Source organism: Sphingopyxis sp., from assembly GCF_035250425.1.
Lineage (GTDB): Bacteria > Pseudomonadota > Alphaproteobacteria > Sphingomonadales > Sphingomonadaceae > Sphingopyxis.
The window spans coordinates 1-46,568 of record NZ_DATFFD010000127.1; the positions used below are offsets into that span (position 1 = coordinate 1).

41 protein-coding genes are annotated in these 46,568 nt (G+C 62.2%); 34 read left to right on the forward strand and 7 right to left on the reverse strand.

What is annotated here, in order from left to right; all coding sequences use genetic code 11:
- From VJ811_RS07250 to VJ811_RS07260, 3 genes are all read right to left on the reverse strand, one after another.
- A partial coding sequence (locus VJ811_RS07250) for an autotransporter assembly complex protein TamA (protein ID WP_324071584.1) occupies positions 1–2,075 on the reverse strand: 2,075 nt, incomplete at its 3' end.
- 184 nt (positions 2,076–2,259) lie between these two features.
- Entirely contained in the window at positions 2,260–3,447 is a 1,188-nt protein-coding gene (locus VJ811_RS07255) for a nucleotide sugar dehydrogenase (RefSeq protein ID WP_324071585.1), read from the reverse strand.
- Between the two features lie 85 nt (positions 3,448–3,532).
- Positions 3,533–4,996, reverse strand: coding sequence for a protein adenylyltransferase SelO (locus VJ811_RS07260; RefSeq protein WP_324071586.1), 1,464 nt, complete (start codon positions 4,994–4,996; stop codon positions 3,533–3,535).
- Between the two features lie 177 nt (positions 4,997–5,173).
- Here VJ811_RS07260 and VJ811_RS07265 point away from each other — a divergent pair, with 177 nt between their 5' ends.
- Positions 5,174–6,178 (forward strand): NAD-dependent epimerase/dehydratase family protein, encoded by a 1,005-nt coding sequence (locus VJ811_RS07265; RefSeq protein WP_324071587.1) that lies wholly within the window; start codon positions 5,174–5,176, stop codon positions 6,176–6,178.
- Between the two features lie 15 nt (positions 6,179–6,193).
- Here VJ811_RS07265 and fcl read toward each other — a convergent pair whose 3' ends face one another.
- Both fcl and gmd read right to left on the reverse strand, forming a co-directional pair.
- Entirely contained in the window at positions 6,194–7,132 is a 939-nt protein-coding gene (fcl, locus tag VJ811_RS07270; protein WP_324071588.1) for a GDP-L-fucose synthase, read from the reverse strand.
- Between the two features lie 4 nt (positions 7,133–7,136).
- Entirely contained in the window at positions 7,137–8,234 is a 1,098-nt protein-coding gene (gmd, locus tag VJ811_RS07275; protein ID WP_324071589.1) for a GDP-mannose 4,6-dehydratase, read from the reverse strand.
- Between the two features lie 406 nt (positions 8,235–8,640).
- Between gmd and VJ811_RS07280 the strand changes: the two genes are divergently transcribed.
- On the forward strand, positions 8,641–9,504 hold the full coding sequence (locus VJ811_RS07280; RefSeq protein ID WP_324071590.1) for an MraY family glycosyltransferase: 864 nt from the start codon (positions 8,641–8,643) through the stop codon (positions 9,502–9,504).
- 12 nt (positions 9,505–9,516) lie between these two features.
- On the opposite strand, the gene VJ811_RS07285 is transcribed toward VJ811_RS07280, so the two are convergent.
- Complete coding sequence (locus VJ811_RS07285; protein ID WP_324071591.1) at positions 9,517–10,269, reverse strand: glycosyltransferase family 2 protein; 753 nt, start codon at positions 10,267–10,269, stop codon at positions 9,517–9,519.
- A 279-nt stretch (positions 10,270–10,548) separates the two neighbouring features.
- Between VJ811_RS07285 and VJ811_RS07290 the strand changes: the two genes are divergently transcribed.
- The 22 genes from VJ811_RS07290 to VJ811_RS07395 all read left to right on the forward strand — a co-directional run bounded on the left by VJ811_RS07290 (position 10,549) and on the right by VJ811_RS07395 (position 34,997).
- Complete coding sequence (locus VJ811_RS07290) at positions 10,549–11,244, forward strand: class I SAM-dependent methyltransferase (RefSeq protein ID WP_324071592.1); 696 nt, start codon at positions 10,549–10,551, stop codon at positions 11,242–11,244.
- 109 nt (positions 11,245–11,353) lie between these two features.
- Positions 11,354–12,802: an O-antigen ligase family protein gene (locus VJ811_RS07295; protein ID WP_324071593.1), complete on the forward strand. Its 1,449-nt coding sequence runs from the start codon at positions 11,354–11,356 to the stop codon at positions 12,800–12,802.
- A 104-nt stretch (positions 12,803–12,906) separates the two neighbouring features.
- The gene (locus tag VJ811_RS07300) at positions 12,907–13,611 is read left to right on the forward strand and encodes a polysaccharide biosynthesis/export family protein (RefSeq protein WP_324071594.1); all 705 of its coding nucleotides are present in this window, start codon (positions 12,907–12,909) and stop codon (positions 13,609–13,611) included.
- Positions 13,612–13,714: 103 nt separating this feature from the next.
- Positions 13,715–15,835 (forward strand): GumC family protein, encoded by a 2,121-nt coding sequence (locus tag VJ811_RS07305; protein ID WP_324071595.1) that lies wholly within the window; start codon positions 13,715–13,717, stop codon positions 15,833–15,835.
- A 131-nt stretch (positions 15,836–15,966) separates the two neighbouring features.
- On the forward strand, positions 15,967–17,058 hold the full coding sequence (locus VJ811_RS07310; RefSeq protein ID WP_324071596.1) for a hypothetical protein: 1,092 nt from the start codon (positions 15,967–15,969) through the stop codon (positions 17,056–17,058).
- 67 nt (positions 17,059–17,125) lie between these two features.
- Positions 17,126–18,157: a UDP-N-acetylglucosamine 4,6-dehydratase (inverting) gene (gene pseB / locus VJ811_RS07315; RefSeq protein ID WP_324071597.1), complete on the forward strand. Its 1,032-nt coding sequence runs from the start codon at positions 17,126–17,128 to the stop codon at positions 18,155–18,157.
- Entirely contained in the window at positions 18,158–19,471 is a 1,314-nt protein-coding gene (locus VJ811_RS07320; RefSeq protein WP_324071598.1) for a hypothetical protein, read from the forward strand.
- Between the two features lie 15 nt (positions 19,472–19,486).
- On the forward strand, positions 19,487–20,644 hold the full coding sequence (pseC, locus tag VJ811_RS07325; RefSeq protein ID WP_324071599.1) for a UDP-4-amino-4,6-dideoxy-N-acetyl-beta-L-altrosamine transaminase: 1,158 nt from the start codon (positions 19,487–19,489) through the stop codon (positions 20,642–20,644).
- The gene (locus VJ811_RS07330) at positions 20,641–21,516 is read left to right on the forward strand and encodes an aldo/keto reductase (RefSeq protein ID WP_324071600.1); all 876 of its coding nucleotides are present in this window, start codon (positions 20,641–20,643) and stop codon (positions 21,514–21,516) included. Before pseC ends, VJ811_RS07330 begins: the two co-directional genes overlap by 4 nt.
- The gene (locus tag VJ811_RS07335) at positions 21,498–22,277 is read left to right on the forward strand and encodes a glycosyltransferase family protein (RefSeq protein WP_324071601.1); all 780 of its coding nucleotides are present in this window, start codon (positions 21,498–21,500) and stop codon (positions 22,275–22,277) included. Before VJ811_RS07330 ends, VJ811_RS07335 begins: the two co-directional genes overlap by 19 nt.
- 71 nt (positions 22,278–22,348) lie before the next feature.
- Positions 22,349–23,635 carry an aminotransferase class III-fold pyridoxal phosphate-dependent enzyme gene (locus tag VJ811_RS07340; RefSeq protein ID WP_324071602.1) on the forward strand — a complete coding sequence of 429 codons (1,287 nt, stop codon included), beginning with the start codon at positions 22,349–22,351 and terminating at the stop codon, positions 23,633–23,635.
- 5 nt (positions 23,636–23,640) lie between these two features.
- Positions 23,641–25,164 (forward strand): UDP-2,4-diacetamido-2,4,6-trideoxy-beta-L-altropyranose hydrolase, encoded by a 1,524-nt coding sequence (pseG, locus tag VJ811_RS07345; protein WP_324071603.1) that lies wholly within the window; start codon positions 23,641–23,643, stop codon positions 25,162–25,164.
- Between the two features lie 49 nt (positions 25,165–25,213).
- A complete protein-coding gene (gene pseI / locus VJ811_RS07350; protein WP_324071604.1) occupies positions 25,214–26,266 on the forward strand; it encodes a pseudaminic acid synthase in 1,053 nt (350 codons plus the stop codon).
- A 29-nt stretch (positions 26,267–26,295) separates the two neighbouring features.
- Positions 26,296–27,603: a DegT/DnrJ/EryC1/StrS family aminotransferase gene (locus tag VJ811_RS07355; RefSeq protein WP_324071605.1), complete on the forward strand. Its 1,308-nt coding sequence runs from the start codon at positions 26,296–26,298 to the stop codon at positions 27,601–27,603.
- A complete protein-coding gene (locus VJ811_RS07360) occupies positions 27,600–28,337 on the forward strand; it encodes a glycosyltransferase family protein (RefSeq protein ID WP_324071606.1) in 738 nt (245 codons plus the stop codon). Before VJ811_RS07355 ends, VJ811_RS07360 begins: the two co-directional genes overlap by 4 nt.
- Positions 28,334–29,359, forward strand: coding sequence for a Gfo/Idh/MocA family protein (locus VJ811_RS07365; protein ID WP_324071607.1), 1,026 nt, complete (start codon positions 28,334–28,336; stop codon positions 29,357–29,359). Before VJ811_RS07360 ends, VJ811_RS07365 begins: the two co-directional genes overlap by 4 nt.
- Complete coding sequence (locus VJ811_RS07370) at positions 29,356–30,462, forward strand: hypothetical protein (RefSeq protein WP_324071608.1); 1,107 nt, start codon at positions 29,356–29,358, stop codon at positions 30,460–30,462. The genes VJ811_RS07365 and VJ811_RS07370 overlap by 4 nt, the downstream gene beginning before the upstream one ends.
- A 4-nt stretch (positions 30,463–30,466) precedes the next feature.
- Complete coding sequence (locus VJ811_RS07375) at positions 30,467–31,015, forward strand: GNAT family N-acetyltransferase (RefSeq protein ID WP_324071609.1); 549 nt, start codon at positions 30,467–30,469, stop codon at positions 31,013–31,015.
- A 36-nt stretch (positions 31,016–31,051) separates the two neighbouring features.
- Positions 31,052–31,891 carry a hypothetical protein gene (locus tag VJ811_RS07380; RefSeq protein WP_324071610.1) on the forward strand — a complete coding sequence of 280 codons (840 nt, stop codon included), beginning with the start codon at positions 31,052–31,054 and terminating at the stop codon, positions 31,889–31,891.
- A gap of 4 nt (positions 31,892–31,895) precedes the next feature.
- Positions 31,896–32,384: a hypothetical protein gene (locus tag VJ811_RS07385; protein WP_324071611.1), complete on the forward strand. Its 489-nt coding sequence runs from the start codon at positions 31,896–31,898 to the stop codon at positions 32,382–32,384.
- Positions 32,385–32,426: 42 nt separating this feature from the next.
- On the forward strand, positions 32,427–33,680 hold the full coding sequence (locus VJ811_RS07390) for a hypothetical protein (protein WP_324071612.1): 1,254 nt from the start codon (positions 32,427–32,429) through the stop codon (positions 33,678–33,680).
- A gap of 69 nt (positions 33,681–33,749) precedes the next feature.
- Positions 33,750–34,997 carry a hypothetical protein gene (locus VJ811_RS07395; protein ID WP_324071613.1) on the forward strand — a complete coding sequence of 416 codons (1,248 nt, stop codon included), beginning with the start codon at positions 33,750–33,752 and terminating at the stop codon, positions 34,995–34,997.
- A gap of 42 nt (positions 34,998–35,039) precedes the next feature.
- On the opposite strand, the gene VJ811_RS07400 is transcribed toward VJ811_RS07395, so the two are convergent.
- Positions 35,040–35,810: a metallophosphoesterase gene (locus VJ811_RS07400; RefSeq protein ID WP_324071614.1), complete on the reverse strand. Its 771-nt coding sequence runs from the start codon at positions 35,808–35,810 to the stop codon at positions 35,040–35,042.
- 195 nt (positions 35,811–36,005) lie between these two features.
- Here VJ811_RS07400 and wecB point away from each other — a divergent pair, with 195 nt between their 5' ends.
- The 10 genes from wecB to tilS form a co-directional block, all read left to right on the forward strand.
- Positions 36,006–37,127: a non-hydrolyzing UDP-N-acetylglucosamine 2-epimerase gene (gene wecB / locus VJ811_RS07405; RefSeq protein ID WP_324071615.1), complete on the forward strand. Its 1,122-nt coding sequence runs from the start codon at positions 36,006–36,008 to the stop codon at positions 37,125–37,127.
- Positions 37,117–38,412, forward strand: coding sequence for a UDP-N-acetyl-D-mannosamine dehydrogenase (gene wecC, locus VJ811_RS07410; RefSeq protein ID WP_324071616.1), 1,296 nt, complete (start codon positions 37,117–37,119; stop codon positions 38,410–38,412). The genes wecB and wecC overlap by 11 nt, the downstream gene beginning before the upstream one ends.
- A gap of 98 nt (positions 38,413–38,510) precedes the next feature.
- Entirely contained in the window at positions 38,511–39,323 is an 813-nt protein-coding gene (locus VJ811_RS07415) for a class I mannose-6-phosphate isomerase (protein WP_324071617.1), read from the forward strand.
- 22 nt (positions 39,324–39,345) lie between these two features.
- Positions 39,346–40,419 (forward strand): mannose-1-phosphate guanylyltransferase/mannose-6-phosphate isomerase, encoded by a 1,074-nt coding sequence (locus VJ811_RS07420; RefSeq protein ID WP_324071618.1) that lies wholly within the window; start codon positions 39,346–39,348, stop codon positions 40,417–40,419.
- A 51-nt stretch (positions 40,420–40,470) separates the two neighbouring features.
- Positions 40,471–41,037, forward strand: a complete 567-nt coding sequence (gene hslV / locus VJ811_RS07425; protein WP_324071619.1) for an ATP-dependent protease subunit HslV — start codon at positions 40,471–40,473, stop codon at positions 41,035–41,037.
- Between the two features lie 4 nt (positions 41,038–41,041).
- Entirely contained in the window at positions 41,042–42,343 is a 1,302-nt protein-coding gene (gene hslU, locus VJ811_RS07430; protein ID WP_324071620.1) for an ATP-dependent protease ATPase subunit HslU, read from the forward strand.
- Between the two features lie 125 nt (positions 42,344–42,468).
- Positions 42,469–43,494 (forward strand): sterol desaturase family protein, encoded by a 1,026-nt coding sequence (locus tag VJ811_RS07435; RefSeq protein WP_324071621.1) that lies wholly within the window; start codon positions 42,469–42,471, stop codon positions 43,492–43,494.
- 202 nt (positions 43,495–43,696) lie between these two features.
- Complete coding sequence (locus VJ811_RS07440) at positions 43,697–44,557, forward strand: helix-turn-helix domain-containing protein (RefSeq protein ID WP_324071622.1); 861 nt, start codon at positions 43,697–43,699, stop codon at positions 44,555–44,557.
- 114 nt (positions 44,558–44,671) lie between these two features.
- Entirely contained in the window at positions 44,672–45,616 is a 945-nt protein-coding gene (locus VJ811_RS07445) for a tetratricopeptide repeat protein (protein ID WP_324071623.1), read from the forward strand.
- Positions 45,570–46,568, forward strand: a 999-nt coding sequence (gene tilS / locus VJ811_RS07450; protein WP_324071624.1) for a tRNA lysidine(34) synthetase TilS, incomplete at its 3' end; no start/stop codon positions are given. The genes VJ811_RS07445 and tilS, both read left to right, overlap by 47 nt.

Sequence of the window (46,568 nt, forward strand, 5' to 3'; positions counted from 1 at the left end):
TAGCGCGCCTCGAACGCCGCCTCGGCGACGCTGCGGCCGCCGATCGGGTCGTTGTTCGGATCCTTTGGCCCCAATTCCTGATAGCCGAAGCCGCGTACCGAGCCGCCACCGCCTGCGTAAAAGCGCCGCGACGGCGCCAGCCGCTCGCGCGCCGCACCAAGGATCGACCCGACGCGCACGCGGCCCGCGACGACGATGCTGTCGGTCACCGGATAATAGCCGCTGACGTCGGTCCTGAGGCGCGCATAGGGCGAGAAACGCCCGGCGAGCGAACCTTCGGGCTGAATCAGGCTTGTGATGCGGAAGCCCTTCGTCGGGTCGAGCAGGCTGTCGGTGCGATCCATCCCGACCTGCCCCGTCAGCCCGAGAATGGTATAGAAATCGTAGGACCGCGTACCCGTCGTGAAATCATAATCATCCTCGCGCGTCGCGATCAGTTCGGCGCCATAGGCATAGGTGAATTTCTTCTGCCAGATCGGGGTCGAGTCATAGCTGACGCGCACGCCTACACGGCCGGTGATCGCATTGAACGCATCATAAGTGCTGCGTGTGACCTCGGTGACGAGCTCCATGGTGCGGTCGCGGCGGCCGGCGTTCGAGCGGCGCAGCGTCGCCCCGATCCCCTGCTCCTGCGTGCCCAATACGCCGCGGAAGGTCAGCGCGCCTTCGGGCGGGAACAGGTTGCGATGCGTCCAGCTGCCTTCGAGCCTTATGCCTTCGCCCGTCCCATAACCCGCGCTGGCGGCCAGCGTGCGCGGCGGGCCGGCCTGTTGGGTCACCAGCATCGTCACATATTCGGTATCATCGCCCGCGCTTTCGCCCGTCGGCTGCGGCTCGGCGGCGACCGTCGAAAACAGCCCGGTTGCGACCAGCGCCTGCCGAAGGTCGTCGACCATACGGCTGTCGTAAAGGTCTCCGCGCTTGAAGCGCGCCAGCACCCCGACATGCTCGGCGTCGAACGCAAGGTCGCCCGTCGTCTCGATCCCGCCGAAGCGCGACCGTTTCCCGATATCGACCGGCAAGGTGTAGACGCCGTCGCCCGTCGCACCGTCGAGCAATATGTCGCGCTGCCCGACCTTGGCAAAGGGATAGCCTTCCTGCGGCAGCTTGAGCGCGATCGCCGCCTCGGCGCCCTGGATCCGCTGGGCCACGATCGGCTCGCCCACGGCGAGCGGGAAATTGTCGGCGATCAGGTTCGGCGGAACCGTCGGCGCGGCGTTGATGACGATATCGGCGAGCGTGTAGCGCTTGCCCGGCTTCACATCGATGACGGCGGTGATCGACCGACGCTGACCTTGCTGACCTTCCTGGCGCTCGCCGCGGTCGATACGTGTATCGACGACCGCATCATAATAACCCTCGGACGCGAGGATACGGTGCATCAGCTCGCCGTCGGCGGAGAGGCGCGCACGGATCATCGCTGTATTGTCGGCCTTGCCGTCGCCGTCGTACAGCGCCGACAAGTCGCCGAACAGATCGGCGAGGTCGACATCGGTGCTATCGTCGGGAGCGCTCAGCCCGTTGACCTGCACCGTATAGGCGACGCTGACATTGTCCTTGTCATCCTCGGCCTCGACGAACTGGACGGGTTCGACGTCGAAATTTTCGAGTGGCGGCAACGGGGCCGCAAGCTCGCTATCGCTTATGGGAGCGTCGCCGATCACCTCGACGACATCGCCGTCGGCCAGCGCCGGCACGGGAACGCCGTCGACCTGTGGCGGCGGGGCTTCCACAGTCGCTTCTGCTGTGCCCTCGGCGGCCGGTTTTGCGTCTTTCGCAGCCTCGGCCGCCTGGCGTTTTTCGAAATCGGCGATCGATTCCAGCGGGCGGTCGAGTTCGGCGTCGTCCTCGGCGCTGATCGGCGGGATCGCCTTCTCAAACTCCTCATCCTCGATGATCGGCGCCACGTCGGGCAACACGGCATCGGCCGGCGGCGGCGATGGCACCGCAATCGGGTCAGGCTTGGTGGTTTCGACGGTCGGGACGACCGGCGGCGGTTCGACTTGCTGCGCCTTTGCAGCGCCGGCCCATGCAAGGCAAAGAAGGGACGATGCGGCGATCAATAGCGGCCGCATCCGCGACGATGGGCGGCCTGACGATACACAGGAATTTTCAGATTTTTTCATCTGCTGGCCACCGATACGCACTTGTGGCTTGCGAGATTTGGCTGTGCAACCCGTTTCTCCCCATTTGACAAGCTAACTCTCCGACAATGGGACGGTTCCCGGCGATGCGGCGAGTTGCGGCGATGGAGAAAGCTCAGGAATCGGCGCCGAACAGATCGCGGCTGTACACCTTGTCCGCGACATCGGCGAGGTCCTCGGTCACGCGGTTCGCGATAATGACGTCGGCTTCGGCCTTGAATTCATCAAGATCGCGAATGACGCGCGAGTTGAACAGGCGGTCCTCCTCGACCAGAGGTTCATAGACGATCACCTCGATGCCCTTGGCCTTCACCCGCTTCATCACGCCCAATATGCTGCTGGCGCGGAAATTGTCCGATCCCGCCTTCATCGCGAGCCGGTGGATGCCAACGACGCGCGGCGCCCGCTTGATGACTTCGGACGCGATGAAATCCTTGCGCGTTGTGTTCGACGACACGATCGCCTGGATCAGATTCTGCGGCACTTCCTGATAGTTGGCAAGCATCTGCTTGGTGTCCTTGGGCAGGCAATAGCCGCCATAGCCAAAGGACGGATTGTTGTAGAATTGCCCGATACGCGGATCAAGGCACACCCCCTCGATCACCTGGCGCGAATCCACGCCGTGCGACGCGGCATAGGTATCGAGCTCGTTGAAGAAGGCGACGCGCATCGCGAGATAGGTGTTGGCGAAAAGCTTGATCGCCTCGGCCTCGGTATTACCCGTTTGCAATATCGCCGCGTCGGGCTTGAGTGACCCTTCGAGCAACAGGCGCGCGAATTCCGCCGCGCGCGGGTGCGTATTGCCGACGATGATGCGCGAGGGGTGGAGATTGTCGTAGAGCGCGCGTCCCTCGCGCAGGAATTCGGGCGAAAAGACGATGGCATCGGTGCCAAGCTCGGCCCGCATCCGTTCGGTAAAACCCACCGGCACGGTCGATTTGACGATGATCAGCGCGCCCGGTGCCTGCACCAGCGCGTCGGCGATCACGCTCTCGACCGTCTGCGTATTGAAATAATTGGTGTCGGGATCATAGTCAGTCGGCGTGGCGACGATGACGAAGTCGGCGCCCGAATACGCCGCATCGCGATCGGTCGTAGCGATCAGGTTCAGCGGCTTGTTCGCGAGATAATCCTCGATCTCGGGATCGGCGATCGGCGATTGCTTCGCATTAATCTGCTCGACCTTGCGCGCATCGATGTCGAGCGCGATCACTTCATTGCGCTGCGCCAGCAAAATGGCGTTGGAAATACCGACATAGCCCGTGCCGACGACTGTGATTTTGACGGACGGCGCGTGCGGCACATTTGCTGGGGGCAATGACTTATCCTCTGATCGATGTGGCGCCGTCCCTAGCAATTGCGGCGCAGCGGCTCAACCGTGGCCGGCGTCAGGTGCCGCAGAAGGTCTTGTAAGGACCGGCGTCGGCCGGGGCCGGCGCGGCGAACCGCTCATGCCCCGGCCGCAGCGCATAGGGATCACGCACAACGTCGAGCAATTCGAGCCACGGCGCAAGGTCGCCCGCCTCCGCGGCGTCGAGTGCGGCTTCGACCAGATGATTGCGCGGGATGTAGAGCGGGTTCACCGCGTCCATCGCGGCGGCATGGTCCAGCGGCCCCGTCGCCGCGTGCGCGATCCGCTCCCACCACAGCGCGATCCACGGCGCCATCGCGTCGGGGGCGGGAAGCAGGCTTTCGAGCATCGCGCCGTCGCCGCGCAGCAACATGGCGAGCGCACGAAAGAAGGATGTGAAATCTACCTCATATTCTTCGAGTTCGTCGAAGAGCGTATCGATCAACTCGCCGTCGTCGACGCCCTCGCCGCCCAGCCCCAGTTTCTCTCGGACCCGCGCGTGCCAGATCGCGCGGAAACGGACCGGAATCGCATCGACCAACGCCTTCGCCGCATCGACATCGGCGGGCGACACCCGGTGGATCGCGGGAAGCAACGCCTCTGCAAAGCGCGCCATGTTCCAGTGCAATATCTGCGGCTGGCGGCCATAAGCATAGCGGCCGTTGGCGTCGATCGAACTGAAAACCGTGTTCACTGCAAAGCGGTCCATGAAGGCGCAGGGACCATAATCGATCGTCTCGCCGCTGATCGCGACATTGTCGGTGTTCATGACGCCGTGGATGAAGCCGACGCCCAGCCACTGCGCGACCAGTTCGCATTGCAGGCCGATAACGCGATCGAGCAGCGCAAGCGACGGATTGGCGGCTTCGGCCAGATCGGGGAAATGGCGGCGAATGCTGTAGTCGGCGAGCTGGACGACATGATCCGCGCCGAAATGCGCGGCAAAAAACTGGAAGGTTCCGACGCGGATGTGGCTGCTTGCGATGCGAGTCAGCACCGCGCCGGGATGCGCACGTTCGCGCTGCACGCGGTCGCCCGTCGCGACGGCGGCGAGCGCCCGCGTCGTCGGCACGCCCATCGCCGCCATCGCTTCCGACACGAGAAATTCGCGAAGAACCGGGCCGATGGCGGCCTTGCCATCGCCATTGCGCGAAAAGGCGGTCGGCCCGGATCCTTTTAACTGGACGTCGAAGCGTGCGCCGTCGGGGGCGACGATTTCGCCTAGAAGCAGCGCACGGCCGTCACCGAGTTGCGGCGAAAAATGCCCGAACTGGTGACCGGCATAGGCGAATGCAAGCGGGTTGGCACCGTCGGGCAACTCGCGCCCGGAAAACACGCGCGCCAGTTCATCATCGCTGACGTCGCCGACCGCAAGGCCGAGCCGCGCCGCCAGCGCATGATTGAAGGTCAGCAGTTGGGGGATCGACGGTGCCGCAGCCTCCGCGGGCGCATAAAAGCCCTCCATCTCGGCGTGAAAGCTGTTGTCGAACGCAAAATCCATGTTGTCTCCTCGGAATCCCATGTCGAGCGTGCGCGTCGTGAATGCAAGAGCGCGAGCAATTAGCCTCACATGACCGGGGAAACGAAACCCGTACGGCAACCGAGTTTTCATCTCTACCCTGCTAGACAGCGACCGCTGGCGGGATAAGACGGCGGTCAAACGAAAGGCGAGCGGAATATGACGATCCTGGTCACGGGCATTGCTGGCTTTATCGGCATGCATGTCGCGGCGAACCTGCTCGCGCGCGGCGAAGCCGTGATCGGCGTCGACAATTTCAACGACTATTATCCAGTAGCGCTCAAGGAGGCACGCGTTGCCGAACTGCGGCGGATCGGCGGCGACCAGCTGATCCTACACCGCACCGACATCGGCGACGAGGCGGCGCTGGCGGCCACCCTCAAGGGCACCACATTCGATCGCATTGTCCATCTCGCGGCGCAGGCCGGCGTGCGTTATTCGATCGACAATCCCGCCGCCTATCTGCGCTCCAACCTCGCCGGCCATCTCAACATATTGGAACTTGCGCGGCACCGCGGCGTCCGGCACCTCGTCTACGCCTCCTCCTCGTCGGTCTATGGCGCGAACAGGAACATGCCCTTCCGCGTCGAGGATCGCGCAGACCATCCGGTCTCGCTCTATGCGGCAACGAAGCGCGCCGGCGAACTGATGAGCGAAACCTACGCCCACCTGTTCCGCCTGCCACAGACGGGCTTGCGCTTTTTCACCGTTTACGGCCCGTGGGGCCGTCCCGATATGGCGCTTTGGAAATTCACTGCCAGCATCCTCGCTGGCAGACCGATCGACGTGTATAATCATGGCGATATGAAGCGCGACTTCACCTATATCGATGACATAGTCGCCGGCGTCATCGCCAGCCTCAACAATCCGCCTGCCGACGACGGCGCCGAAAAGGCAGGCGGCTTCACAACGCCGCACCGGCTCTACAATATCGGCAACAACCGCCCCGAACCGCTGATGGACCTGATCGGCGAGATCGAGCGCGCGTGCGGGCGCAAGGCCGAGCTCAACCTGCTCCCCATGCAGGATGGAGACGTTTATGAAACCTTCGCAGATATCGACGCGATCCGCTGCGACCTGGGCTATGCGCCGCGAACAGCGATCGCCGTTGGCGTCCCCGAATTCGTCGACTGGTTCAAAAGCGCTGGCAGCCGCTACGCCTGAGGCGCCGCCGATACCTCAGGCCCGGTTTTCCAGATACCAGCGATAGACGCTCGCAATCCCGTCCTCGAGGTCGATCGAGGCGCGCCAGCCGAGGCTCTCGAGCTTCGACGTGTCGAGCCGCTTGCGCGGCGTGCCGTCGGGCTTCGACGCATCGCGCAGGATAGCGCCTTCGAAACCGACGGCGCGGCCGATCATCTCGGCCAGATCGCCGATCGCAATCTCCGCGCCGCTGCCGATGTTGACGATTTCGGGCGCGGAATAATTTTGCGCCAGGAAGACCAGCGCATCGGCCAGATCGTCGACGTGCAGGAATTCACGGAGCGGCGTGCCGCTGCCCCATATGGTAAAATCGCTGGCGCCCGCCCGCTTCGCTTCATGCGCCTTGCGGATCAGTGCGGGCAGCACATGGCTTGAGGTCAGGTCGAAATTGTCAAACGGACCGTAAAGGTTCGTCGGCTGGGCCGAAATGAAATCGAGGCCATATTGCTGGCGATAGGCCTGACACAGCTTGATGCCCGCGATCTTGGCGACCGCGTACCATTCATTGGTCGGCTCGAGCGGGCCGGTCAGCAGCGCATCCTCGGCGATCGGCTGCGGCGCGAACTTGGGATAGATGCACGACGAACCCAGAAAGACGAGCTTCGAGGTACCGGCATGCCGCGCAGCCTCGATGATATTCGCCTCGATCATCAGATTGTCATAGAGGAATTCGGCGGGGCGCGTATCGTTGGCGTGAATGCCGCCGACCTTCGCCGCGGCGACGAAGACGAGGTCGGGCTGCGCATCTGCCATCCAGGCCTCGACTGCCCCCTGCCGGCGCAGGTCGAGGCGTTCGCGCGGCGCTTCAATGAGCTCGCATCCTTCGCGCTCCAGCCGGCGCACGAGCGCCTGGCCGACCATGCCGCGATGTCCTGCCACCCAGACGCGGCGGCCCGTCAGATCGAAAGCGGACATGGTGTCAAGCGGCCGAACGCGGCTTTAGCGCCCGTTCTTCGTCGACCCGGCGATGCTCGGCTTCGCGCGCAACAGTCCTGAGGTCGGCCTCCATCATGTCAGTCACAAGCTGTTCAAAGCTCGTTTCGGCGACCCAGCCGAGTTCGGCCTTGGCCTTGGCGGGATCGCCGATCAGCAGTTCGACCTCGGTCGGACGGAAATAGCGGGGATCGACCTCGACCAGCGTCTTCCCGCTCTTCGTGCAGACGCCGCGTTCTTCAACACCGCTTCCCTGCCAGTCGATCTCGATGCCCACATGCGCAAAGGCGCGTTCGACGAAATGCCGGACGGTCTGGGTCTGCCCGGTCGCCAGCACGAAATCGTCGGGCCGGTCGTGCTGCAATATGCGCCACATCCCCTCAACATAATCGCGCGCATGCCCCCAGTCGCGCTGGGCATCGAGATTGCCGAGCCACAGCGTTTCCTGAATGCCGAGGTGGATCGCCGAAACCGCGCGCGTGATCTTGCGCGTCACGAAGGTTTCTCCGCGAATCGGGCTTTCGTGATTGAAAAGAATGCCGTTCGAGGCGAACATTCCGTACGCCTCGCGATAATTGACGGTGATCCAATAGGCGTAAAGCTTCGCCGCGGCGTAGGGAGAGCGCGGATAGAAAGGCGTCGTTTCGCGCTGAGGAACTTCCTGCACCAGCCCGTAAAGCTCGGACGTGGACGCCTGATAAAAGCGGGTCGTTTGCGTCAGGCCAAGTATCTTGATCGCCTCCAGCAGCCGGAGCGTACCCACCGCGTCGGCGTTGGCCGTATATTCGGGGGTATCGAAGCTGACCTGGACATGGCTCTGCGCCGCGAGATTATAGATTTCGTCGGGCGCAACTTCCTGGACGATGCGGATCAAGTTTGTCGAATCGGTCATGTCGCCATAATGGAGCTGCAGCTTGGCGCCGCTCTCGTGCGGATCCTGATAAATATGATCGATGCGTCCGGTGTTGAACGACGACGAGCGCCGCTTCACGCCGTGGACATGATAACCTTTGGCCAGCAAAAGTTCGGCCAGGTAAGCACCGTCTTGGCCCGTGATTCCCGTGATCAGCGCTTTCTTGGTCATTCTGCTTCCTCGATTTCGTGCCGGACCCTTGTCCGGAAGGATGGCGGGCCGTCTATCCGCTTCGGCCAATATGGTCCACCCAATGATTTGGCGGCCCTCATGACCGGGGTCCGCAGCCCAGTCGCGCGGCCGCTTTCTCGATGATACAGATTGTCGAGTCAGGGCTCGCCATCTCTCATTTGTTCGACTATGGCGCCGTCCCGTGTTGACTATCGATTATAGCGCCTACTCGGCTCTCTTGCCCCCCATCTGTTCCGCAATCACTCTTTGGCTATGCCTCGGAGCAGATCGGATCGCGCGGCAGCTAAAACTGCTCGATGTTCCGGGCGGGCGAAAATCGCATCATCGGCCTACGCCCCTGATGGGAGGCGTTTGCCTCTTGGCGGGATTTTACCCATGGGTAGCCGTGTGGATACTGCTCGGTCCCGCGTCCGACATTGTCCCGCAGCTAACGATCCTGGCCTGTTCCGCCCTTCTGACCATATTGGGACTTGTCGACGATCGCCGCCACCTGCCCGCATCGTTTCGCCTGCTGGCCTGCGCCTTATTAATTTCGCTCGCGCTGTTTATCGTCCCCTCCCTGGTGCTCCAGCAAATCAGTTGGAACTATGATGCGGGGGCGATCGGGCTTCCCGTAGGGCGGTTCGCCTATAGCGCGCTTTGCATTGTTGCCTTGATCCAGGCGGCCAATCTCGCGGATGGCAAAAATGGTCTCCTGATCGGCTTGTCGCTCGCGTGGGTCTATTTCCTGATGGTGGAACTCCCGACCGGCATCTCGCCAATGCTGCTTGCGCTCAGCGGCGTCCTCTTTGTCCTGCTTTCATTCAACCTGTCAGGACGGTTGTTTCTCGGGGACGGGGGCAGCTACGGACTGGCCACGTTGATCGGCTTCATGGCACTGCTTGCCGCCAATTCACCCACGGGTGATGCAGCCTCGGATCAGATCGCGCTCATCTTTCTGTTACCGGTAATCGACATGCTGCGGCTGATAATTGTCCGTGCCGCACGGGGTAAATCCCCGTTCGCTGGCGACCGCGATCACCTTCACCATCATCTGCTTGCCGCTTTCGGCTGGCCCGGCGGCTTGGTCGTTTATCTCATGACCGCCACGCTTCCAAGCTTCATTGCCGCGGCAGCGCCGCGCCATACGCTATCACTGATCGCGATCACGATGGCCGCCTATTTCCTGATTATCATCTACGCGCGCTGGGCCTCGCGCCGCAAACACGAACAAACCGTATCAGCCAAGGCTGACGAGCAGTCGGCATGATTTCCGGCAACTTCAACGCAGCAGTTCAAGCAGCTTCGCAGGATATTTCGTCATGATCATCGGCAGATTGGAGTAAATTCCATTCTCGCGGCACGCGCGCACCGATTCAAGATTTATCGTCCACTTCGACTGCAGACCACTGGTGCTCAGGCCGCCCGGGCGCATCAAAACCAGTATTTCGCGCAGGCTCCGATACGATATTTTATGGCGTCCGAACGCCCTTGCAACGAACTCATAGTCCCCGCCGATTTTATAGTCCGTCTTGTAGGGACCAACGCGATTATAGGCGTCGCGTGTGATGAACATCCCGGGATGAGCCGGCATCCACCCCCAAGCGATGCGGCTCGGCTTGAACCGGTCGCTTCGATACCGCCGCCCCAATCGACGCTGGGACGGATCCCCTCTGAGGAAAGCGATATCGCCTAAAATTGCATCCACCGGCGGCCCGCCAGCAAAGGCTTCCGCCACGTTGCTGAGGACCGCATCATGCATGTAGAAATCATCGGCGTTCAGGATGCCGATCACATCCCCAGTCGCGCGCGCGACGCCCTTGTTCATGGCGTCATACAAGCCGCGATCAGGCTCCGAAACGATGACCGTGCGATCGTCCGCCATTTCCTGCACGATCCCCAAAGTCCCGTCGCGTGAGGCACCGTCGATGACGAGATGCTCCACATCGGGGTAATCCTGCGCCTGGACGGATGCCATCGTGTCGGCAATGGTGCCGGCAGCGTTGTAGCTGACGGTCACGATACTGATCTTCATAAAATCAACCCTTGAGCGCGTGTTGGGTGGTGTGGCCCATGCATGGCGCCCCACTATCTCAATTCGCCCGTCGCTAAAAGCACGCTCTCGGCAGCTTAAAAACACGGGATGTCAGGGCTATCTGCAGGGCCAGTGTCAGTTTTGATGGCTACAACATGATGATCCGGCCCTTCCAACCTTGCTCAGCATCCATATAAGACATCATCACGATTCGCAGGTGCGCGCCAGTGAACGGTCCATTGCCGCAAATGCTCATCCTCCCATCAAAGGAACCGACGGTTGCCCAGTCAGAGAGACATATTCCTCGAGAGCGAGGGGGACAGCTTCTTCAGCCGCAACCGGGAAAAGCTCAATCCGGCACAGGATCGTCCCGCCACCAATCATCTGATCAACTTCCTCGCAAAGACCGGCGGATCGATCGACCAGGTCATCGAGATCGGTTGCGGAAACGGGTCCGAACTTCTCAAGATTTGTGCAGCGTTGGATTGCGAAGGTATCGGCGTCGAGCCATCGGCCGAAGCCGTAGCTCACGGCAACCAGCTTGCTTCCGAGATGAATATCGCGGCCAAGCTCATCAAGGGAACGGCGGAAAGCCTGCCCCAGCCGGACGAAACCGCCGATGTCGTGCTTTTCGGCTTCTGCCTATATCTGATTGACCGGCGATTGGTGCTTCCAGCAATGAGCGAAGCATATCGTATCCTAAAGCCTGGAGGCTTCCTCGCGATCGTCGACTTCGATCCTGCCGCCAATCATCGCCGGGCCTATGCTCACCTTCACGGCTTATGGTCGTTCAAACAGGACTATTCCCGCATTCCTCTGGCCACGGGCTGGTTCAGCCTTGCGGCGAAGATACCACTCTCGCACGCCGGCGAAGGATTCGAACCCGTATCCGATGAACGGGTCGCACTTACGATACTCTACAAGGAACTCGAGCCATACCCGGTATGGACTGAAGCGAGCGCGCCCGGATCCTGACAACTGCGCGCCGGCTCAACCGGCGGCCGCCCTCGGCTTGACAGTATTCTGCCCCCCCTCTAGCTGGCCGCTCTTCCTTGGGCAGCAAATATGGAACCAGGAGTCGCTCTTGCTTCGCAATAAAGTCGCACCGTCGCAGATTTTTAGCGACTATTGGATCGCGTCGGGATTCCTCATCTTACTGGGGCTTCTCGGCGGGAGTGGGCGCGACGACGTTCAATCGCTCATTTTCATCCGTCCGCTGGCAATTTTGCTCGCGGCCTACGCGTTGTGGACTTTGCCGGCGGAAAGCTGGCGTCATCACCGCCGCGCCCTTTTGGCGATGGGCGGCATCATGCTCGTTACATTGGCATATCTTGTCCCCCTCCCGCCTTCGCTTTGGCAAGCGGCCCCCGGACACAGCCTCATCGCCGCGATCGACGAGGCGGCGGGCTTTGGCGACATTTGGCGAAGCTATAGCATTGCTCCGTATCGAACGATCAATACGCTGTTCTCACTTGCGATTCCTGCTGCGACCTTGCTGATGATGTTGCGGCTAAAGGATGACGAACGCTGGCAACTGCTGATACCGATCGTCGTCGTTGGAGCAGTCTCGGTCATGCTGGCACTCCTTCAGGCTGCCGCGCCTGCCGCCAAACTCCTTTGGTTCTACCGGTTCACGAATGACGGCCTTCCGGTAGGATTGTTCGCGAACCGGAACCACGCTGCGGTGTTCCATGCATGCATGTTGCCGATGCTGGCGGTTGCGGTACAGCTGCCTACGCAGAATCGCATCTGGTCGAAGATCCGCATCGCCGTAGCGATCTTTCTTGGCGTCGCCACGCTCATCGCAGTTCTGGCGAGCGGATCCCGCGCCGGCCTGATCGCCGCCCTCCTCGCCATCGCGAGCTTCCCCTTCCTGCTCTATAAGTCGGCGTTCAAGAAAGCCGCTCCGACGGGAAGAACAAAGCACAAGGCCCGCGAGCGCAAGTTCGGCAAGCTGTTCGACCTGCTTGGACAGAAGTGGGTCGTTCCCACCGCCACCATGGCGCTGCTTGCGTCTATTGGCGCGGCAACCCTCATGTTCAGCGATTCCGACGGCGGTACTGCGCGCCGCTTGTCGGAAACGAGCGAAACCGAACAACGGTGGACGATATGGCAGGAATCGTTGGAGATTGCCCGGGATTTTGCTCCGCTTGGGTCGGGACCCGGAACCTTCGTGGAGGCCTACAAGATCAAAGAGCCCATCGATACGTTGACGCCCAACTATATCAATCATGCCCACAATGATCTTGTCGAGCTGCTTTTGACCACGGGCGTATTCGGCGCGCTCTTCATTGTCGTTGCCCTGTTGGCTCTGATGCTTGCCGGTTGGCGGCTCAGGGATCGCACGGCGCTCGCTCAACCGAGCTGGCAGCAGAATCAGGCGCGAATGGCTTGGACCGTTCTCGCCATCATGGGAGCCGCGAGCATCGTCGATTATCCGCTCCGAGTTCCGTCGCTGACGGCTCTTGCGGTCGTCATGGCTTGCTGGCTTAGCTTCGCGGGCGCCCGCAAAAGAGGCTCTACGCAAGGTTGACCTTGCCTCACGCCTTTCTCAGGGCGACCAAAGAGGGCTGGCAATGAAATTCAATATCCGCTAGCGAACCCTCGCCTTGGAGAACATCAATAATGCACCTGCGAATGCTCGCACTTATCGCTTCGCTGACCTTGTCTGCCTGTGGCCAGCCACCGAAGCTCGGAGCTCCCGGCTCGCCGGTTCAGATCTCGGATTTTCGTTCCCTGCCGGCCCCGGCACCTCAGGATATGACCGGTTCACAATCGGACTATCTGGTCGGTCCCTTCGATCGCCTGATGGTCAAGGTCTATCCTGCTGACGAACTCAGCCGGGAGGAGGTTCAGGTGGATGGCGAAGGGAAGCTGTCCTTTCCGCTCGCTGGGGTAATCGACGCCGGCGGAAGATCTCCGCGCGAAGTCGAAAATATGCTGAAAGAGCGCCTGCGGGCAGCCTATATTCGCGATCCGCAGGTGACGGTGAACCTCAAGGAAACCCATACTCAGGTTGTCACGGTCGATGGCGAAGTCGCCAAGCCCGGTCGCTATCCGGTCTATGGCAATATGTCGCTGATGCGTGCTGTGGCGGGCGCGGAAGGGCTCACCGAGGATGCGAAGCAGAGCGATGTCGTGATTTTCCGCACGTCCGGCGGGCAAAAGCTCGCGGCGCTGTATAATCTAAAGGCTATTCGGCGGGGCGCCGTCGAAGATCCGCGCATCTATCCCAACGATGTCATTGTTGTTGGCGAGAGCAATGCCCGCCAGCTGTTCGCACAGATACTGGGCGTAGCGTCGACTCTTAGTTATCCCATCATCGCCATCGTGCAGCAATAAGGCCCGCGAGGCCCGACCCGCCCTTTACAAAGCCCGGATCATGTCAAAACCCATATTTTCGCCCAGCATTACCGATGTAAATCTGACCTCCGCTTCAAGCGAGGTGATCCCGCAGGCGTCGGACGACAACGCGCCGCCGCTCGTGCTCCAATATTGGAACATTGCGCTGCGCTGGAAATATGTGGTGGCGGGGATTTTGATCTTCGCACTCGCGGCAGGTGTGCTTGCCACCTTCCTCGCCACGCCTCAATATAGTTCGGAAGTACAGATCGAGATTACACGCGATCAGAAGAATCCGACTCTTGCGGAAGGCATCGAATCCGCACAGAGTTCCCAGGAAGCGGAGTTCTACCAGACGCAATATACGTTGCTTGAATCCCGGTCGCTTGCCGAGCGCGTGGCACGGCAGCTCAATCTGGGTAGCAACAAGGAATTCTACGAAGCCCATTCGCTCGACTTCGCGCCGGGCGACGACGCCAGAGCGCGTGTCCGCGCGGCATCCGGTATCCTCCTTGCGAATATCGAGATTTCTCCGATTGCCCGTTCTCGCCTGGTCGATATCCGATACACGAGCGCATCGCCTGAGCTTTCGTCAAAAATCGCAAATGCCTGGGCGGACAATTTCATTCAGGCCAGCATGGATCGCCGATTTGGCGCGACGCAAGATGCGCGCGCTTTCCTCGAACGGCGACTGCGTGAATATACGCAAAAGCTGGAAGATGCGGAACGGCGCGCCGCGCTTTTTGCGGCGAATAGCGGGATTGTGGTGCTGTCATCGTCGACCGATGCCGACGGCAATTCCGGAATTCAGAAGACGCTGGTTTCCAACGATCTCGAAAATATGAGCAACGAGCTCGCCAAGGCGAGTGCCGACCGGATGGCGAAGCAGGCGGCCATTGCTGAAGCACGCAACCTTGCCTCGCAAAATCAGACGGTCGGTGTCCTGCGGCAGCGGCGCGCCGAAGCGCAAGCTGAATATTCTGAACTGCTGGCGCATTATGAGCCGGGTTATCCGGCTGCGCAGGCGCTCAAGCAAAAGGTCGCCGCTCTCGATGCCGCCATTGCGAGCGAGGAAGGACGGGCGGTTCGTTCGGTTCGCGGCGAGTATGACGAAGCGGTAAAGCGTGAAGCGAACATCCGCGCGAATGTGGAGAAGCTCAAGGACGAGATTGAGCTGCAGAATAAGGATGCCATTCAGTATAATATTTACCGGCGCGATGCGGACGCTACGCGGCAGCTCTATGACAGCTTGCTCCAGCGGACCAAGGAGATCGGCGTAGCAAGTGTTGCGGCGAACAATATTGCCGTCGTCGATCGGGCGGACGTTGCGACTTCGCCGACCTCGCCGAGCCTCATCACAAACTTGATGATCGCCCTTATCGTCGGCTTGGCTCTCGCCCTGCTGGCCGTCATGGCGCTCGAGCAGATCGACGAAGGCTTGCGCGAACCGGGGGATGTCCGACGCTTGCTTGAACTTCCCTTGCTGGGCGCGATCCCCGACCAGATCAATGATGAACCACTCGAACTGCTTTTGGATCCAAAGTCCAATATATCGGAGGCCTATCTCAGCGTCCGCACCAACCTCGCGTTTACGACAGACCATGGCGTACCGCGCAGCGTCGTCGTCACCAGCACATCACCCGGTGAGGGCAAGAGCACGACCTCCTTCTCGCTCGCCCTCGTGCTTGCGCGGACCGGAAAGCGCACCCTGCTTATCGACGCCGACATGCGCTCGCCCTCGGTGCATGGCTTTGCAGGCATCGAGAACCAGAAGGGACTCAGCAATCTTCTGGCCGGCGAAGACAATTGGCAGGCAATGGTGCAGCGCGCCGACCTCGGTGTCGAACGCCTGGAATTTCTGACCGCCGGCCCCAACCCGCCGAGTGCCGCCGAACTGTTGAGCTCCGATCGCATGAGCCTGCTCATTCGCGACCTCCTCGAGCAGTATGACCATGTCGTCGTCGACGCGCCGCCGCTACTCGGCCTCGCCGACGTGCCGCTTCTGTCGCGCGCGGTGGAAGGCAGCGTCTTCGTTGTCGCCGCCGGACAGGTCGCGGTTCGCGCGTTGCGCGGTTCGCTCAGCCGGCTCCATCAGGCGCATGCTCGCATCTTCGGGGTCGTACTCACCAAGCTCGCCCCGCAGAATTCGCTGTCGGGCTATGGCTATGGCTATGGTTACGGTTATCGTTACGGCGGCGAGCCCGCTGAACAGACAAACAGCTGATCGGGCATTAGAGAATGTCGCGCCTTCCCATCAAGATCGCCTATGGAGCGATAGCGGTTGCCCTCGCCGGCATCAGCCTGATCACGTCTGCAGGTAACAGTCTTCGAACTCGCTCGCCCCAGGTAGCGGCCATGCTGCCAGGCGAAACGCAAGCGCGCGTAGCCGTGTTCAACAAGTTGCAGGGTTCGGGCAAGAAGGTGCCCGCGAAAGCCGCGGCGGCGGCGGCGAAGGACGCGCTTCGATCGAATCCGCTCGACAGCCCTGCCCTTCGCCTTCTCATGGACGCGACTGTCAGCCCCGCCGGTAAACTGGAGCTTGCAGAACTCGCAGGACGGGTCGGCAAGCGGGATGGCCGTATCCGGCTTGTCCTGTTCGAGGATGCGGCGCGCCACAACCGGCCAAAGCAAGTCCTGCAGAATCTCGATGCGCTGCTGCGGGTGACCCCGGAAAGCCAGACCCAAGTCTTTCCCATGCTTGGAGGCGTCCTTCCCAGCGAGGATTTCCGGGCACATCTGTCACCATATCTGGTCAAGCGTTCGCCATGGATGCTCGACTTTATTCTCTTTGCCGCCAACGACGGCAAGTCTGCCGGGCATATTGCCGATGTTGTTATCCGGTCGGGCAAGTCGGTCGACCGGCGCGATGCGGCCTATATCGTGCCGCACCTGATTTCACGGACGATCGAAGCGGGCGAATATTCCAAGGTTCGCCCGCTCGTGTCGATGATGACGAAATCTCCGGACAATCTCCTGGCGGCGGGCCGCTGGACCAATGACAGCACCGATGGCAAATATGGCCTCGGGGCTTGGCAGGCCGTCAGCAACGCGACGACCTCGGCGAGTTTCACGAGCCCAAATGAAGAAGGTAATCGCGGGCTTTCGGTCTACGCCTCGTCGGGCGCTCGAGGGATCGCGGCGAGCAAGTTCCTGCTATTGAAGCCGGGCTCCTATGAGCTTGTCCAGGAAGCTGAAGTCGTGGAAATGGCGCGAGCGCCCTCTGCGCAGTGGCAGCTTCGGTGCATCTCGCCCGGCAAGAGCGAAACGATATGGACGACCGATAATTTCCTTTCGGCTGACCGGCGGAAAATCAAATATCTATTCACCGTCCCGGCTGGTTGTCCGCAGCAGATGCTCGAGCTCAACGTCGCGGTCGATTTCGAGGCACCGCCTGTGGAGCTGACCATCGACGATTTTCGTCTCCGCCGCGTTTCTCCGGCGACATGATTTTCGCGGGTTAGCGGGTCGAATTCCGCAGCATGAAATAAACAAACTTCCGACTGACTTTAAAGGAATGAAAATCGCCATGAACGGTGGACTCAACGGAAAGGCCGTGCTCGTGACCGGCGGCACCGGATCTTTCGGCAAGGCTTTCGTCGCGAAAGTGCTGAAGGAATGGCCCGGCATCGAACGGCTCGTCATCTACTCCAGGGACGAACTGAAACAATTCGAGATGGCCCAGAGCTTTCCCGAGTCAAAATACCCCGCCCTGCGCTATTTTATCGGGGACGTGCGCGATCAGGATCGCCTGCGCCGAGCCCTTGAAGGGATCGATATCGTCGTTCACGCGGCTGCGCTGAAGCAGGTTCCAGCGGCCGAATATAATCCGTTTGAATGCATCAAGACGAACGTGCTCGGCGCGCAGAATCTGATCGAGGCAGCGCTTGATACCGACGTTCAGCAGATCGTGGCGCTATCGACGGACAAGGCGGCCGCACCGGTCAATCTCTACGGTGCGACCAAGCTGTGTTCTGACAAGCTCTTCATCGCCGCCAACAATATTCGTGGCCGGCGCGACTTGCGCTTCAGCGTCGTGCGGTACGGCAATGTTATGGGCAGCCGCGGTTCGGTGATCCCCTTCTTCATCGCACGGCGCGGTTCGGGCGTTCTCCCCATCACCGATGCGGCGATGACGCGCTTCAACATCTCGCTCGACGAGGGCGTGAACATGGTGCTGTGGGCGATTGACAACGCGACGGGCGGAGAGATTCTGGTCCCGAAGATCCCGTCTTACCGCATTGGCGATGTCGCCACGGCAATCGACCCCGATGCGCGTCAGGAACTCGTCGGTGTACGGCCCGGGGAAAAGATTCACGAAGAAATGATCACGAGCTCCGACAGCCCGAACACGGTGGACCTCGGCAGCTACTTTGCCATTCTTCCGCCGGGTGATCCAAACCTTGTCGACGCCTATTGCCAGAAGCATGGCGCCAAGCTCGTGGCCCCTGGCTTTTCCTATAATAGCGGCGACAACCCCGACTTCCTCTCGGTCGACGAGCTGAAGGATCTCATTGCCAAGCACGTTGAGAATAAGGTCATCGACTAAATGCCGGGCGCCGAGCTTCCCCGCGCGGCGGTTTTTTTCGCGCGGGACTTTCCTTCGATAGAATTTCCGAGGATGCGGCCGGCCTTTGCAGACGTCGCGCGCGTTTATCTGGTCATAAGTGAGCGCGAGGCCGCCAATGTCCGCGCGAACGATGCTGACGGCGACGTCATCGTTATCGAGCGCGACGGGCCATCGGGCGCAACGCTGATCGACGATGCGGAGGCGATCAGCCGAGATCGCTTCCTGCGCCTTATGGACAATGAGGATGTCGACGCCACCCGCCGGGCCATCGCCGCCGCCGCTGACAAGGTGCTCACCCGGTATCGGCCGATCTATTATGTCGACGAGCCCGTCAGCGGCTATGCGAACGAGATCTTCAACAAGCGCTTCACGGCAGCGGGCGCGCTTTGTCTCCATTTCCAGATATCCTGGCTGCCGGGATATTGTTTCTTCGTTCGCGACAAGGCGCAAAACGAGCCCGTGCAGCTCGACATGCTGCCGGACAGCACGGAACTGGTCAGAAAGCATATCGAATTAAGGGCGGCCGGGCTCGCCAAGCCGGCCTATGTGCTGCCATATGACCGTCTGCTACCGCGGGTTCGCGATCTTGTCCTCACCTTGGGCAAGGCCGTCTATCGCACGGTTTTCCGGCGCAGCGCAGCCTATATTGACCGGGATCCTTCGCCTCACATCTTTCATGCGCGATGCCTCGCGAGGTCCATTTTTGGACGCTACTCGCCGGATCCAGCCAGGTCGCGCGAGGACGTGCGGTATGTCATCTTCCCGCTGCACTATGAGCCCGAGGCGCTCCTTAAATATTTCAGCCGATTCTATCGGCAGGAAGAAATGGCAAGCGAGATTCTCGATAGCCTGCCATCGGGCTACAAGCTGATTCTGAAGGAACATCCGTCTCAACCCGGAGCACTTCTGCTGCCGAAGTGGGCCGACCTGCGTGCGTCCAAACGGGTCGTCATCCTTCGCGGAGATTATCGGGTCGCCCCGCTGATGAAGGACGATCCGGTCGTTGTCAGTCTCGGATCGACATTTTCGCTCGAAGCGGCGCTTGCCGGATGCGCCGTGGGCGTGTTCGGCGACGTTCATTTCAAGGACGCCCCGGGGGTCGTTCGCATCGACAACCCAGGCGATTGGCGAAAAATACTGAATCAGCCTCGCGGGTCGCCCGAAGCAATTACGGCGTGGTATGCCGATTTTCTGACCCGACATTGCTTTGAAGGCAATTTCCTGAAGGGCGGAACCTGGTTCGGCGATCTGCCTGGCCTCGGAGCGGCCCTTCGCAAACATGTGCCGGAATAGAGAGGCCGCTTTCGCATGGATCGCATACCCTATAGCTGCCAGACCATCGAGGAGGAGGATATCGCCGCGGTTGCTGCCGTGCTGCGATCGCCTTTCCTGACCCAGGGACCCGAAATCGCCCGCTTCGAGCAGGCCATCGCCGACATGCACGGCGCACCATATGCGGTCGCGGTCTGCAATGCGACCGCGGCCTTGCACATTGCCTGCCTGGCGCTGGACCTCGGTCCCGGCGACCGCCTATGGACGAGCCCGATCAGCTTCACCGCGTCAGCCAACTGCGGCCTCTATTGCGGCGCGACGGTCGACTTCGTCGACATCGATCCCAAAACGCGGAACATGAGCGTCGATGCGCTGGCGAGCAAGCTGGAGGCGGCCGAGGAGGCTGGCACCCTGCCAAAGATCGTCGTTCCGGTCGATTTTTCGGGACTTCCCTGCGATATGGCCGCCATGCGCAAGCTCGCCGACCGATATGGTTTCGCGCTGATACAGGATGCGTCGCATGCGGTGGGCGCCTCGCTCGACGGTCAGCCCGTCGGTCGTTGCGCCGACATCGCGATCTTCAGCTTCCACCCGGTCAAGATCGTCACCACGGGCGAAGGCGGCGTCGCGGTCACGGCGAATGCCAAACTGGCGCAAAAGATGGCGTTGCTGCGGAGTCATGGCATTACCCGGGATCCGGAGCTTATGGAAAATCCCAGCGAGGACGGCTGGTATTACGAGCAGATTCTGCTCGGCTTCAACTACCGCATGACGGATCTACAGGCGGCGCTCGGCCTTTCGCAGCTCGAGCGCCTGCCCTCGATGTGGCAAAAACGCGATGAGCGCGCCCGGCGCTACGACGACCGTTTGGCCGATCTGCCGTTGCACCTCCCGGCGCGCGCAAACGACCGGCAATCGGCCCATCACCTGTATGTGATCGAGGTCGACGAAACGCGAAGTCCGCTGACCCGGCGCGCGCTTTTCGACGCCCTGACGGCGGCAAATATCGGCGCGAACGTGCACTATATCCCAATTCATCTCCAGCCGCATTATCGGCGACTGGGCTTCGCGCCGGGCGATTTTCCGGCCGCCGAGACCTATTACAGGCGCGCCGTCACCATTCCCCTTTTCCCGCGCATGACGGACGAGCAGCAGGACCGCGTCATTGACTGCCTGAAGTCGGCCCTGTCGTGACCGGCTCGCAACCCCGGCTGTGCCTGGGAACGGTGCAGTTCGGTGTTGCCTATGGTATTGCCGGACGCTCCGAAGCGGTCGGTGACGCTGAGGCGCGGGCGATATTGGAAGTAGCGCATGCCGGCGGCATTCGACGGCTGGATACAGCCCCCGCCTATGGGGACATCGAAGCGCGACTGGGAAGGCTTTGTACCGGTCTCGATTTCACGATCATGTCCAAGATCCCCGCCCTTCCGGCTGACTGCACTGACGATCAGGCGGCCGCGTTCGTCACAAGATCGCTCGAGCTTAGCCGGGAACGGCTCGGTGACAAGCTTCGCGGAATTCTCTTTCACGAAAGCCGCGACCTTGCCGGTCCGGCTGGTTCGCGCCTGTGGGAAGCGGCCGCGCAATGGTGTGCGCGGGAAGAGGTCGCTCTTGGCGTATCGACCTATGGCCCCGAGCAACTCGATGCGCTCGGCCAGATTTTTCCCGTCCAGATTTGCCAGATGCCCGGCAATGCGTTCGACCAGCGGCTCACCGGCTACGGCGGCCATTTCGAAGCCGTCGAAATTGCCCTACGCTCGGTATTCCTTCAGGGGCTGCTGCTGATGACCCAGAATGCCGGTTCGAAACGCCTGCCCGCGGCCGCAGCCGCGCTGGACCGCTGGCATCGGCGGTGCTCGGATTTCGGGCTGACACCGCTTGAATGCGCCCTCGCCATTGCCAAAACCCTGCCCGGTGCAGATTTTTGCGCGGTCGGCGTCGATGGGACCGCGCATCTGGAACAGATCATCGCCGCCTGGAATGGCTCGACACCACGCGAAGCGCCCGAACTCGCCATCACCGACACGGCGATCATCGACCCCCGTCAATGGAGTATCGCGAATTGACCCGGACCGTGGCCTTCATCCAGGCTCGCATGTCGAGCAGCCGCTTTCCCGGAAAGGTGCTTGTCGATCTCGGCGGCCAGCCGATGATCGAATATATGCGTTCGCGGGTTCTGTTGTCGCAGCGCATCGACAAGGTCGTCGTCGTGACCAGCACAGAATCCAGCGACGACGCCCTGGCGGAAGCTATGGAGGCTGCGGGAGCGGATGTCTGGCGCGGCTCCCTCGACGATGTGCTCTCGCGCTTCATCACCGCGGCGGATGCCTTTGGCGGCGACGTGATCGTTCGTCTGACCGGGGATTGCCCCCTGATCGATCCGACGGTGATCGATGCTGTCATAGACCTGCGCGAAGTTACCGGGGCGGACTATTGCAGCAACGTCGCTCCGCCGACATTTCCCGATGGCCTTGATGTCGAATGCTTTACCCGCGCAGCGCTCGACCGTGCAGCCGCGGGGGCGAAGGGCGGGCCGGAGCGGGAACATGTAACGCTCTGGATGCGCTCGGGCGATGCCGGACTGAAGCTGGCGAACCATGAATGCATCGTCGATGCATCCGCGCTCAGGTGGACGGTCGACTATCCCGACGACCTGGAAGTCATAAGGCGGATCGTCGCTGCGGAGGCGGCAGCCGGACACCGCTTTGACATGTTCGACATTTTTCGTCTCACGCAGTCCGACGGAAAAATCGCGCCGGCGAATCGGCACGAACGAAACGAGGGGTTGCTCCGCAGTTTGGCTGCCGATAGCAGCGTTCCCGAGTAGCTTTTCGTATCGCGAAGAACGAGCGGACATCACTCGACATCCGACAAAATATTCGAAGGAAGCCGTCCACCATGCGTGAATTCAGCCAGTCAGAGGCGATGCTTGCGCGCGCCGAGAAGACAATTCCCCTCGGCAGCCAGACTTTCTCGAAAAGTCGCACGCAATACCCCTTGGGCGCGTCACCCTATTTTATCGCCAAGGGCAAGGGCGCTTATGTCTGGGATGTCGATGGCAACGAATATGTCGACTTCATTTCCAGCCTGTGTGCTGTAACGCTGGGTTACAACGATCCCGACGTGACGCGCGCCGTGCGCGATCAACTCGAAGATGGCGTCATCTTCTCCCTCCCCCATCCTGTCGAGATGGAGGTCGCCGAACTGATCGTCGAGATGGTGCCCTGCGCCGAGAAGGTCCGCTTCGGCAAGAACGGGTCGGACGCGACGGCGGGCGCGATCCGCATCGCGCGCGCCTTTACCGGTCGCGACCGCGTGGCGGTATGCGGTTACCATGGCTGGCAGGATTGGTATATCGGCTCGACGCTGCGCAATCTTGGCGTTCCGCAGGCTACCCGCGACCTGACGCACAGCTTCGCTTTCAACGATGCAGAGTCGCTTCAGCAACTGATGAAGGCGCATCCCGGCGAGTTCGCGGCGGTCATTCTCGAGCCGATGAACGTCGCGTCCCCGACGCCGGACTTCCTCCATCAAGTGCAGGACATCGCCCGCGCGAACGGAGCAGTTCTCGTGTTTGACGAAACGATCACGGGCTTCCGCTACGCCAACGGCGGTGCCCAGGAATTTTTCGGCGTGACGCCGGACCTCGCCACCTTCGGAAAAGGCCTCGCGAACGGCTACCCGGTCTCGGCGCTGGCCGGCCGCGCCGACATCATGAAACTGATGGAGGAAGTATTTTTCTCCTTCACCTTCGGCGGCGAAACGCTCTCGCTCGCGGCGGCCAAAGCCACGATGGAGAAGCTGAAGCGCGAACCCGTTGCAGCGACGCTGCGCGCCCAAGGTCAAAAGGTCATCGACGGCACGCGCGAACTTGTCGAGCGTCACGGTCTGAAAGACGTCCTTTCGGTCAGCGGCGACCCAACCTGGTCCTTTGTCAATTTCAAGGACGCCGAGCCGTACACGCTATGGGAGCTCAAGACGCTCTTCATGCAGGAGCTGTTCGAGCGGGGCGTCCTGGCGTTTGGTTCGCACAACATGTCCTACGCACATGGCGATGCCGAGGTCGCTCTGCTGATGAAGGCCTATGATGAGGTATTCGCGACCCTTCGCGGCGCGATCGACGAGCGGAACCTGATCGACTTGCTTCGCTGCAAGCCGCTGGAACCGCTGTTCAAGGTTCGCTGACCAGAATGCGCATCGCCTTTCGCGTCGATGGATCCGAAGCGATCGGAACCGGACACATCGTCCGGTGCCTGACCTTGGCTGACCGGTTGTCGCGCGATGGTCATGCCTGCCAGTTCGTCGTGCGCGCCCACGGCGGCACACCGGCATCGTTGATCGAAGCGCGGGGCTATCCTTGCGCGATCCTGCCGCAAGCGGATGGCGAAGGATGTGACGAGCTCGCCCATTCCCGCTGGCTGGGCACTTCCCAGGCCAGGGATGCGGCCGAAACGCGCGCGGCGCTCGATGGCACGGTCGACTGGCTCGTCGTCGACCATTATGCTCTCGACCACCGGTGGCAGTCCGAATTGCGGGCTGTAGCCAGCCAAATCCTCGTCGTGGACGATATCGCCGACCGCGTGCATGACTGCGACCTGTTGCTCGATCAGAACCTCCAGGGTGACCGCGACCGCTACGCCGGATTGGTTCCTGCCGGTTGCCGGTTGCTCTTGGGCCCGCGCTATGCGCTTTTGGCTCCTCGCTTTGCCGAATTGCGCGCAAAGGCCGGCGCAATGCGGCCCGATGGCGCCGTCCTCGTCTATTTCGGCGGTGTCGATGCACAGGGCGCCACGTTGACCGCGCTCGACGCCCTCGCCGACGCGGATCTGGGCGACCGCCGCATCGACGTCGTGGTCGGTGATCTAAACCCGCACCGGGCGGCGATCGTCGAATGGTGCCGCCTGCGGGACCAGGCGCATTTTCATGGCGGCGGAACCGATATGCCCGCCTTGATGGCAGAAGCCTCGCTCGCGATCGGCGCGGCGGGCACGACGACCTGGGAACGCTGCTGCCTCGGGCTTCCGACGATCCTCGTGACGATTGCGGAGAACCAGCGCGCGGGCGCTCTCGCGCTGGCCCGGGAGGGTGCGGCGATTTGGGTCGGCGACCATGCGGAGATATCGGCCGCGACGCTCGCTGCGGCGCTGCGAACTCTCTTCGCCGCGCCGCATCTGGCGGAGGTGGTCGCCAGCCGTGCGGCGCGGCTGGTTGATGGCCATGGAGCGCACCGCGTCGCGTGTGCAATGTTCAGCGATGCCATCGATTTGCGCCCGGCGGCAGCCGATGACTGCGATCGAATTTGGGAATGGCGAAACGACGATCGCACACGCCGTCATTCGCGCGATCCGTCTCCGGTGGCGCTCGAAACGCATCGCAAATGGTTCACCTCTACGCTGTCCAGCCCCGACCGAATCCTGCTGATCGGCGAATGCGAGGGCGATCCGGTCGGCGTCCTGCGATACGATCGAACGGGCGATACGGCGACCATTTCCGTCTATCTGGTGCCTGGTCGCGAAGGGCGCGGCGAAGGCGCGCGACTGATCCGGACCGGCTCGCGCTGGCTGGCGAGCCATTGGCCGACGGTCACGGCGATCGACGCAGAAATATTGGAGATCAACAGGGCGTCCGCAGGCGCCTTCGCCGCGGCGGGCTTCTCCCGCTTTCTCTCGCACTATCGTTGCCCTCTCACGCCCGGCACGCAGTCATCGTCCTAGTTCCGAACGCCGGCGTTGCGTTCGACAGAAAGAACAGTAAGGGAAGTACATGAATCCGTTCAAAATCGGCGATTTTCCGATCGAAACCTACGGCCCGCCGCTTGTGATCGCGGAACTCTCGGGCAATCACAATCACTCGCTCGACCGGGCGATCGAGATTGTCGAAGCCGCGGCAAAGGCCGGCGCCCACGCCCTGAAGCTGCAAACATACACAGCCGACACGATGACGATCGATTTCGCCGAGCGGGAATTCTTCATCGCCGACGAGAAGAGCCTGTGGAAAGGGAATTCGCTCTACTCGCTGTACCAAAAGGCCTACACGCCGTGGGAATGGCACAAGCCCATCTTCGACCGCTGCCGCGAGCTTGGCATGATCGGCTTTTCGACGCCGTTCGACGCGACGGCCGTCGATTTTCTCGAGGATCTGGGCGTCGCATGTCACAAGGTCGCCTCTTTCGAGAACACCGACCTGCCACTCATCGCGAAGGTCGCGCGGACGGGCAAGCCGATCATCATGTCCACCGGCATGGCGACGGTCGCGGAGATTGACGAGAGTGTCCGCACCGCCCGCGACAACGGGTGCGAACATCTCATTCTCCTGAAGTGCACAAGCTCCTACCCCGCCGATCCGGCGTCCTCCAATCTCAACACGATTCCGCACCTGCGCGACCTGTTCAATTGCCATGTCGGCCTGTCCGATCACACCATGGGTATTGGCGCCGGTGTCGCCTCGGTCGCGCTTGGCGGTGTCGCGATCGAGAAGCATATCACCCTCAGCCGCTCGGATGGCGGCGTCGATTCCGCATTCTCGATGGAACCCGAAGAGCTAGCGGCGCTGGTGCGGGAGACACGAACGGCATCGCAGGCGCTGGGCCGCGTGAGCTATGGCCCCACTGAAGCCGAGCTGGGATCGCTCGTTTTCCGGCGGTCGCTCTACATCGTGGAGGACATGAAAGCCGGCGACGTCATCACGACCCGGAACCTCCGCGCGATCCGGCCGGGTCTTGGCTTGCCGACCAAATATATCGATAAGCTGCTCGGCAAGCATGTGACGCGGGATGTCGCCCGGGGAACGCCCGCGGGCTGGGATCTGCTGGGCTAAACCCTCCGAATTTCGCTACCGAGGATGATATGACGAATATTCTGTTCAATGAGAAGCTCGCCCTCGCAGGCGGCGACCCCGTGATCGCGGAGCCCCTTCCGGCGGATGTCACGATCGGCAAGGCGGAGGCGGATGCCGCCATGCGCGCGTTCGACCGTGGATCGCTGTCGGCCTTCTTCGGAAGCTGGGGTCCCGAATTTCTGGGTGGCGACGAAGTGAAGGCGTTCGAGCAGGAATGGGCCGCGAAATTCAACGTGCCGCATGTTGTCTCGGTCAATTCCGCCACATCCGGTCTCATCGCCGCGATGGGCGCGATTGGCCTTTCGCCCGGCGATGAAGTGATCGTCCCGCCCTACACCATGTCCGCGACCGCCATGGCTCCGCTATTTTACGGCGGTATCCCGGTGTTCGCAGACATCGAACCGGAGACCTTCTGCCTCGACCCCGAAAGTGTCGCAGCGGCGATCACCGACAAGACGAAGGCCATCATCGTCGTCAACTTGTTCGGACATACGGCGCAGCTTTCCGAACTGGCGGCGCTCGCAAAGGCCCACGGCATCTTCCTGATCGAGGACAATGCACAGGGGCCGCTCGCTACCGAAAATGGGCAATATGCCGGGACGTTCGGGGACATCGGCATATTCAGCCTTAATTATCACAAGCATATTCACACGGGCGAAGGCGGCATGTGCGTCACGCATGACGGAACGCTGGCATTGCGCATGCAGGCAATCCGCAACCATGCAGAGAACATAGTCGATCCCGCGGGCATCGCCGACCTGACGAACATGATCGGCCAGAACTATCGCATGACCGAATTGTCGGCGGCCGTGGGGCGCTGTCAGCTGGGCAAGGTTGAGGATGAAGTCGGTCGCCGCCAGCGGCTCGCCGAGCATCTTTCCGAAGGATTGCGGGGTCTTGAAGGCCTGACCGTCCCCGTGGTGCGCGAGGGGTGCCGTCATGTATATTATGTCTGGGCCATGCGTGTCGACGAAGTGGTGCTGGGAGTCAGCCGCGCGGATTTCAGTGCGGCGCTTACCGCCGAAGGCTTTCCCCACAGCACCGGATATCTCCGTCCGCTCTATATGTTGCCGGCATTCCAGCAGCGCAAGGCCATCGGCCGCGACGGATGGCCCTTTACGCTGACGGATCGCCAATATCATGAGGGGCTCTGCCCCGTTGCCGAGCAAATGTACCGCCACGAACTGATGCTGTTCGAGCCGTGCGCGTACCGGGTGGACGACGCCCTGGCGGACAAGCTGGTGATGGCGGTGCGCAAGGTACACGCGCGCCGTCACGAAATTGCCGCCGCCGCCGCTGCGTTGCGCGCCGGATGAAGATCGTCGCCAGCATCGAAGCCCGGATGGGCTCATCCCGCCTGCCAGGCAAGGTGCTGATGGACATCCACGGCAAGCCCGCGCTTGCGCGGCTTGTCGACCGGCTTCGCCAATGCCGCCGGATCGACGACATTGTCGTTGCCACCTCCACCGGCAAGGGCGACGACCTCATCGAGGCGTGGGCCAAAAGCTACGACGTCCCCGTCTACCGCGGCAGCGAGGACGATGTGCTCCAGCGGGTGGTCGATGCGCACCGGTACATGGGGTCGGACATCGTAGTGGAAATCACCGGGGACTGCCCGCTGCTGGACCCGGAAACGGTCGATCTCGCCATCGAGACCTTTCTCGCGAATGATTGCGACGTCGCCGCCAATGTCCGCATACCATCCTATCCGCAAGGCACCGATGTCCAGGTGTTCCGCACAAAGGATCTGGAAAAGGTCGCCGCGACGATCGACGACCTCGCGGTACGTGAGCATGTGTCGCTATATTTTTACGAGAATCCTTCGCTTTACCGAATAGTGCATATGCTCGCGCCGAGGAGCGGTCAGGCTCCCGATCTCCGGCTACAGCTCGATTATTCCGAGGATCTCGAATTCATTCGCCGGGTCTATGAGCAGCTCGAGCCGGCGCACGGGCCATTTTTTGGGACAGGCGCGATCCTAAAGTTGGTTGCCCAAGACCCGGCTCTCGCCGCGATCAACGCGCATTGCGTCGAGAAAGCAGCGCGATGAGCACGGGCCTTCCAACCGTGCTCGTCGGGTTCGGAAAAATGGCCCAAGGCTATGCGTCAGACCCCGCCATGGCACAGCATTTTCCCTATGCATCGCATGCGCAGGTGCTTCGCGACCATCCCCTCTTCGACTGGCAGGCGGTCATCGATCCGGCACCCGAAGCCCGGGCGCTGGCAAGAGACGAGTGGGGCGTACGGGATATCGCGGCTCACGCGGGAGAGCTCGATCGCGCGCAGGACAATATCGAAGTCGCCATCCTTGCGACGGGTCCCGACGCCCGCCGCGGCCTCATCGATTGCTTCCCGAACCTCAAGGCGGTAATCGTCGAGAAGCCGCTGGGGCGGACCGCGGACGATGCCGCGGCGTTTCTCGATGAGTGCCGCGCTCGCAACATCATGGTCCAGGTCAATCTCTGGCGCCGCGCGGACGAACGCTTTCGCGCGCTGGCGGACGGCGATCTCGATCGATTGATCGGCGAGGTACAGGTCGGAACCTGCTATTATGGCAACGGGCTCGTCAACAATGGCACCCACATGGTCGATTTTGCCCGTATGCTCCTTGGTGAAGTGACGGGCTGGCAATTGTCCGGACCTTCGCCCGGCTTCATCGAGGGGCCGATCCCGGGCGATTCCAACCCTCATTTCCAGCTCCGGTTCGGAGACGTCGAAATAGCGTTCCAGCCCCTCCGTTTCCGCCACTATCGCGAGTGCGGGCTGAGCTTGCTCGGCACGCATGGCAAACTCGATATCATGGCCGAGGGTCTGGATATCGCCGTTTCCGCTACGTCGGCTCACCGCGCTGCAACGGGCGAAAAGGAACTCGCGGTCGATCGCCCGGCGCGCCTGACCTCCACCTGTGGCCGGGCACTTTATCGCATGTACGACAATCTGGCTGCGTGCCTCGATTCCGGATGGCCGGCGGGTCTCTGGAGCGACGGCGTGTCGGCGATGAAATCAACTGCCGTCATCGACCAGATCCGGCTCGCCGATCAGGCGCGGCAAGCGCCTCCTCAGGCGACATGACCCTCACCTGTCTCCTGTTTGCCGAAGATCCAGGTGCAGCGCTCTTCATGCGCGAGCTTCCGGCGGCCTTGCGCGATGCGGGAGTACTCCCGGTCACGCTCGCGCTGCCCTTTGCCGCGCCCTATTTCCCTGCAGAAAAACTCATCGCCACGCCGGACGCCCTTGACGATGCCGCCGCCGAAGCTTTGCTTGCGCGGTTCAATCCTGCCGCCGTCATATTCGGTACGTCCGAGAATCCAGACAGCTTCGCGTTCAACCTGGTTGCCGCATCGCGACGAAACGGGGTGCCCACCATCGCCGCCGTCGATTCCGCGCCCAATGCCGAACACCGGTTCCGGGGGCACGGCACGGATCCGTTGCGCTACGCTCCCGATACGCTGCTGGTCGCGGACAGCGCGTCCGCGGATTCCTATCGCGCGCTCGGCATCGAAAGCGACCGTATCGCCGTTTGCGGCCACCCCAGATTCGACGAAATCGCCGCCATTCGCGAGCGGTGGTCCGAGGACCAGCGCGCGCAGCAACGTCGGCGTCACTTTCCCGGCGTGTCGGACGACGAGAAAATCGTCGTATTCGTCTCCGAACTATCGGTGGGCCTCGGCGACAATCCCTTCCGACGCGACGATGACTATAGCATTGCCGGGACCAGCGGCTCCGACGCGCGAAGCCGGATCGTGGGAGAAGAGCTTCTCCTGGCCCTGTCGCACCTGCCCTTCCCCGTCCATCGCGTACTTCGGCTGCACCCAAAACAGAATGGCGCCGATGAGGCGGACTTCAGCGCACTTTTCGACCAGGTGAGCCAGTCAGAACCCGGCCTGGAGCTCGTCAACGCAGCCGACCTTGTGGTCGGTATGACGAGCATCCTGCTGATCGAAGCTGCCTGTCTCGGCCGGCCGGTTCTTTCCATCGTTCCCCGCCGCGAAGAACGTCAGTGGCTCGGCGACGCATGCAAAGCGATTCCGAGCGTTTCGACGCGCGACGCTATCGAAGCGTTTCTCACCGGGGGAGACGAGCGGCAAGGATGGCCGGTGGCGGCGGCGCCCACCGGTCTCGGTACTGCAACGGCCAACATGGTTGAGCGCATTCTTTCGGACTGCCGGAGGTAGGGACATGAGGGATTTTCCGGCGCTTGATCTCGGCCGCTGCCGCTTGGTTCCCTTCACCGAGGGTCACCTTTCCGATCGCTATGTCGGCTGGCTCAACGATCCCGCGGTCGTTCGCTATTCCGAACAGCGGCATCGCCATCATGATCTTGCAAGCTGCACGGTCTATCTGCAAGCGATGCTGGCATCGCACGATCTGTTCCTGGCGATCGAAGCGGTCGATCCGGCGCTCGGCCATATCGGCAATATCTCGGTCAGCTTCGACTATCCGAACCGGAGCGCCGACGTCTCGATCATGGTGGGCGAAACCGCGGCGCGAGGCACGGGCCTTGGCGGCGTGGCGTGGAAGGGAATTCTGGACTGGCTTCTGACGGACGGCGGCCTGCGGCGCGTGACCGCGGGCACGATGGCAAAAAACAGCGCGATGATTGCCCTGATGGAAAATAGCGGTATGACCATCGAATGCATGAGGCCGCGCGCCTTTATTTGTGAGGGTGAAGAGGTTGCGATGGTCCTGGCGGCGCGATTTGCCGTTGACGACCGATCGCACGACTGAACTTTGCTCTCGTCAGACGATTTAAGGTAGTTCGACATGCTTCACGAAGTCGCGAGCTTTCTCCGCTGGAGAGTCAAGCAGAAGCGCTACGCCGTAAAGGGTCTCAATACCGTTCGCGACCTGCCCCGGCGGCTGTCGGAGACTGTGACTCCGACGCAGCCCAATGCGCAGCTCGACGCGCTCATGACCGATGCCTGTGGGCAGCTTTCCCGACAGCTGACGATTCCCGAGATCGACCTGTCACCATATGCGGGCAAGGCCCAGGGTGCGGCGTTCGTCGACATTTCGCCCGACCATCCCGAACTGGTGGAAGGTGTGGCTGCCGAAATACTCGGTGACGCCGAGACAGCCGCCATGATCAACGGTTATTTTGATGGGCGTCCCTGGCTCTGGAACGTCGCGCTCAACTATTCGGAGCCGCGCGACGTTCTGACGGACAGCCAGCTATGGCACTTCGACTATGGCGACAGCCGGCAGTTACATTTCATGGTGTATTTTTCGGACGTCGGCGACACAAGCGGTCCCTTCACCTTCCTCAAGCTCGCCGAATCCGATCGGGTGAAACGGCACCCATTCATCGTCGAGCGCCTGACCGATCAGGATCTCGCGGAACGATACGCGATCGACGTCGACGAAAAGCGCGTCCGGCTGACCGGCAAGCGAGGCGACGTTTATTTCAATGATCCCGGCCGCCTGATGCATCAGGGTGCCCGGTGTTCGACCACCCGGCTGGTGATGTTCCTGTCCTTCACCTCGCGCACGCCCATGACCAAGGGCGGGCGTTTTGTGATGAAGCCGGAGGTTCGCGAACGCATCGGTGCCGCTTACCGCAAGGCGCACCCCGACGGCCCGCTGTCACATCTGGTGTTCAGCTGACCGGATGAAACGCGTTATTCGCCTGTTTTATTCGACGACCTCGCAGATCGACGCCTGGATCCGGATTTCGAAATTTGTTGCGCGCGTGCCGCTACTTGGGAAACTTCTGTCCGTATGGACCGACAATCTCATGCTGGCGCTCTATGGCATCGAACTGACATCGACGTCATTGCGCATCAAGCAGCTGATCGTCGGGCATTCCACGGGCGTTGTCCTTGGTGGCAACGGGATCCGTTGCACCGGCACCGTGCATCTCAGTTCCGGCGTCGTCTTCGGCCGTCGCTACTCTGATGCGCGCGCCGAGCCCGAGCATTTTTTCGACATTGATGGCGATTTGACGATCGGATCCAATTCGGTCTTGCTCGGACCGTTGAAGATCAAAGGACCCGTCATCATCGGCGCCCTGACCCTGGTGACCCGCGATATTACGGAACCGGGGGTTTATGTCGGCATTCCAGCCAGACGCCTCGACACGCCGGCGCCGGAGGGCTGACATATGAGCCGATCGGCTGTCCCCGCCTCCTTCCGTCCTGGGGTGGGCAGCGCCCTGTTCCTTGTCGTCATGCTGGGTGCGGCAGGTATCACGATGCTCCGCATGGTGGTGGCGGCCTCATTTCTTCCCGTTCAGGATTTCGGGACATACGCGACGATCGCGGCGACTGGCGCATTCCTCTCCTCGATCCTGAGTTTTGGCACCATCGAGGGGACTATCAAAAATTTTCCGCGCATGGTCGGCGCCGGCCAGGGCGGCGAACTGCTCCGCGAATCGCACCATATCATGCGCCGCCTGCTGCTGCGTGCCGCCGCGGTGGGTATTCCGGTTTACGCCGCCGGACTCCTGCTCGACCTCGATTGGCTGCGTCTGTCGGGACTCGGTTTCTTCTTTGCGCTCAGCACCGCCTACACTCTGGTGCTCGCATCGATGCAGCGCGCGTCCGGCAGTTCGGCGACCTTGGCAGCGGGCACCCTTCTGCGCAGTGGCAGCGTATTCGTCGCAGTGGCGGCGGCGGCCTATTTTGGCGACCTCACCATTCTTCTGATCACCGAAATCGCGACAACCATTCTGGCCTGCCTCCTTTCGGAATGGCTGTATTTTCGGCGCGGTCGCGCCCCGGCGCCGAGCCGGTCGCCTGCGCCGCCGGTGTCCGGGGCGACCGGCGACGGCGTCCGGCTATTCGTCACCTATTCGCTTATTTCGGCTCCATTCTACCTCGACCGGCTGTTCGTGACCTCGACGATGGGGCGCGAGGAAGGCGCTCGTTATGCGATACTGGCGCTCTTTCTGACGGGAGCTTCGCTCATCGTGAACACACTTGCCCAGCGGAGCGGTCCCGAGGCGATACGGCTGGTTCAGCGGGATGGCGACCATCACGCGGCGGCGAGGCTGATTGCGACGTGGGTCGGTATCTCCATCATGATCTGGCTGGCGGCCATCGGGACCGTTGCGGCGATCATCGCTTCCGGCGTCCTCCCAGAGAGCCTCGAGCGTTATGCGATTGCGCCGCACCTCCTCGTCCCGCTCGCCGTGGCGGGGGTGCTGCTCAACAATGGGCTCGTCGAGTTTCTTCTGCTCGCGCTCGACCGCGAACGACAGATGTTGCGCGCCGCCATCTGCTTCGCCACCGCCGTTATCGTGGCCGCATTCGCCGTGGCAGTTTTCCGATGGAGCCTCATGGAGTTCATGTGGGCGCTCGCGGCGTGCCGCGCCATTTATCTGGGACTGCTCGTAGTTGCGTTGCCAACAGGCGGGGACGCCGCTACGAAAGCCGAAACCGGCTCGCGGGCTTGACGCCCCTTCCCGGATGAAGCGCATTCGTCTCTGGAAACCCTCTACCACGGATCGACACAAGTTTAGACGATGCGACTGATCATTTACAGCCTTGCCTTGTTGTTCTGCCTGTTCCCCTACACGCAGATCCTTGATCTCGATTCCTATACCCAGCCCTATGCCTTTCTGCTGAGTATCATTGCCTCGGGCGCGGCATTTGCACGCCTGCGTGCCTATTTTCCTGCCAGGGACGCGATCGCGTTGATTGCCCTCGCGTTCACAGGCTTGATGGGATTTCTCATCAGCAGCGGCACGAATCCCACTTTTTCTGAGCTTCGCTATCTCCTGATCTATGTGTCACCGGTGGTGTTCGCCTTTGCCAGTTTCGGGATTGCGATCGAATATCCGAGGGCGGCCGACAGGATCATCGTGTTCGCAACCCTCACCTGGATGGCGGTGGGTATCATCCAGACAGTGATCGACCCAAGCTTTGCGTCGCAATTCGTCGGCCGATTCTCCGCCGCGGCGGAAGTCGTCGTCGAGTCCGGTCGCGGAACGTTGGGGCTTGCGCCGGAACCGACACATTTCGGCTTTCACATGATCATTCTCGCCGCGGCGCTTGTGCTTATGGGGGGGCGGAACTGGCTTTCCTTGGCTTGCCTCGTAACGGCGCTGATCATCGCCCGCTCGTCCAGCGCCGCGCTGGCGCTAGGCCTCGGGGCGCTCATCTATCTCGTCATCTTTGGCGGCAGGGCGCGTTGGCTCCTCCTGCTTGTCGTTCCCTTCTACTTCATGATCGGGCTGATTGTCGAAGCCCACATGCTTCCGCAGAATCTGCGAATTGTACAGTTGATGACGGATTTCTATCAGGATCCACTATATCCCGTTCTCAGCGACGCCAGCGCCAATCAGCGGCTGGGCGGCATCTATGTGGGCGCAAAACAAATTATTGTGCAGGGTTTCATGCCCGCAGGGATGTCGGAAGAGACGTGGCTGGACCTCATTGGCCCGATCATGGCCGCCAACCCGTGGCTGATCATGCTGAGCGAGGCCGGTGTTCCGTCGGGAATCCTCATCGTCGGATTCCAGCTCGGCCTCTTCGGCCTTATCCCGCTGATCTTCATCCTTTACCGGATGCTCAGTGGCCTGCGCTCACATTATGAGACCTTCCTGCTTTGTACGATGGTCTTCGTTTTCTTCTCGCAATATATGATTTCGACTCCGGGTTTCGGGGTCATCTATGGGATGGTGATCGCAAGGCGGCTCTACGCGGCACGCGCCGCCGAGAACTCAAATCGGGCCGCAATACCGACCAGGCGCCTCATCGCCGCCACATGACGGGCATCGCAGATCAAGGACAAGTCGCAAAAAATCCTGCCGCTACTTGTCGCGCGTGGAAAGAAAGCCCTGGATATGTCCTTGCAGCACGATGGCGGTGAGACATCCTGATGCATAGGCACCCGTATCGATCCCGATGCGGTTGCAGCCCCGGTCAACATCGTCACTGATTGTATGCCCGTGAACCACCATCACACCATGGTCGCTGGTATCGCTCAGAAATTCGTCCCTTATCCAGCGAAGATCGCTCGTCTTCTGTCGGTCGAGGGGCGTTCCCGGCCGGACGCCGGCATGGACGAAGACATAATCGCCGTACCGGATCATGTCCTCGCCGCGCCCCAGATAATCGACGTGGGATTGGGGGACTGCGGCAGGAAACGCTTTGGCCAGTTCCTCGAACGGCAACTGCGCGAGCATGTCGTCATTTTTCAGATAGCTTCTGATCGTCGACTCGCCGCCAATCCGATAGAAATAACGCAGCGCGCGGACGTCGCCCGTCAGCGCCGCGAGCATGCATTCTTCATGGTTACCGATCAGGTGGTGAACACGGTCGAACCGGGAAGACAGGGTGATGGCCCGTTCGACCACTCGGTCGGATGACGGTCCACGGTCGACCAGATCGCCGAGCAGAATGAGGATGCATATGTCATACGTCCGCCGTTCGCGGTCGGCTTCAATACGGCCGAGCAGATCGGCGAACAGGTCATCCCGGCCGTGAATATCTCCAATGGCGTAAACGAGAAGTCCGGGCGGCACCGCGGGCTCGACTTCTGGAGATACTTCCCTTTTCCGGAACCGGGAAAAAATGCCCATGGCCGTCTTTGAAACCTGCTAAAATCTGCTGATCAATAACGCTGCAAGCGAGGAACGCCCGTTTAGCTACCTGGTTGCCGAGACACCAGCGATATGGAGGCTGCACTGTCGAATGGTTAAAGAAAAAGCAACCCGCCGCCGGGTATGGCGCATCCCGAGATTTACAATATGCGAGACACAGGAGCATCGCCGCGAATGTCAGCCCGGATCATCACTGTGTTCGGCACCCGCCCGGAAGCGATCAAGATGTTCCCGGTCGTCCAAGCGCTCCGGGCCGCGCCCGGCATCGACGCACGCGTGTGCGTGACCGCGCAGCACCGCGAAATGCTGGACCAAGTACTTGAGATCGCGCAAATCGTCCCCGACGTCGATCTGGACGTCATGACCCCAAATCAAACGCTCGATGCGCTGCTGGCCCGGCTCGTCACCGGGCTTGGCGAGACCTTCGACCGCGAAAAACCCGACCGCATCCTCGTCCATGGCGATACGCTGACGACGATGGCGGCAACGCTCGCCGCCTATTTCCGCAAGATACCCGTCGGCCATGTCGAAGCGGGCTTGCGTAGCGGCAATATCTATCACCCATGGCCCGAAGAGGTGAACCGCAAGGTCGCGGGCGTCGTCGCCGACCTGCACTTTGCTCCGACGGAGACCGCCGCGGCGGCGCTTCGTGCCGAAAATGTTCCTGCGAATCAGATTCATGTCACCGGCAACACCGTGATCGATGCGCTGCTCGCGACTACGGCGCGGATCGACGAAGAACCGTCGCTCGCGGCCGGGCTGGATCCGCTGCTGGCTCGCTTCGCAGGGAAGCGCATTATCGCAGTCACCTCGCATCGGCGCGAAAATTTCGGCGATGGGATGAAGGCGATCGCCGGCGCCATCGCCGGCATCGCCGCGCGACCCGATGTCGCCGTCATCTTCCCGGTTCACCCCAACCCGCATGTGCGCAGCGCGGTGGAACCGATCCTCGGCGGCCTCGCCAATGTCGCACTGATCGATCCGCTCGATTATCCGCATTTCGTCCGCCTGCTCGGCGCCTCGACGCTCGTCCTCACCGACAGCGGCGGCGTGCAGGAGGAAGCACCCTCGCTCGGCAAGCCGGTGCTGGTGATGCGCGAGACGACCGAGCGTCCCGAAGGCGTAAAATCGGGTACTGCGCGGCTCGTCGGCACCGACAAAAATCGCATCGTTTCGGAAATTTTCAGCCTTTTGGACGATGAAGGCGCCTATAATGCCATGGCCCGTGCGCATAATCCCTTCGGGGATGGCCGCGCGGCGGCACGAATATCGGAGATTGTGGCGCGTGCTCATTGATAGCGAACAGAAGGTCACCGTCCTCGGGCTCGGCTATATCGGCCTGCCCACCGCCGCGCTGATCGCGCGTTCCGGTTGCCGGGTGACTGGCGTCGACGTCAGCCAGAAGGTCGTCGATACCGTCAACAGCGGCAAGGTGCATATCGAGGAAGTCGATCTCGACGGCCTCGTTCAGGGCGTCGTGTCGCGTCGAACGCTGGTTGCTTCGACCGAAGTCGCCCCCGCCGATACCTTTGTCATCGCGGTGCCGACCCCGCATGATGAAGAGCATCGTCCCGACATCAGCCATGTTCTTTCGGCGGCGCGCGCGATCGCGCCGAAGCTCGAGTCGGGCAACCTCGTCATCCTCGAATCGACCTCACCCGTCGGCACCACTGAAAAGGTCGCCGAACTCCTCGCCGAACTCCGCCCCGACCTTAAGGTTCCGGGCGCCTGCACCGGCGCGGCCGACATCTTCGTCGCCTACTGCCCCGAGCGCGTCCTGCCGGGGCGCATTCTCGTCGAACTCGTCGACAACGACCGCTGCATCGGCGGTATCACGCCACGCTGCGCGCGCCGCGCGATGACCTTTTACCGCCAGTTCGTCCGCGGCGCATGCGTCACCACCTCGGCGCGCGCCGCCGAAATGGTAAAGCTGATCGAGAACAGTTATCGCGACGTCAACATCGCCTTCGCCAACGAATTGTCGATGATGGCCGAGCATATGGGCGTCGACGTGTGGGAGGTGATCCGTCTCGCCAACCGTCATCCGCGCGTCAATATCCTCCAGCCCGGCCCCGGCGTCGGAGGCCATTGCATCGCGGTCGATCCTTGGTTCCTCGTCCATGGCGCCCCCGACCACAGCCGCCTGATCCGTACCGCGCGCGAAGTGAACCTGGCCAAGACCGCGCATGTCATCGGCGCCGCCGAAATGCTCGTATCGCAGCATCCTAACGCGCGCGTCGCCTGCCTCGGCCTCGCCTTCAAACCCAATATCGACGACTTCCGCGAAAGCCCCGCGGTCGAGGTCGCCGCCGCGCTTGCGCGCCGTTTCGGCAAACAGATCGAGATCGTCGAGCCCTATGCACGCGGCCTACCCATGGAGTTCGCGGGCACCGGCGCCGAACTGATCGACCTCGACAGCGCGCTCGCCGGCTGCGACGTGCTGATCGTCCTCGTCGATCACGACCTGTTCAAGTCGATTCCGATCGAGGAGCGCGGCGACAAGATCGTCTATGACACGCGCGGCCTGTGGCTCGACCAGCCGAACGGCGGCAATGGCACTCGCCTTCATCGAGCCGCCTGACCTTCTTGCTTTTACGCAACAAAATGCGCGCTATTGGGTTATGAGGTGATCTCCGCGATCGTCATCCCGGCGAAAAGAGAGATAGGCTCCAACCGCGTATGCCCGTGCTGACTCGCCTCGAAACCATTGTGGTCGAAAAACCGTGGGGACGCACCGATATCCCTGGGGAATTCGGCGATTTCGGCGGTCGCCGCATCGGCGAGATCTGGTTCGCGCATCCGGGCGGCGCCGATGCCCCGATCATGGTCAAATTCCTCTTCACATCGGAGCGGCTGTCGATCCAGGTCCACCCTGACGATGCTGCCGCGCAAGCGGCGGGTTTTCCGCGCGGCAAGGAAGAGTGCTGGCTGGTGCTGGACGCCGAACCCGGCGCCGAACTCGGCGTCGGCCTGATCGCTCCGACGACGCGCGAGGCGCTGCACGAAGCCGCAATCGACGGCTCGGTCGTGGATTTGATCGACTGGCGCCCGGCGAAGGCCGACGACTTCGTTTACAATCGGGCCGGCACGATACACGCGATCGGCGCAGGACTGACGATCGTCGAGGTACAGCAGAATGTCGACTGTACCTATCGGCTCTACGACTATGGCCGCCCGCGCGAATTGCATCTCGACGCCGGGCTCGCGGTTGCCGAACTGGCGCCCCACCCCGATCCGCGCGACGGGCACGTCGCCGCGACCGCGAACCGCCTGCTCGTCGACGGTCCGCACTTCCGCCTACTCCATCTGTCCGGTCCCGACGCCGTGGCTTTCCTGCCGCAGGGAGCCAGCGACTTCACCTTCACCCCGCTATCGCACGGATGCAGCATTGCCGGCGAAGAGGTAAGGCTCGGCGAATGCGTCGCAACCGATCGGGCCGGCTGTGTGGCTCTCGCCCCCGGCGCGCGTGCGCTGCTGAGTTGGCCTGCCTGATTTCCTCCCCTAAGGGGTCAAGATGAGCAAGATAATTCCTGTCATTCTCTCCGGCGGTTCCGGCACCCGCCTCTGGCCCGTCTCGACCGACGCCTCGCCCAAGCAGTTCCAGCCGCTCACCGGCAATGGCAGCATGTTCTTACAGACCTTGGGTCGCACCGCCGACCGCGCCCGCTTCGCCGCCCCGCTCGTCGTTTGTGGCGACGCGCACGTCGCCTATGTCGAGGCCGATCTGGCAGCGGCGGGTATCGCCGACGCGCGGATCATCGTCGAGCCCGCCGCCCGCAATACGGCACCCGCCATCGCGCTTGCGGCGCTCGCAGCACGCGCCGACAATCCTGCCACGACGATCCTCGTCATGCCCGCCGACCATGTGATGACCGACGTCGCGGCTTTCCTCGCTGCGGTAGAGACAGCACGTCCCGCGGTCGAAGCCGGAGCGCTGGCGACCTTTGGCATAGCCGCGTCGCATCCCGAGACCGGCTATGGCTATATCGCGGCGGGCGATCCGCTTCCCGGCACCCCAGACGTCCGCAGGGTACGTCGCTTCGTCGAAAAACCGCCGCGCGACCAGGCAGAAGCGATGATCGCCGCAGGCGGACATTATTGGAACGCCGGTATCTTCCTGATGCGCGCAGACCATTTTCTCGCCGAGCTCGAACGACAGCAGCCCGCGATGGCATCATCCTGCTCGGCGGCGATCGAAAGCACACGCGTCGGTGATGCACGGATTCACCCCGACCCCGATGCCTTCCTTGTCAGCCCATCGAGTTCGATCGACTATGCGGTGATGGAAGGTGCGGATCAGGTCGTGGTCGTCCCCGTCGATCCGGGCTGGTCGGACGTCGGCGGCTGGGCGGCGCTGCACGAACTTGGTGACAAGGACCGCCACGGCAATGTCCGCGTCGGCAATGCCATCGCCATCGACGCGATGAGCAATTACCTGCACGCGGGCAAAGGCAAACGCGTGGCCGTGGTCGGGGTTTCCGACCTGATCGTGGTCACCCACGGCGATGACATATTGGTGATTCCGCGCGAGCGCGCGCAAGAAGTCAAATCGATCGTCGAATATCTTGCGGCCAATGCTTCGGACTGACCTCGACAGCTCCCCTTGCGGCTGGAGAAGTCGTCGCCCATATCCCGGCTCATGACCAATCCCCATGCGCAAAGTGCCGCACCCTGGCACGGAACCACCATCCTCTCCGCCCGCAGCGCCGACAAGGTCGTCATCATCGGCGACGGTCAGGTGTCGATGGGCCAGACGGTGATGAAGCCGAACGCCCGCAAGGTCCGCCGCCTTCACGACGGCAGCGTGATCGGCGGGTTCGCCGGCGCGACCGCTGATGCCTTCACGCTGTTCGAACGCCTCGAAGCCAAGCTCGAGCGCCACAATGGCCAGTTGCTGCGCGCGGCGGTCGAACTCGCCAAGGATTGGCGCACCGACAAATATCTCCGCAACCTCGAGGCGATGATGATTGTCGCCGACAAGGAGGTCACGCTTGTCATCACTGGCAACGGCGATGTGCTCGAACCCCTGGGTGGGATCGCGGCGATCGGATCGGGCGGCAACTTCGCGCTGTCAGCGGCGCGCGCGCTCGTCGACTATGAAAAGGATCCGGTGGTGCTGGTGAAGAAGGCGATGGAAGTCGCCGCCGACATCTGCGTCTACACCAACGACCAGTTCACCCAAGAAATCATCGAAATCCAGGCGTAATCATATGAACAAGGATCTGACTCCCAAGGCGATCGTCGCTGCGCTCGATACGCACATCATCGGGCAGGACGCCGCCAAACGCGCTGTCGCCGTCGCGCTGCGCAACCGCTGGCGCCGCCAGCAGCTTTCGCCCGACCTGCGCGATGAGGTGAGCCCCAAGAATATCCTGATGATCGGCCCCACCGGCTGCGGCAAAACCGAAATCTCGCGCCGCCTCGCGAAGCTCGCCGATGCGCCGTTCATCAAGGTCGAGGCGACCAAATTTACCGAGGTCGGCTATGTCGGCCGCGACGTCGAACAGATCGCACGCGACCTGGTCGAGGAAGCGGTGCGGCTCGAGAAGGAGCGCCGCCGCGAGGCGGTGCGCGCTGCCGCCGAAGAGGCCGCGATGGAGCGCCTGCTCGATGCCCTAACCGGCAAGGGCGCCAGCGAGGCGACGCGCCAGAGTTTTCGTCAGCGCATCCGCGAAGGCCATCTCGACGAGAGCGAAGTCGAAATCGAGGTCGCCGACGCCCCGGGCATGCCGTTCGAACTGCCCGGCCAGCCGGGGCAGATGAGCATGATCAACCTGTCGGACATGCTCGGCAAGGCGATGGGCGGCCTACCCAAGAAGCGCCGCAAGCTGAAGGTGATCGAGGCCGCGACCCGCCTGATCGAGGAAGAGCAGGACAAGCGCCTCGACCAGGACGATGTCGCGCGCGTCGCGCTCGCCGATGCCGAGGCGAACGGCATCGTCTTCCTCGACGAGATCGACAAGATCGCCGTCAGCGACGTGCGCGGCGGTTCGGTAAGCCGCGAAGGCGTTCAGCGCGACCTGCTGCCGCTGATCGAGGGCACGACGGTCGCAACCAAATATGGCCCGATGAAGACCGATCATATTCTCTTCATCGCCTCGGGCGCCTTCCACGTCGCCAAGCCCAGCGACCTGCTTCCCGAACTCCAGGGGCGCCTGCCGATCCGCGTCGAGCTCGGCGCGCTGACCGAGGAGGATTTCGTGCGCATCCTGAGCGAGACCAAGGCCGGCCTGCCCGAACAATATGTGGCGTTGCTCGGCACCGAAGGCGTCACGCTGACCTTCACGCCGGACGCGATCAAACGGGTCGCGAAGCTCGCCGCCGAGGTCAATGAACGGGTCGAAAATATCGGTGCGCGCCGCCTGCAGACGATCATGGAGCGGCTCGTCGAGGAAATCAGCTTCACCGCGGAGGACGCCCCCGGCACGACGCTCGAGATCGATGCCGCCTATGTCGACAGCCAACTCGCAGAAGTTGTCGGCGACACTGACCTCAGCAAATATGTCCTCTGATCGAGTGGCACCAAAATGCCCATTTTTTGGCTTAATTTCCACCCGGTGAGCGACTAGGGTCTGCTCCGGGGGGAGGCATTGCCGGGCGCACAGCGTTCCGCGTGAGATTCCCGAATTTTTAGTCGATGCGACGTCGCACGGGCGAACCCCGACGGCGCGCGCCGCGCTGGGGGATTATCACGGACGTGCTGCAACTCGATTCATGGTGGGCCAGGCTGGCAGCCTATTTCGCGACAAGCTTTCGCCTCGATGCGATCCTGATCTATGTTCCCGTAGTGCTGCTCGCCGCGCTGATCGTCGAATCCCTCGCCGTCGGCCGCCGGAAGTCAACGCTCGCAAACCTCGGAAAGGTCAGCAGGATCGATTGGACCCTGTATCTGGTCCAGCAATTCAACCTCAGCATCCTGCTGGGCTATGCCGCGACACTCGGGGTTGTCTATGTCCTCTTTCGCGAGCTCAACGGAGTCGCCGTCGACCTGATCCCGGCGGAGTTCCGGATCACGTCCGCGATCGCCTTTTTCCTTGCCACCGACTGCCTCGGCTATTGGTATCACCGCCTCGCGCACCGGTTCCCGGCGCTGTGGGAGCTGCATCACGTCCATCATTCCGCACCCGATTTCAACATCGTCAATGCGTTTCGCAGCCATCCCATCGAAACCGTGATTTCGCGCCTGTTCGTCGCCGTACCGATGGCGGCGCTTTTCCTTCCCGAGACATCGTCGCTCGGCGCCGGTGTGCTTGCCTATCTTGTGCTGATCAAACTGCTCAATCTGCTTCAGCACAGCGAGATCCGCTCCGACTTCGGCTGGCTCGGAAAAATCATCGTCTCTCCCGCGCACCATCGCATTCACCATTCGACCAACCCCGATCATTTCGACCGCAATTTTGGCAACAGCTTCATCATCTGGGACAAGCTGTTCGGCACCTATTGCACAGCACCGCGAAACGAAATCGACGCGATTAAAATCGGCCTCGACGACTATGACCGCAAAGCGGGCGTCGCGCTCTATCTCTGGCGTACCTACAACCGGTTTATATACACCGCTGCCCTGTCCGCGGTCCATTTTTTCGACCATATTCCCCGGTGGCGGCGGGCGCGACACATCCGCCCGACCGAAGGAACCGGCAGGGATTCCGAGGCCCGCCACTGACGGCGTAGACGGCGGGCGCAGGCCAGCCCCGCCTGCCGAGCCAAACGCCCCCGGATGCCCACCCGGCATTTTTCCGGCATCGGCGTTTCCTTCTCTTCTCAACCGTTCGTTCACCGAACTTCATTTGACTTTCTCGCGTCGTCAATGCGATGAATGCACCGACACGGTCGATCTGGGTCAAGCGACCGGCACGGAGACAGCAATGACGGATGAGGACGTCGCCCCCGAGCAGGGCGAGCTGGCGATCACGCGCACTGGGGATCGGCTTCGGCTGGCGCGGGAAGCGGCGGGTCTGTCGCTCGCTGACGTCGCGACGCGCACGCGCATCACACAGCGCCACCTCGCCGCGATAGAAAAGTCCGATTTCTCGGAGCTTCCGGGCCGAACTTATGTCACCGGCTTCGCTCGCGCCTATGCCCGCGCCGTCGATCTTCCCGAAGCCGAAATCGGCGCAGCGGTTCGTCGGGAACTCGAAGACGACGCCTATGGCTCGCGGCCGCTGTATGAAGCCTATGAACCCACCGATCCGGCGCGCCTGCCGACCGCGCGGCTGACCTGGACGCTGGTCATCGTAACCTTGCTGCTGGCGTCGGCCTATGGTGTCTGGCGTTTCCTGTCGGTCGAACCCGACGAGGCGCTGATCGCCGCGCAGAATCGCGACGCCGATGCGTCGGAGGCGCCGCAGAACGATGCCGCCGCCGCGCCGGCAACACAGGCAGGGGCGGCTGCCATCGCGGCAAACGCTCCCGTCGTGCTGACCGGCTTGTCGGAAGTCTGGATCGGCTTCGACGACGCACAGGGCAAGACCGAGAATTGGCGCACGCTCGAGGCCGGCGAAACCTATCAGGTTCCGGCGGACTATATCGAGCAGTTCACGCTGCGAACGAGCATCCCGCAGGCGTTGAAAGTCACCGTCGGCGGCCGCGACGTCGGCCCGATCGGCGCCGCCGACACGCTGGTGAAGAATGTCTCGCTGAAACCCGCCGACCTTGTCGCGCGCGCCGAAGGCAATGGGACGGCCGGTGCCGCGGCGCCGGCGGCACGGCCGCAGCCCAAGGGCTGAAACACCGACCATTCGGGCCGGTTCGAGCGGCAGCGCACCGAAATGGGTTTGCGCTGCTGCGCTTTGCCGCGTTATGGACGGTGGAATGGTTAATCAGTGGGGACCTAACGGCAGATGATGATGCGTCAGATCACTTTCCTCGGAGCGGCAACGGTTGCGCTCGCAGCGACGATGCCCGCCGCCGCGCAGGACAATACGATCGGCAAGCGGGTGGAGCGGCTCGAGAAGGAAATGCGCGCGGTGCAGCGCTCGGTCTTTCCGGGCGGCAGCCCGACTTTTTTTGAAGGCGAGATCGCGCCCGACAACACCCCCGGCGAGCGTTCGCGCACCAACGCCCCGGTGATCGACCTGACCGCGCGCGTCGACGCGCTCGAATCGCAACTGCAGGCATTGACCGGCCAGACCGAGCAGAACGCGTTCCAGCTTCGCGAGCTCGAAAAGCAGTTTACCGCCTACAAGGCCGAAATGGACAGGCGCTTTGCCGATCCCGCCGCGGTGGCGGCGCCGACCGCGACGCCCGCGAGCCTCGCACCGACCGTGAAGCCGCCCGCGGCCGCGACCACCGTCGCCGCGACCCCGGTGAAGAAGCCCGCAACGACGCCGGCGAAACCCGCGGCCTCCGACGCCGCGCGCCTCGCGCTCGTCAAGAAGGTCGAAGTTCCGGCCAGCGGCAACGAAACCAAGGACGCCTACGACTATGGCTACCGTCTGTGGGAAGCCAGGCTCTATCCAGAGGCGCAGGCGCAGCTGAAGTCGGTCGTCACCAAATGGCCGAAGAGCAGCCAGGCAAGCTTTGCACAGAATCTCCTCGGCCGCGCCTATCTCGACGAGGGCAAGCCCAGCCTCGCGGCTGTTGCCTTCTATAACAATTACAAGGACCGCCCGAGCGGCGCACGCGCGCCGCACAGCCTGATGTACATGGGCGTCGCGCTCGACAAGCTCGGCCGCAAGGCCGACGCGTGCAAGGCGTTCCGCGAACTCGACGAAGTCTATGGCGACAAGGCGCCGCAGGATGTCCGCACCGATGCAGCCGCCGCAAGAACAAAAGCGGGCTGCTGATCGCGATACCGCCGGCCGGCTGGCCGGCGATATCGCGGCGCTCCTGGGGCCGGGCTGGCATCGCCTCCACTATGGCGTCGCAGTTTCGGGCGGCCCCGACAGCATGGCGTTGCTCTGGTTGATCGCGTCGCTGCTGCCCGGACAGGTCCGGGCGGCGACGGTCGACCATGGCTTGCGCAGGGGATCGGACGAGGAAGCGCGCATGGTCGCGGGCTTTTGCGAGCGCGAGCATATCCCGCATTCGACGCTGCGCCCGCCGACGCCGATCAAGGGATCGCTGCAAGCGGCGGCGCGGACCGAACGCTATCGGCTGCTCGAACAATGGCGCGAAGCCAAAGCGCTCAAACATATCGTCACCGCGCACCATGCCGACGATCAGCTCGAGACGATCGTCATGCGGCTCAACCGCGGCAGCGGCGTCGGCGGGCTTGCCGCGATCCGCGCCCGCAATGGAGCGATCCTGCGCCCGCTTCTGCACTGGCGGCGCAGCGAACTCGTCCATCTCGCGCTCGAAAACGACCTGCCCTTCGTCGACGACCCGTCGAATAGCGACAATCGCTTCGATCGGGCGCGGCTGCGCCATGCGCTTCAGTCGCAGACCGCGCTCGACCCTGCTGCCGCGTCGAAATCGGCGGCGTGGCTCGCCGAAGCCGACGAGGCGCTCGACTGGGCGGTCGAACGGCTGATCGCTTCCTGGCCCGACGCGTCGGACATCGCGGTGATCCGCGACGACGGCTATCCGCCCGAGATGTTTCGCCGCATCGTCGCGCTGCGGCTGCGCGCCAACGCGCCGCAGCTCGTGCTGCGCGGTGCCTCGCTCGACGGCGTGATCGCGGCGATGCACGAAGGGCGGCGAGCGATGGTCGGCGCGCTGCTGATCGATGCGGTGCGCGGCCTCGAAGGGACGATCTGGCGCATTTCCGCGGCACCGCGCCGGAAAGCAGCGAAAAAG

Excerpts from the sequence above, each read along its gene's own strand:
- VJ811_RS07265 (WP_324071587.1), top strand. The coding sequence starts at position 5,174 with ATGACGATCCTGGTCACGGGCATTGCTGGCTTTATCGGCATGCATGTC.
- VJ811_RS07400 (WP_324071614.1), bottom strand. The coding sequence starts at position 35,810 with ATGGGCATTTTTTCCCGGTTCCGGAAAAGGGAAGTATCTCCAGAAGTC.
- hslU (WP_324071620.1), top strand. The coding sequence starts at position 41,042 with ATGAACAAGGATCTGACTCCCAAGGCGATCGTCGCTGCGCTCGATACG.
- VJ811_RS07415 (WP_324071617.1), top strand. The coding sequence starts at position 38,511 with ATGCCCGTGCTGACTCGCCTCGAAACCATTGTGGTCGAAAAACCGTGG.
- fcl (WP_324071588.1), bottom strand. The coding sequence starts at position 7,132 with ATGTCCGCTTTCGATCTGACGGGCCGCCGCGTCTGGGTGGCAGGACAT.
- VJ811_RS07310 (WP_324071596.1), top strand. The coding sequence starts at position 15,967 with ATGCTGCCAGGCGAAACGCAAGCGCGCGTAGCCGTGTTCAACAAGTTG.
- VJ811_RS07285 (WP_324071591.1), bottom strand. The coding sequence starts at position 10,269 with ATGAAGATCAGTATCGTGACCGTCAGCTACAACGCTGCCGGCACCATT.
- VJ811_RS07260 (WP_324071586.1), bottom strand. The coding sequence starts at position 4,996 with ATGGATTTTGCGTTCGACAACAGCTTTCACGCCGAGATGGAGGGCTTT.
- VJ811_RS07380 (WP_324071610.1), top strand. The coding sequence starts at position 31,052 with ATGCTTCACGAAGTCGCGAGCTTTCTCCGCTGGAGAGTCAAGCAGAAG.
- VJ811_RS07385 (WP_324071611.1), top strand. The coding sequence starts at position 31,896 with ATGAAACGCGTTATTCGCCTGTTTTATTCGACGACCTCGCAGATCGAC.
- VJ811_RS07355 (WP_324071605.1), top strand. The coding sequence starts at position 26,296 with ATGACGAATATTCTGTTCAATGAGAAGCTCGCCCTCGCAGGCGGCGAC.
- pseC (WP_324071599.1), top strand. The coding sequence starts at position 19,487 with ATGGATCGCATACCCTATAGCTGCCAGACCATCGAGGAGGAGGATATC.
- VJ811_RS07440 (WP_324071622.1), top strand. The coding sequence starts at position 43,697 with ATGACGGATGAGGACGTCGCCCCCGAGCAGGGCGAGCTGGCGATCACG.
- VJ811_RS07320 (WP_324071598.1), top strand. The coding sequence starts at position 18,158 with ATGCCGGGCGCCGAGCTTCCCCGCGCGGCGGTTTTTTTCGCGCGGGAC.
- wecB (WP_324071615.1), top strand. The coding sequence starts at position 36,006 with ATGTCAGCCCGGATCATCACTGTGTTCGGCACCCGCCCGGAAGCGATC.
- VJ811_RS07395 (WP_324071613.1), top strand. The coding sequence starts at position 33,750 with ATGCGACTGATCATTTACAGCCTTGCCTTGTTGTTCTGCCTGTTCCCC.
- VJ811_RS07445 (WP_324071623.1), top strand. The coding sequence starts at position 44,672 with ATGATGATGCGTCAGATCACTTTCCTCGGAGCGGCAACGGTTGCGCTC.
- VJ811_RS07335 (WP_324071601.1), top strand. The coding sequence starts at position 21,498 with ATGGAGTATCGCGAATTGACCCGGACCGTGGCCTTCATCCAGGCTCGC.
- gmd (WP_324071589.1), bottom strand. The coding sequence starts at position 8,234 with ATGACCAAGAAAGCGCTGATCACGGGAATCACGGGCCAAGACGGTGCT.
- pseG (WP_324071603.1), top strand. The coding sequence starts at position 23,641 with ATGCGCATCGCCTTTCGCGTCGATGGATCCGAAGCGATCGGAACCGGA.
- hslV (WP_324071619.1), top strand. The coding sequence starts at position 40,471 with ATGACCAATCCCCATGCGCAAAGTGCCGCACCCTGGCACGGAACCACC.
- VJ811_RS07300 (WP_324071594.1), top strand. The coding sequence starts at position 12,907 with ATGCTCGCACTTATCGCTTCGCTGACCTTGTCTGCCTGTGGCCAGCCA.
- VJ811_RS07365 (WP_324071607.1), top strand. The coding sequence starts at position 28,334 with ATGAGCACGGGCCTTCCAACCGTGCTCGTCGGGTTCGGAAAAATGGCC.
- VJ811_RS07360 (WP_324071606.1), top strand. The coding sequence starts at position 27,600 with ATGAAGATCGTCGCCAGCATCGAAGCCCGGATGGGCTCATCCCGCCTG.
- pseB (WP_324071597.1), top strand. The coding sequence starts at position 17,126 with ATGAAAATCGCCATGAACGGTGGACTCAACGGAAAGGCCGTGCTCGTG.
- pseI (WP_324071604.1), top strand. The coding sequence starts at position 25,214 with ATGAATCCGTTCAAAATCGGCGATTTTCCGATCGAAACCTACGGCCCG.
- VJ811_RS07420 (WP_324071618.1), top strand. The coding sequence starts at position 39,346 with ATGAGCAAGATAATTCCTGTCATTCTCTCCGGCGGTTCCGGCACCCGC.
- VJ811_RS07435 (WP_324071621.1), top strand. The coding sequence starts at position 42,469 with ATGCGACGTCGCACGGGCGAACCCCGACGGCGCGCGCCGCGCTGGGGG.
- VJ811_RS07340 (WP_324071602.1), top strand. The coding sequence starts at position 22,349 with ATGCGTGAATTCAGCCAGTCAGAGGCGATGCTTGCGCGCGCCGAGAAG.
- VJ811_RS07375 (WP_324071609.1), top strand. The coding sequence starts at position 30,467 with ATGAGGGATTTTCCGGCGCTTGATCTCGGCCGCTGCCGCTTGGTTCCC.
- VJ811_RS07370 (WP_324071608.1), top strand. The coding sequence starts at position 29,356 with ATGACCCTCACCTGTCTCCTGTTTGCCGAAGATCCAGGTGCAGCGCTC.